Origin of the sequence: Thermoanaerobacter uzonensis DSM 18761 (genome assembly GCF_900129115.1) — a bacterium.
Lineage (GTDB): Bacteria > Bacillota > Thermoanaerobacteria > Thermoanaerobacterales > Thermoanaerobacteraceae > Thermoanaerobacter > Thermoanaerobacter uzonensis.
The window spans coordinates 115,344-173,014 of the sequence record NZ_FQUR01000011.1 but is presented as its reverse complement, the minus strand read 5'-3'; the positions used below and the strand labels follow the sequence as shown (position 1 = coordinate 173,014).

The 57,671-nt window shown below is 33.6% G+C and carries 66 protein-coding genes, 3 tRNA genes and 1 riboswitch (2 of these 70 cut by a window edge); of the genes, 12 read left to right on the top strand and 57 right to left on the bottom strand.

Annotation, left to right across the window (positions count from 1 at the left end; translation table 11 throughout):
* The 25 genes from BUB32_RS07705 to BUB32_RS07590 all read right to left on the bottom strand — a co-directional run.
* A protein-coding gene (locus BUB32_RS07705) for a TraC-like domain-containing protein (protein ID WP_072968879.1) crosses the window boundary here: on the bottom strand, window positions 1-178 show its 5' end (the start). Its footprint begins 455 nt before the window's first position; 178 of the gene's 633 nt are visible here — the first part of the coding sequence; it begins with the start codon at window positions 176-178; its stop codon lies off the left edge, out of view.
* The gene (locus BUB32_RS07700) at window positions 175-474 is read right to left on the bottom strand and encodes a PrgI family mobile element protein (RefSeq protein ID WP_072968866.1); all 300 of its coding nucleotides are present in this window, start codon (window positions 472-474) and stop codon (window positions 175-177) included. Before BUB32_RS07700 ends, BUB32_RS07705 begins: the two co-directional genes overlap by 4 nt.
* A gap of 5 nt (window positions 475-479) precedes the next feature.
* The gene (locus BUB32_RS07695) at window positions 480-1,346 is read right to left on the bottom strand and encodes a conjugal transfer protein TrbL family protein (protein WP_072968864.1); all 867 of its coding nucleotides are present in this window, start codon (window positions 1,344-1,346) and stop codon (window positions 480-482) included.
* Window positions 1,347-1,391: 45 nt separating this feature from the next.
* Window positions 1,392-1,634, bottom strand: a complete 243-nt coding sequence (locus tag BUB32_RS07690; RefSeq protein ID WP_072968862.1) for a hypothetical protein — start codon at window positions 1,632-1,634, stop codon at window positions 1,392-1,394.
* A 12-nt stretch (window positions 1,635-1,646) separates the two neighbouring features.
* A complete protein-coding gene (locus BUB32_RS07685; RefSeq protein ID WP_072968860.1) occupies window positions 1,647-3,479 on the bottom strand; it encodes a VirD4-like conjugal transfer protein, CD1115 family in 1,833 nt (610 codons plus the stop codon).
* Window positions 3,469-4,728: a MobP3 family relaxase gene (gene mobP3, locus BUB32_RS07680; RefSeq protein ID WP_072968858.1), complete on the bottom strand. Its 1,260-nt coding sequence runs from the start codon at window positions 4,726-4,728 to the stop codon at window positions 3,469-3,471. The genes BUB32_RS07685 and mobP3 overlap by 11 nt, the downstream gene beginning before the upstream one ends.
* A complete protein-coding gene (locus BUB32_RS07675; RefSeq protein ID WP_234949248.1) occupies window positions 4,725-5,099 on the bottom strand; it encodes a hypothetical protein in 375 nt (124 codons plus the stop codon). The genes mobP3 and BUB32_RS07675 overlap by 4 nt, the downstream gene beginning before the upstream one ends.
* 270 nt (window positions 5,100-5,369) lie before the next feature.
* Window positions 5,370-5,906 (bottom strand): hypothetical protein, encoded by a 537-nt coding sequence (locus BUB32_RS13410; protein ID WP_234949247.1) that lies wholly within the window; start codon window positions 5,904-5,906, stop codon window positions 5,370-5,372.
* A gap of 23 nt (window positions 5,907-5,929) precedes the next feature.
* Window positions 5,930-6,217 (bottom strand): hypothetical protein, encoded by a 288-nt coding sequence (locus BUB32_RS07665; protein WP_072968853.1) that lies wholly within the window; start codon window positions 6,215-6,217, stop codon window positions 5,930-5,932.
* Between the two features lie 301 nt (window positions 6,218-6,518).
* Window positions 6,519-6,788 (bottom strand): hypothetical protein, encoded by a 270-nt coding sequence (locus BUB32_RS07660; protein WP_072968850.1) that lies wholly within the window; start codon window positions 6,786-6,788, stop codon window positions 6,519-6,521.
* Window positions 6,785-6,973 (bottom strand): hypothetical protein, encoded by a 189-nt coding sequence (locus BUB32_RS07655; protein WP_072968848.1) that lies wholly within the window; start codon window positions 6,971-6,973, stop codon window positions 6,785-6,787. The genes BUB32_RS07660 and BUB32_RS07655 overlap by 4 nt, the downstream gene beginning before the upstream one ends.
* Window positions 6,970-8,007 carry a ParM/StbA family protein gene (locus tag BUB32_RS07650; protein ID WP_072968894.1) on the bottom strand — a complete coding sequence of 346 codons (1,038 nt, stop codon included), beginning with the start codon at window positions 8,005-8,007 and terminating at the stop codon, window positions 6,970-6,972. The genes BUB32_RS07655 and BUB32_RS07650 overlap by 4 nt, the downstream gene beginning before the upstream one ends.
* A gap of 53 nt (window positions 8,008-8,060) precedes the next feature.
* The gene (locus BUB32_RS07645; RefSeq protein WP_072968846.1) at window positions 8,061-8,528 is read right to left on the bottom strand and encodes a PIN domain-containing protein; all 468 of its coding nucleotides are present in this window, start codon (window positions 8,526-8,528) and stop codon (window positions 8,061-8,063) included.
* A complete protein-coding gene (locus BUB32_RS07640) occupies window positions 8,521-8,778 on the bottom strand; it encodes a UPF0175 family protein (protein ID WP_072968843.1) in 258 nt (85 codons plus the stop codon). Before BUB32_RS07640 ends, BUB32_RS07645 begins: the two co-directional genes overlap by 8 nt.
* A complete protein-coding gene (locus BUB32_RS07635) occupies window positions 8,775-9,461 on the bottom strand; it encodes an HD-GYP domain-containing protein (protein ID WP_072968840.1) in 687 nt (228 codons plus the stop codon). Before BUB32_RS07635 ends, BUB32_RS07640 begins: the two co-directional genes overlap by 4 nt.
* Before the next feature lie 48 nt (window positions 9,462-9,509).
* A complete protein-coding gene (locus tag BUB32_RS07630; protein WP_072968837.1) occupies window positions 9,510-10,499 on the bottom strand; it encodes a helix-turn-helix domain-containing protein in 990 nt (329 codons plus the stop codon).
* Between the two features lie 153 nt (window positions 10,500-10,652).
* Window positions 10,653-10,988, bottom strand: coding sequence for a hypothetical protein (locus BUB32_RS07625; RefSeq protein ID WP_072968835.1), 336 nt, complete (start codon window positions 10,986-10,988; stop codon window positions 10,653-10,655).
* Between the two features lie 218 nt (window positions 10,989-11,206).
* A complete protein-coding gene (locus BUB32_RS07620; RefSeq protein WP_072968833.1) occupies window positions 11,207-11,782 on the bottom strand; it encodes a hypothetical protein in 576 nt (191 codons plus the stop codon).
* Window positions 11,783-11,785: 3 nt separating this feature from the next.
* Entirely contained in the window at window positions 11,786-12,643 is an 858-nt protein-coding gene (locus BUB32_RS07615) for a hypothetical protein (RefSeq protein WP_072968831.1), read from the bottom strand.
* 454 nt (window positions 12,644-13,097) lie between these two features.
* Window positions 13,098-13,649: a stalk domain-containing protein gene (locus BUB32_RS07610; protein WP_072968893.1), complete on the bottom strand. Its 552-nt coding sequence runs from the start codon at window positions 13,647-13,649 to the stop codon at window positions 13,098-13,100.
* A gap of 97 nt (window positions 13,650-13,746) precedes the next feature.
* Window positions 13,747-14,124, bottom strand: a complete 378-nt coding sequence (locus BUB32_RS07605; protein WP_200773863.1) for a hypothetical protein — start codon at window positions 14,122-14,124, stop codon at window positions 13,747-13,749.
* Window positions 14,125-14,174: 50 nt separating this feature from the next.
* On the bottom strand, window positions 14,175-14,627 hold the full coding sequence (locus BUB32_RS07600; RefSeq protein WP_072968829.1) for a helix-turn-helix domain-containing protein: 453 nt from the start codon (window positions 14,625-14,627) through the stop codon (window positions 14,175-14,177).
* Between the two features lie 59 nt (window positions 14,628-14,686).
* On the bottom strand, window positions 14,687-14,815 hold the full coding sequence (locus tag BUB32_RS13225) for a hypothetical protein (RefSeq protein ID WP_268807552.1): 129 nt from the start codon (window positions 14,813-14,815) through the stop codon (window positions 14,687-14,689).
* Window positions 14,799-14,993 carry a hypothetical protein gene (locus BUB32_RS07595; protein WP_072968826.1) on the bottom strand — a complete coding sequence of 65 codons (195 nt, stop codon included), beginning with the start codon at window positions 14,991-14,993 and terminating at the stop codon, window positions 14,799-14,801. The genes BUB32_RS13225 and BUB32_RS07595 overlap by 17 nt, the downstream gene beginning before the upstream one ends.
* 87 nt (window positions 14,994-15,080) lie before the next feature.
* On the bottom strand, window positions 15,081-15,290 hold the full coding sequence (locus tag BUB32_RS07590) for a helix-turn-helix transcriptional regulator (protein ID WP_072968824.1): 210 nt from the start codon (window positions 15,288-15,290) through the stop codon (window positions 15,081-15,083).
* Between the two features lie 152 nt (window positions 15,291-15,442).
* Between BUB32_RS07590 and BUB32_RS07585 the strand changes: the two genes are divergently transcribed.
* The 5 genes from BUB32_RS07585 to BUB32_RS07565 all read left to right on the top strand — a co-directional run bounded on the left by BUB32_RS07585 (window position 15,443) and on the right by BUB32_RS07565 (window position 19,233).
* Window positions 15,443-15,832, top strand: a complete 390-nt coding sequence (locus BUB32_RS07585) for a helix-turn-helix domain-containing protein (protein WP_072968822.1) — start codon at window positions 15,443-15,445, stop codon at window positions 15,830-15,832.
* A gap of 13 nt (window positions 15,833-15,845) precedes the next feature.
* Window positions 15,846-16,289, top strand: a complete 444-nt coding sequence (locus BUB32_RS07580) for a topoisomerase DNA-binding C4 zinc finger domain-containing protein (protein WP_072968820.1) — start codon at window positions 15,846-15,848, stop codon at window positions 16,287-16,289.
* Between the two features lie 154 nt (window positions 16,290-16,443).
* Window positions 16,444-16,800, top strand: a complete 357-nt coding sequence (locus tag BUB32_RS07575; protein ID WP_072968818.1) for a hypothetical protein — start codon at window positions 16,444-16,446, stop codon at window positions 16,798-16,800.
* A 22-nt stretch (window positions 16,801-16,822) separates the two neighbouring features.
* Window positions 16,823-17,545: a DUF3800 domain-containing protein gene (locus BUB32_RS07570; RefSeq protein ID WP_072968816.1), complete on the top strand. Its 723-nt coding sequence runs from the start codon at window positions 16,823-16,825 to the stop codon at window positions 17,543-17,545.
* A gap of 167 nt (window positions 17,546-17,712) precedes the next feature.
* Entirely contained in the window at window positions 17,713-19,233 is a 1,521-nt protein-coding gene (locus BUB32_RS07565; protein ID WP_072968891.1) for a recombinase family protein, read from the top strand.
* Here BUB32_RS07565 and BUB32_RS07560 read toward each other — a convergent pair.
* From BUB32_RS07560 to yabQ, 7 genes are all read right to left on the bottom strand, one after another.
* Window positions 19,190-19,266 (bottom strand) — tRNA-Met (locus BUB32_RS07560). The genes BUB32_RS07565 and BUB32_RS07560 overlap by 44 nt on opposite strands.
* A gap of 7 nt (window positions 19,267-19,273) precedes the next feature.
* Window positions 19,274-19,350 (bottom strand) — tRNA-Met (locus BUB32_RS07555).
* Between the two features lie 4 nt (window positions 19,351-19,354).
* Window positions 19,355-19,444: transfer RNA gene (locus tag BUB32_RS07550), tRNA-Leu, on the bottom strand.
* A 96-nt stretch (window positions 19,445-19,540) separates the two neighbouring features.
* Window positions 19,541-20,446: a Ppx/GppA phosphatase family protein gene (locus tag BUB32_RS07545; protein ID WP_072968814.1), complete on the bottom strand. Its 906-nt coding sequence runs from the start codon at window positions 20,444-20,446 to the stop codon at window positions 19,541-19,543.
* Between the two features lie 62 nt (window positions 20,447-20,508).
* Complete coding sequence (locus tag BUB32_RS07540; protein ID WP_042834650.1) at window positions 20,509-20,931, bottom strand: S1 domain-containing RNA-binding protein; 423 nt, start codon at window positions 20,929-20,931, stop codon at window positions 20,509-20,511.
* A gap of 87 nt (window positions 20,932-21,018) precedes the next feature.
* Window positions 21,019-21,306 (bottom strand): FtsB family cell division protein, encoded by a 288-nt coding sequence (locus tag BUB32_RS07535; protein ID WP_072968811.1) that lies wholly within the window; start codon window positions 21,304-21,306, stop codon window positions 21,019-21,021.
* Between the two features lie 67 nt (window positions 21,307-21,373).
* A complete protein-coding gene (gene yabQ / locus BUB32_RS07530) occupies window positions 21,374-21,850 on the bottom strand; it encodes a spore cortex biosynthesis protein YabQ (protein ID WP_072968809.1) in 477 nt (158 codons plus the stop codon).
* 77 nt (window positions 21,851-21,927) lie between these two features.
* On the opposite strand from yabQ, the gene BUB32_RS07525 reads away from it, so the two are divergent.
* Window positions 21,928-23,547, top strand: a complete 1,620-nt coding sequence (locus BUB32_RS07525) for a putative manganese-dependent inorganic diphosphatase (RefSeq protein ID WP_072968807.1) — start codon at window positions 21,928-21,930, stop codon at window positions 23,545-23,547.
* A 3-nt stretch (window positions 23,548-23,550) separates the two neighbouring features.
* Here BUB32_RS07525 and BUB32_RS07520 read toward each other — a convergent pair whose 3' ends face one another.
* The 7 genes from BUB32_RS07520 to yabN form a co-directional block, all read right to left on the bottom strand.
* On the bottom strand, window positions 23,551-24,180 hold the full coding sequence (locus BUB32_RS07520) for an MtnX-like HAD-IB family phosphatase (protein ID WP_072968805.1): 630 nt from the start codon (window positions 24,178-24,180) through the stop codon (window positions 23,551-23,553).
* Between the two features lie 15 nt (window positions 24,181-24,195).
* A complete protein-coding gene (locus BUB32_RS07515) occupies window positions 24,196-24,855 on the bottom strand; it encodes an extracellular solute-binding protein (RefSeq protein WP_072968802.1) in 660 nt (219 codons plus the stop codon).
* Window positions 24,856-24,962: 107 nt separating this feature from the next.
* Window positions 24,963-25,259 (bottom strand): sporulation protein YabP, encoded by a 297-nt coding sequence (gene yabP, locus BUB32_RS07510; protein WP_072968800.1) that lies wholly within the window; start codon window positions 25,257-25,259, stop codon window positions 24,963-24,965.
* A 98-nt stretch (window positions 25,260-25,357) separates the two neighbouring features.
* The gene (locus BUB32_RS07505; RefSeq protein WP_072968798.1) at window positions 25,358-26,338 is read right to left on the bottom strand and encodes a SpoIID/LytB domain-containing protein; all 981 of its coding nucleotides are present in this window, start codon (window positions 26,336-26,338) and stop codon (window positions 25,358-25,360) included.
* Window positions 26,339-26,393: 55 nt separating this feature from the next.
* Window positions 26,394-26,639 (bottom strand): RNA-binding S4 domain-containing protein, encoded by a 246-nt coding sequence (locus tag BUB32_RS07500; protein WP_042834639.1) that lies wholly within the window; start codon window positions 26,637-26,639, stop codon window positions 26,394-26,396.
* Window positions 26,640-26,694: 55 nt separating this feature from the next.
* Entirely contained in the window at window positions 26,695-26,970 is a 276-nt protein-coding gene (locus BUB32_RS07495; protein WP_003869740.1) for an HU family DNA-binding protein, read from the bottom strand.
* A 77-nt stretch (window positions 26,971-27,047) separates the two neighbouring features.
* Complete coding sequence (gene yabN, locus BUB32_RS07490; RefSeq protein WP_072968795.1) at window positions 27,048-28,535, bottom strand: bifunctional methyltransferase/pyrophosphohydrolase YabN; 1,488 nt, start codon at window positions 28,533-28,535, stop codon at window positions 27,048-27,050.
* Between the two features lie 152 nt (window positions 28,536-28,687).
* On the opposite strand from yabN, the gene BUB32_RS07485 reads away from it, so the two are divergent.
* Window positions 28,688-30,004, top strand: coding sequence for a tetratricopeptide repeat protein (locus BUB32_RS07485; protein ID WP_072968793.1), 1,317 nt, complete (start codon window positions 28,688-28,690; stop codon window positions 30,002-30,004).
* Window positions 30,005-30,016: 12 nt separating this feature from the next.
* The gene (locus tag BUB32_RS07480; protein ID WP_072968791.1) at window positions 30,017-31,255 is read left to right on the top strand and encodes an MFS transporter; all 1,239 of its coding nucleotides are present in this window, start codon (window positions 30,017-30,019) and stop codon (window positions 31,253-31,255) included.
* Between the two features lie 10 nt (window positions 31,256-31,265).
* Here BUB32_RS07480 and hydF read toward each other — a convergent pair whose 3' ends face one another.
* The 4 genes from hydF to BUB32_RS07460 all read right to left on the bottom strand — a co-directional run bounded on the left by hydF (window position 31,266) and on the right by BUB32_RS07460 (window position 36,127).
* Window positions 31,266-32,492: a [FeFe] hydrogenase H-cluster maturation GTPase HydF gene (gene hydF / locus BUB32_RS07475; protein WP_072968789.1), complete on the bottom strand. Its 1,227-nt coding sequence runs from the start codon at window positions 32,490-32,492 to the stop codon at window positions 31,266-31,268.
* A 2-nt stretch (window positions 32,493-32,494) separates the two neighbouring features.
* A complete protein-coding gene (locus tag BUB32_RS07470) occupies window positions 32,495-33,913 on the bottom strand; it encodes an aspartate ammonia-lyase (protein ID WP_072968787.1) in 1,419 nt (472 codons plus the stop codon).
* Window positions 33,914-34,048: 135 nt separating this feature from the next.
* Complete coding sequence (locus tag BUB32_RS07465) at window positions 34,049-35,437, bottom strand: sensor histidine kinase (RefSeq protein WP_072968786.1); 1,389 nt, start codon at window positions 35,435-35,437, stop codon at window positions 34,049-34,051.
* Entirely contained in the window at window positions 35,438-36,127 is a 690-nt protein-coding gene (locus BUB32_RS07460) for a response regulator transcription factor (protein WP_072968785.1), read from the bottom strand.
* A gap of 232 nt (window positions 36,128-36,359) precedes the next feature.
* Between BUB32_RS07460 and BUB32_RS07455 the strand changes: the two genes are divergently transcribed.
* Window positions 36,360-36,737, top strand: coding sequence for a desulfoferrodoxin (locus BUB32_RS07455; protein WP_072968784.1), 378 nt, complete (start codon window positions 36,360-36,362; stop codon window positions 36,735-36,737).
* A 304-nt stretch (window positions 36,738-37,041) separates the two neighbouring features.
* Here the strand turns inward: BUB32_RS07455 and BUB32_RS07445 are convergent, their stop codons facing one another.
* The 6 genes from BUB32_RS07445 to gpmA all read right to left on the bottom strand — a co-directional run bounded on the left by BUB32_RS07445 (window position 37,042) and on the right by gpmA (window position 43,547).
* A complete protein-coding gene (locus BUB32_RS07445; protein ID WP_072968783.1) occupies window positions 37,042-38,361 on the bottom strand; it encodes an MFS transporter in 1,320 nt (439 codons plus the stop codon).
* Window positions 38,358-39,431 carry a nitrilase-related carbon-nitrogen hydrolase gene (locus tag BUB32_RS07440; protein WP_072968782.1) on the bottom strand — a complete coding sequence of 358 codons (1,074 nt, stop codon included), beginning with the start codon at window positions 39,429-39,431 and terminating at the stop codon, window positions 38,358-38,360. The genes BUB32_RS07445 and BUB32_RS07440 overlap by 4 nt, the downstream gene beginning before the upstream one ends.
* 6 nt (window positions 39,432-39,437) lie before the next feature.
* Window positions 39,438-40,229, bottom strand: a complete 792-nt coding sequence (locus BUB32_RS07435) for a nitrilase-related carbon-nitrogen hydrolase (protein WP_042834628.1) — start codon at window positions 40,227-40,229, stop codon at window positions 39,438-39,440.
* A gap of 5 nt (window positions 40,230-40,234) precedes the next feature.
* Window positions 40,235-42,013 (bottom strand): glycoside hydrolase family 125 protein, encoded by a 1,779-nt coding sequence (locus BUB32_RS07430; RefSeq protein WP_072968781.1) that lies wholly within the window; start codon window positions 42,011-42,013, stop codon window positions 40,235-40,237.
* A 154-nt stretch (window positions 42,014-42,167) separates the two neighbouring features.
* Entirely contained in the window at window positions 42,168-42,698 is a 531-nt protein-coding gene (locus tag BUB32_RS07425; RefSeq protein WP_072968780.1) for a ferritin, read from the bottom strand.
* Between the two features lie 93 nt (window positions 42,699-42,791).
* Window positions 42,792-43,547 (bottom strand): 2,3-diphosphoglycerate-dependent phosphoglycerate mutase, encoded by a 756-nt coding sequence (gene gpmA / locus BUB32_RS07420; RefSeq protein ID WP_072968779.1) that lies wholly within the window; start codon window positions 43,545-43,547, stop codon window positions 42,792-42,794.
* A 396-nt stretch (window positions 43,548-43,943) separates the two neighbouring features.
* Between gpmA and BUB32_RS07415 the strand changes: the two genes are divergently transcribed.
* Window positions 43,944-44,144 (top strand): type II toxin-antitoxin system VapB family antitoxin, encoded by a 201-nt coding sequence (locus BUB32_RS07415; RefSeq protein ID WP_006569717.1) that lies wholly within the window; start codon window positions 43,944-43,946, stop codon window positions 44,142-44,144.
* Window positions 44,141-44,539: a type II toxin-antitoxin system VapC family toxin gene (vapC, locus tag BUB32_RS07410; RefSeq protein WP_072968778.1), complete on the top strand. Its 399-nt coding sequence runs from the start codon at window positions 44,141-44,143 to the stop codon at window positions 44,537-44,539. The genes BUB32_RS07415 and vapC overlap by 4 nt, the downstream gene beginning before the upstream one ends.
* Before the next feature lie 64 nt (window positions 44,540-44,603).
* On the opposite strand, the gene BUB32_RS07405 is transcribed toward vapC, so the two are convergent.
* Window positions 44,604-46,106, bottom strand: coding sequence for a MutS-related protein (locus tag BUB32_RS07405; RefSeq protein WP_072968776.1), 1,503 nt, complete (start codon window positions 46,104-46,106; stop codon window positions 44,604-44,606).
* A complete protein-coding gene (locus BUB32_RS07400; protein WP_072968774.1) occupies window positions 46,103-47,638 on the bottom strand; it encodes a MutS-related protein in 1,536 nt (511 codons plus the stop codon). Before BUB32_RS07400 ends, BUB32_RS07405 begins: the two co-directional genes overlap by 4 nt.
* Window positions 47,639-47,707: 69 nt before the next feature.
* Window positions 47,708-47,781: riboswitch (Fluoride riboswitch) on the bottom strand.
* A gap of 245 nt (window positions 47,782-48,026) precedes the next feature.
* On the opposite strand from BUB32_RS07400, the gene BUB32_RS07395 reads away from it, so the two are divergent.
* Window positions 48,027-49,592: a ClC family H(+)/Cl(-) exchange transporter gene (locus BUB32_RS07395; RefSeq protein WP_072968771.1), complete on the top strand. Its 1,566-nt coding sequence runs from the start codon at window positions 48,027-48,029 to the stop codon at window positions 49,590-49,592.
* 76 nt (window positions 49,593-49,668) lie between these two features.
* Here BUB32_RS07395 and BUB32_RS07390 read toward each other — a convergent pair whose 3' ends face one another.
* From BUB32_RS07390 to carB, 6 genes are all read right to left on the bottom strand, one after another.
* On the bottom strand, window positions 49,669-50,334 hold the full coding sequence (locus BUB32_RS07390; RefSeq protein ID WP_072968768.1) for a hypothetical protein: 666 nt from the start codon (window positions 50,332-50,334) through the stop codon (window positions 49,669-49,671).
* Between the two features lie 30 nt (window positions 50,335-50,364).
* Entirely contained in the window at window positions 50,365-51,414 is a 1,050-nt protein-coding gene (locus BUB32_RS07385; protein ID WP_072968766.1) for a hypothetical protein, read from the bottom strand.
* 469 nt (window positions 51,415-51,883) lie between these two features.
* Window positions 51,884-53,392, bottom strand: coding sequence for a M28 family metallopeptidase (locus BUB32_RS07375; RefSeq protein WP_072968761.1), 1,509 nt, complete (start codon window positions 53,390-53,392; stop codon window positions 51,884-51,886).
* Window positions 53,393-53,799: 407 nt separating this feature from the next.
* A complete protein-coding gene (gene argH / locus BUB32_RS07370; protein WP_072968759.1) occupies window positions 53,800-55,119 on the bottom strand; it encodes an argininosuccinate lyase in 1,320 nt (439 codons plus the stop codon).
* Complete coding sequence (locus tag BUB32_RS07365) at window positions 55,100-56,332, bottom strand: argininosuccinate synthase (RefSeq protein ID WP_072968756.1); 1,233 nt, start codon at window positions 56,330-56,332, stop codon at window positions 55,100-55,102. Before BUB32_RS07365 ends, argH begins: the two co-directional genes overlap by 20 nt.
* A gap of 13 nt (window positions 56,333-56,345) precedes the next feature.
* Window positions 56,346-57,671, bottom strand: partial view of a carbamoyl-phosphate synthase (glutamine-hydrolyzing) large subunit gene (carB, locus tag BUB32_RS07360; protein ID WP_072968754.1) — the end only. The gene runs 1,893 nt beyond the window's last position; the window shows 1,326 of its 3,219 coding nt (coding positions 1,894-3,219); its start codon lies off the right edge, out of view; the stop codon is at window positions 56,346-56,348.

Genomic DNA, 57,671 nt, shown 5'->3' with positions numbered 1-57,671 from the left:
AGCTGATGTTCAAAGGCATAACTTTTAAGACACACACATAACGACCGTCTTTTAACAAAATCATATCCTCTGCAACATCTTTTACAGGAAGCCACTCCTGAACAGCCTTTCTTTTCTGCTCTTCTATTTTGGCTTTATCTTTTCCTGAAGTTTTCTCTTTCTTAAAAATTCCTATCAATTCGTATACCCTCCCTGCACATAAAGGTATCTTTTTTGCTTTTTAGTCCAATTTAGATAGTATTTGATTAAACTAAATACGCTGTTTCCATCTGGTCCGGGAATAACCAGAAAATAAGCAAGACCTGTAAAAATAAACACTGCTAAGTATCTAGCAGGAGAGTGAGTAAAGATAGATAAAATCAAATAGACAAAAATGCCTAGTGAAAGGCCTGCAAGTACAAAAAAGAGCTCTTTAAAGCCAAAGCCCGGGAAAAACTCAAACTTTGCAGAAATATTCTTAGGCACCTGATACAATCACATCACCCTCTTAAAATCATTCTTCTCATTATATACATACTGCCTGCTGTCTGCCCTGCATGTCCTATTGCAGAGCCAAGACCTGAATGATATGCAAACTGCCTTAGAACAGCAGGAGTTTTAAATGCAACCCACAGCCAGCCTATGAGCATTAGTAAATTCAGAATAGGTGAACTGAACTGCATATTAACTCCTGTTGAAAGAAAACCCCTAATCATAAAAGTCTGCACAGCCTGAGATAAAGACAAAACAACAAGCTCTCTCCACCACACAGACCACACACCTTCATCAGGTCTTGTCAGCCCTACTGCCATAATTGGAGCAGACACTGCCAGAAAAGCAACTTCCACAGCTCTTATGCCTGTTTGAATGAGAATTAGAATCCATATAACTACTGCTGTAAGGGCAATAAAAATAACAGCAGAAGAAAAAGACGAAAGCTGCTGGAGAATTGTGCTAATTCCTTCGGTAGGATTGGCCACTTGTGTTGAAGGTAAAGACGCTACAGCTTTTGCAAGCTCTGTACCCCACTCATACACTGTCGTCACTGCCCAAGGGCCTGCTGAAATCATTAGAGCAGCAAAAGCAGTTCTTTTAAGAAGCTCCAAAGGCTGTGCTGATGAATCTCCTGAGCTGTATAAAATGTATGCCTTTAACGCCTCAGCAGCTACTTTTACTCCTAAAAGAGTACCTGCTACTATTTTTGTAAGGTAAATTGCATTAGTTACATAAGGTGTATTTAAGATTTTTAAAGCCAGTGCCATCTCATCTCCTAAGAATGAGACAAAAAGGGATAGGAGAGAATCCAGTATATTCGTGAAAAAATTATTTACAGCATTCATAATCATGTTCTCTATTGCAGCAAACAAGAAAAACACCTCCAGAAAGGGCCGGATTATACCGACCCTTTAGAATTACTTGAAGTAGGATAAAAATACCTTAACAATTGAAGCTGCGCTCATTCCTATTGCGCCGCCGATTAGGATATTCCTTATGGACCTGTTGTGCGCTGCAGTAACAGCAGGGTCGCCATCTCCCATCTGCTTCATTAAAGCATGGTATCCTATGGCTGCAGCTGAAGCAGCAGGAATGAGATATAAAATCCACGTAAGAGCATCATTTAAAAGATTAACAGCACCAGAGACAAAACTCGGCATAAAATCTCCTCCTTATCTTAATTTTGATAATAAATTCTCATTAGTTCTCTCAATTTCTTTACTTTTACCTTCTGCTAAAAGACTAATATCAGGTATCCATGTAGGTACTGACACCACCTCCTTTTTAATTTCTTCTAAAGCAGAAGGAATTAAATCTTTTGCTGCAGGCCATTTAGAAAGGTCGGGTAGGGGAAGCCATGCGGGATTCTGCCTTGCCTGAAGTATAAGTGCTCTGTCTTGAGGCCACCTTAAGACTTCATCGGGAGTAAGTAGAGACCTCCCTGTTAAGCCTTCTGATGTTCCATGGCTATAATCAGTATGTTTAACTTGCGAAGAGTAGCTTTCTGTCCTTATTGTGTACTGTCCAGTTTTACCGCTTATTATCTTTGCTGTTTCTAAATCTGTCGTCAGTATATACACCCATGTGGCACAGTTTCCTGTGATTGTCTGAGCGAGCTCTTTATACTTTGCTTTAATCATTGAGATATCCTGAACCGCTAATAAAAACCTCATATTTCTACCTGCTGCTACAGTAATTTTCTTATCAAAGTCAGGTATTGGAGGAAGGTTTCCAAACTCGTCCAAAACAAAGTTTACTCTTTGCGCAAGTCTTCCTCCATTCTTATTTGCAAGGTCAACTAAAGACTGATAGGCTTGGGAAATATAAAGTGTTGCTAATACGTTTCGTGTGCTTCTTTCATCGGGGATAACTATGAATACTGCTGTTTTTTCTTTCCCTACAGCATCTAAATCGTGGTCTTGATTTGATGTAAGATAAACAACTGCAGGGTCGCTCCAGAGCCTTAGCTGTGCTGCTGTTCCTGTGAATATTGAACTTCTTAATCTATCTTCCGAAAGAGCAGCGACTCCATAGGCTAAGGCTGCAGGATGTTCCCTTGGAAGTGATTTAAAGTATTTGTCTAAAAGCTCTCCTCCACCTGTGCCTAGACGGTGGAGCATCTCATAAGCACTTCCCAAATGTTTTGCCTCATGTGGCGCAGAAGAAGCCACAGCTAAAATTAAAGCAGCAGTAAGGCTTTCCTGTGACTGAGGCCATATAGGGTCCACTCCTATGTGAGGCTGCTGATTTGTTATTATGTTTGCTATGTCCCATGCGCTCTGACTCGCAGCAGAATAATCACCGGCTTCAAGCTTATCAGCCACTTCTAAAACAGGATTCCACTGATTGCCTCGATATGGATTTCTTAAGTCAAGTAGAATAACTTTATATCCAAGCTTTTTTAGATATTCTGATGAGTAGCTATGCAGTTCTCCTTTAGGGTCAGATACAATCATACTTTCTCCTGTTTTTGCAAGAGCCCATATCGTTGGTAGTATTATTCTTCTTGATTTACCGCTTCTTGTTGAGCCAATAACTAAGCAGTGAGTATCTCCTGTATCGAGCCATGCTTTTGAAGTAGAAGGATTAAAACCTACAATAAAGCCCCCTTTCGGGGGGTTGTTGTTGCGTAGATTCCACACAGTAAAAGTTTTTGATATTTCTTTTTCTGTTCTCCATCTTGCAGTTCCATATTCTCCTCTTCCTGCAGCTTCAGGAAGCCCTAGCTCATCAGTTTTTCTTTTCCTCCTTCCATAGATAGGGAAGAGCACAGAAACTAAAGCCGCAAAAACAGCAGGCTGAAGCCACAGCCATGGGGTTTTCACATCTTCTCTAAGCAGTAAAGATATTCCCGATAAAGGCTTCTCTTTTATATATGCCTCCCACTTAGGGAGACCTTCTTTAAAGCCGTAATCTTTAGCATAGAGTGGAAAGATTAATAAAAAAGGTGCAAATAAAAAATCAAGCATGAGAATTAGAACTGCCAGTGTAGCCCTAAACCTCACGGCTTTCACCTCTTTCTGTCATTCTTCTTTTTCTCTCCATTTCTTTTTGAGCTGCAATACTGGCCTCTGCTTCTGCCCTTAATCTTTCTCTTTCTAAAGCTCTCCATGCTGAGCGCCATACAGTATTTATAACTTTTGACGGGTCTTTCTGAAGTGCTGCTGCGCCTTTTAACACAATCTGAGCTGTTCTCTTCTGTATGTCTTCATAAGCCTTGTCTGCTGCTTTTTCTAAAACTTCTGGATTGGATGTATAGTGACTGGCAAGCTCTTTGGCAAGGTCTTTATATCTTTCAACAGATTGAGAAAAGCCGGGCTGCTTTAAAAGCCAGTCAGCAATTTCTTTTGCTTTTTCTTTTACTTCAGAAGGCATGTAAGCAAAAGCAATACGCCCATGAGACGGCATAATCGTTGAAAGCTCTTTTAGTTTTTCTAAAAGCTCTTCTCTTGTAGTTTGGTCAAGGGTAGGGGGGAGACCGGGTTTTTCTCCGTTTAGTGCTCTTATTTCTATTCTTGCTTTTTTGACTTCCTTCAACACTTCTGAAATATCTCTTTTAGCTGTATCTCTTATTAAATCCCTTAAAGCGGATTTTTCTGCTGTAAGTGCAAGTCTTTCTTTTGCGTATATTTCATCTAAAAATATTTTTTTTATGTCCTTTACCTCACCTTTTGAAAGTCTTCCTAGACGTCTCTGAGGTGTTTTTTCCCACATAACTACGTGTACATGTGGATGTCCTTTTGCCTGATGAAAGGCAGCAACCCACCTCAGATTTGACTCCGAAATGCCCATTTTTGCCGCTGCATCTGATATTGTAGCTCTAAGAGCCTTTTCCCATGACTCTCTTGTTGTATATCCAAGCTTTACGGCATCTTCTTCTTTTAATGAAAGGATAAAGCGCCAAACAACACCTGAATGCTTACTTAATTCTTTCATTGTTTCTTTTAAACTAACATTTTCATCAGAGCTAAAAAGCCCATGGCTTCCCGGTCTTTCATCCATATACTTTACATGTCCTGCAGGAGTGCCAGCAGTATCTATCTCAAAATTATCAATGAAATCATCTAGCTTGTCATATTCTGCAAGTATTTTCTCTGCATATCTATTTCCTGCATCTAACTCTTCCAATTCATTAAATTCACCTTTATCTACACCAGATCTAGTTCCTATATACAAAAGATGTGCAACATTTTTAGCCTGATTTTCATGTGTAGGCAGATAAAAACTTGCTTTCATCACAAAAGGGGCCGTCATTCATTATCATCTCTTTCTTTTAGGTAGGCTACAGCCTTGACTCTCGCTTCGTTGTAAATTTCGACAGCATTGTGCTTTCCCAGATCTGCTATGGTCTGCACATTCATGTACATTGCCGTTGCTGCTGCTACTGCTGCTTTGGCCATGAGCTTGGCTAATCTATCTTCTGTAGGTCTTAGCACATCCCTCATGGCTTTGCGCACTGCTTCGGTTACGGCGTCTATGCCGTCTTGTGCAGATTCTTCTTTTAATCCTTTTTCAAGTATTTTTCTCGCAATCAATGACATGGATTCTTTTCTTCTGGAAGATAAATTATTTAAGACCTCATAAGTATCTTCTGAAAGATAAACTGTTACTTTTTTCAAAAGCACACCTCCTTTTTTACCTTACTGTTTAAAAGCATTACTGATAAAATAAGTAATATCAAGATTTTTAAGTACTTTACACTGCGTTTTTACTGCTTTGTGCTCTTAAAAGCGGTGTGAAGTGCGTTTCTCTTATTTACAGTATCCAACAGGCTCTGCCTGTTGTGTGTCGGTCTCGTGCGCTGTGCGCCTTATCCTGCATTATAAAAACAAAGCATAAAAGCTTAGCAGGTTTTGAAAAATAGAAAAACACCCCTGCATACTGCAAAGGTGGTTTTAGATAGCATCTTTCTCAATATGATGCTTTATTTTTGAGATTTCACGTATAACTTCTATGCGAAAATCTATTAAACTATCTTCTAATTCCTGGCACCTTAAATCCTCTCTAATCATATCAAGGATAAAGTTTATCATCCGAATTTTGTCTTCTTTTTTTGTCTCATCTTTTAGAACTTGATTGGTAAACTCGAGGGCATATTGAAAGTCGTAAGAATTGTATATAACCTCTTTTTCTAAAAGTTTAAGGACGTTGTAATAAATTCTCCTCTGAAGAAAAGGTTCATAGTGCATTAGTGAGATTAGTTCGTTACATGCCCTCATGTATTTTCTCTCGTCGAGAGCTTTTTTTATTTTAAGAAGGTACGGAATATATGAAAAGTGAACTATATTTTTCTCATACTTTTTAGAAGGTCTTAACTTTTTCAGTTCTTTATAAAACTCCTGTAAAGCCTTTTTTGCCTCTAAATTTTTCTCTTCTCCTTCATCATTCCACCAGCTGTCATAAGGTTTCAAAATAGAGTAAAGTTTCTTCATCTTTACACCTCCCGTAAGTTTATCTAAAGGGACAAAATATCTTCTAGGCTTTCAAGGAGAACTCTTTCATCATCGGAAGTTTCACTTCCAGCATCTTGTTCATGTTCTAAGGTTTGTGGTGGTATTTGTGCTTGTACCCCTGAGTGCTCTAATTTTTCTAATATGGCTTCAATTTTTGCTATTTTGGCTCCAAAATCTCTATAAAAGCGTAAGGCATTTTTTATGTACTGGCTTTTGTCTTCCTTTAGTGATTCAAGAAGCTCCTCAATGTCCTTATCTTCTTTATTTGTGCGGAAGCTGTAGACTTTCAATTTACTTCACTCCCATTTATGTTTACACCTTCAAAAGCAATTAGAAGAGTAGGGGAGAAGGGGTAAACTGTAAATTTGTATTACAACCCCGATTTTAAACTGCTTAAAGATGTAATACAAAATTAAAAATAAAGCTTTGTAAAAGCAGTTATTTCAAGGATTTAGTTGTGTAAACACATACTTAATTAAAGGTGTAGTACAAAGTATAAAAATAAAGCCTTGCAGGTTAAATAATATAAGGCTTAGAAGGTGTAAACACTATTTTAAAGTGGTTGTAATACAAATTCAGAAAAAGCAGTCTCTAAGCGTCCATTTCCTCTGGGTTTGTGTCTGTAAACATATCTTCCTCCGCAATGCTGCCTCTAGCAAAATTTACTTCTTCCACTATGCCTTCCTTAGGGAGTTTTTGCTTAATTAAGCTTAGAGAAATTTCTCTTTCAGGTTCAAGCGTAACCACATAGCTTTTATCCTTCTGTTCTATAAGCATGTGGCCGGTAAGCTTTAGCTCATCCCATATTTCATACATTTTCTCCTTCATGCCTTTCTTTTTGGGAAGTGTTATTTTTATCATGCTTTTGCTCCTCCTTTGTCATCGTCTAAAATTTTAATAACTTTCTCATCTTTATTTTCGCACACTCGTATGATGTACTTTATTTCTCTCCTTGTGAGATATTTCTTTTCTCCCGTGTAGTAGTCAACCATCTGTTTCATTAGCTCCCATGCGCCTTTGTAATCCAGCTCTTTTTCTTTTGTCATTCTCTATCCCTCTCTTTTTTCTCCTCCAGTTCGGCTACTTTAAGAAATCCTTTTGCATTGGCAAATTGAGAATTCTTCACTAACACTGTGTTTTCATACAGGTTCTTTAAGCTGTCAAATAGGCTTACTGCTCCACCTCCTGCTAAAAAAATTGTGTTGAAGAAGTCCAGCTTACTTCCCCACACAGCCTTTATTCTGTCTTGTATTACACGAGATATCTCAAGCTTTACCTCATTTAACTCTTTTTCAAAGTTCAAAACCTTCCCTCTGTAAAATATGCTTCCTTCATTCACAAGCTGAATGAGCTCAGGTATATCAAGCTTAGAGCCAGTCTTTTGAGTAAACAGTTTATCAGCAGCGTTGCTTAACTGAGACATGCCTATGTCTAAAGTACCCGAAAGGTCTTCTCTAAGTGACAGCTTTCCATCAATAACAAAAACTATATAGTCTGTCGTTCTGTAGCCTATGTCAATGAGCCCTATGTAGCTTCCCTTTATTAGGTACTTCTGCAGGTCATCCATTATGGCATAGTACACTGCTCCTGCAGCTTGAGGAAAAACTGTTACCCTGTCGAATTTGACTATTTTTAAGATGTTGTAGCCTTTAAACTCCACCATTGCTTTAAAATTTTTAAGCATTTCTTTAAGCTCATCTTTTTGATGGATGTACTGCTCCAAAGGAAGGCCTGACACAATGTGTACAGGTTCATCATTTGGAGGAAATAAAAGAGCTGAAGCGCTGGCAAGGACAGCTTTTGTGTTAGGATGATTTATTTTATTCTCATCAAAGGCATAGCTTACATTTCGTCCTTCTCTTCTTGCTAAGTCCCCAATAAAATATTCTTCCTGCCCTTCTTTCCCATTTCTCAGAACTACGTGCATGTTTTCAATGAGATTATTTAGATTCTGCCCAAACAGCCCTATTAAATTTCTCTGATACGCATTCCCAACCAGCGAGGGAAAAAGGACAGTTTTGCCTGCTTCATTTACCCCTTTCACATACCCATATCCCAAGTCAAGCCCTATTTTAAACATTCGAACTCCGCCTCCTTTTTTTGCAAAAATAAAAAACGCCTTAATCGGCGCATTTACTTTTCTCCACAAATTTCTAAGACCTCATTGTATAGTTTTCTGTCAATATAAAACTTTTTATTTAGCATTTCATCCAGTAGTGGCTTTACCTCTCTTAAAATTCCATTTTCTTTTGCTTTTATTAGAACTCCCAGCGTACCTGTCACAGTTAATCCTAAATTTTTGGCATGTTTTCTTGCAAGGTAGTCATCTATTATGCATAAATCAGCATTAATTTCTTTTGCTAAAATCATTACCTCTATCTCACCTTTGTGTAGACTTACAGGGAAAAACTGCTTGGCTTCTTTGTTTCTGATATTTACTACCTTAATAAAATCATAATTCTCAGAATCTCCACCAAAGTTTACCTCTTCAAAAACACCAGAAGGCACATATATTATTCCATACAATTGCTCTAAAATGTTAATTTTGTTGATATTTGAAAGAATTATTAAAGGTGTCGAATTAGCGACAACTTTACGCATTTTTTATATCCTCCAGAAGTTCTTCTTTGTTATCGAAAGAGAAGATACCTGCATCAAAATTTGAGAGGTATTTTATAAATTCTTCCTCACTCATTTCAGCAAGGACAGCACACTGACCCAGAGAAAGCTTCTTCTCTTTGTAGTACCTAACTGCTGCTGTTCTTTTTAGTTCAGTTATAAACTCATCTTCGCTTTTTTTAAGGCTTAAAAGTATTTCTGCTGGAATTTCTATTTTCCCTGTTATCTTCATACAACCACCTTCTTTTCTTCTTTTACTTCATTATACCACATTTCAACAAAAGTAATTACTATTGCTTCGTCGAACTGCTTGCCTGCTTCTCTTTTAACCTCATTTAAAGCTTCACTTATACTCTTAGGTGGTTTATAGTGCCTGCCGCTTATCATTACCTCAAAAGCATCACATACAGCTAAAACTCTTGCTAAGAAAGGTATATCATCTCCTTTTAGTCCGTAAGGGTAGCCTGAACCGTCCACTCTTTCGTGATGAGCTTCAATGATAGCTACAATTTCCTCAGGAAAGTCTCTTTCTCTGAGCCACTCCGCACCCCTTGAAGGGTGAAACTCCATTATTCGCCTTTCAAAAGGTGAAAGAGATGTATCTTTTGAGAGAATTTTAAAAGGTATCAGGAGTTTTCCTATGTCGTGCAGCAGTGCAGATTGAATGAGAATTCTTTTTTCGCCTTCGTCAAGAGAAAAAGCTTCTGATACTTTTTTACATAACTCAGCAGTTCTTGTTTGGTGGTCTAAAACATACTTCTGATAAAACTCTGCGTTTTCTTCTCTGATGAGCGTGACAATGTTTCTGTTGTGTGTGCATTTTCTGCATACACTGCAGTTTCCGTCACAGTAGCCTCCAGCAATTTCAAGCTTATAGTAGCCGTCATAATCTAATACCAAAAGTGCAAATTCCACAAAAACACCTCCAGAGAGAAAGAGTAAAGAAGAGGAAAGTACCTAATTTCACGAATCATCGAATAGTATTTTTTCACCTCCTTCCGAGGGATTTTTATTACTAGATAAAAATTCTCTTCTACTATGCTCAAGGAGCCTCCTTTCCAGCTCTTCTACATCGTAAGTCCTTTGTGTGTAGCTGTTGAAATAATTTCTAGGAGTAGGAAATTCTTTTTGAGTCTTATGTTCAAGAGGCTGTATATCCCAGTTTTCTCTGAGAGCAGAGATGAGAAAGCCCTCTGGATTATCAATTTTCCCTCGCAGCATTGCTTTCTCTAAATAAGCTACAGCGTTCATTATCTTCTCTGCAGGATATACCTCTAAAAGAGCAGCAAAAAAGGAGAGTTTATCTCTCCCTGTGATTTTTTTATACTGTTCATTTATTTCAACAACAACCCCAGCCGAAGGCTGGGAATTTGTTCCGCCGTTAGGCGGGTTGTTGTTTATATATTCTTCTGTTTCATATTCTTCTGTTTCTTTATTATTCTGTTTGTAGGGGTTTAAATTTTTTACCCCCGAGGGTATAAAATTTAAACCCCCGAGGGTATTATTTTTATACCCTCCCTGTAAAAAATTTTTACCCTCTTCTTCTTCATACTCTGGAAGACTTTCCTCAAATGGATTGGATTCTTGTTCAGCCTTTAAGGAAAGCAGTTCCACAATTTTTTCAAAAAGGCCGGTAAAATCGTAATAATTTGTTGTTTGCCTTCCTTGTTCGTCTGTCCTATTAATTACTTGAAGGTAACCTTTTTGAATAAGTGATTTTTTATAATTATGAAGAGTAGCAATAGAAACACCTGTATAATCAGCCATTCTTTTAAGAGAAGGTTTAGGCAGTTCTGTCGTCCATTTAAAGCGCAGAATTTGTGCTATAAACCAGCACTCTCCAACAGAAAGCCCTAATTCTTTCTGAAAAGAAAAGACAGCATCAGGGATGCTGGCAATTCCACTTCTGACGATAACCTCACCAAATCTGGCAGTAAAATTTGATGAAAACATGAAGACAACCTCCTTATAACTGAAAAATTCCTGATAGGTTCCCGAAGGGGTTCTATCAGGAATTTTTCAGGGTAGTGTTTTATTAAATGAAATACATGTTATCAATTTTTTAGTATTATTTCTCGATAATATAGTTGCAAAACTAAAGTGGGCTTATATTGAGATTTTAGTATTAATTAAAATTACTCCCTTTATATACAAAGCACCAATAAAACACCACACAAGCCACAAAAAAACGATTAAATATGCTAAAATACCTGCAGCTATCATTATAACATACAACAAAAATTTTATATTATTTCTTTTCTGAATTGCTTTTATATTCTTTACCATAATCTTTAAATCATGAAATATCGAAAGTACTGTAACAAAATTAAGTAAACTAACAAAAATAAAATTCACATACACATTCTTTAGTGTAGCTAACGGAAAAACAATAATCAGCATAGGTAAAATAATAAAAAATATTTTCTGTATTCCCTTTATCACAATAAATACCTCCTATATTTCATTTTGCTCACATTCATTACCTGATTACCTGCTTTCATACTCTTTTGAGCTGATTAAAATACCAAAGCTTATTATTAGTCCCAAAACTATGCCAAAGAAAATGCCGGCAGCTAGGCCGGCAGTGTAAAGTGTATTCAAGTTTTCATCCCCTTCCGACTGTGAAACTTTATTGGATAAGATTGGATGAATAAGAACTTTTATTTATTTTTATTGCTGATATCAAAATTAAATAGACGTTGCGAAAGTTCTTGTGAAGCCTCTGACAATTTGAAAAGAGTTAAAATTATGTCCCATAGTGCATAAAGTGTTAATATTATAGAATTCATTTCTATTATATAACAAAGTTCTTTCTTGTTAATATTAAAAATCATAATATCTATTTCCTTTACTTCTCTTACAATAATTGCGACCCAGCTTACAACTAATGATAAGAAAATAAACAAAGTATCTCCTTTTAATTCTCTAAAAATACTTGCTATTTTCTCCTCCAACTTACCAATGTCAATATCTTCTCTGTTTTTAAATACTCTATATAATGATTCTCTTATTTTTTCCACATTTGAATATAATAAAGCGATAACTGCAATAGCTAAGCTAAGTAGTACAATAAAAAAATTCAATACGAAATCATCTTTAATAAATGCAACAGTTCCTTTAGCAACGCTTTCAATATTCTTCACTATTAAATAACTTATCCCAAACGAAATAATAACTGGAAATGATTTCATAATAATTTTTTTTATTTTTGTACTATCTTTCTTATTTATCATCATCTTTTATCCACCTTTTAACGGATCATTTTCCTTGATTTTTTGCATTAGTTGAAATAAAGCTTTCTCGTTCTCTAAAGCTTCTTCTGGTATTTCAATTTTCTTGACATTATCTATACTTTTTATCACTATTCTCTTAGACTTTTTTTCTTGCTGGATTTTTATTTTCCAATGACCACCACCAGCAGAAGCATATTTTATAGGATCTTCGAGCTCTTTTTTACTTATTTTCAGTTTCCCATCTTCATTTTTATACTTTATTTCAGTTTCTGTAGAATTAAAAATTCTTTTTATGTCTCTCAGAAGATCATTTGTACTATATACTCCTCCAAACAAATTAGGTGCTTTCAAGCTTAATGCAACTTCATAAATTTTTTGTGCTTTCTCAATATAATCCCAAAAAAATTTTTCAAAACTAACTGGTTCGATTGTAAAATTATAACCATGGATCTTTGTTCTTGGTGTAAATATTCCTTTAATCTTATTTATTGCCGTATCTCTGTCTTGAAAAACAGAAGATTTATGTTGAACTAAAATTAATTGTCTTTTTAAATCAAAAACTACATATACAAAAGGATAATCTGGTTCTAGTAAAATTTTAATATCATTCTCTGTAGGTTCATGCTTTTTTCTAATTTTTTCAGATGCAAATTTACAAAGATATAGATGGTTATTAGTTTTTTTCGTTAAGAACAAAATATTTTTGCCTTTCTTAGTAGTTTTTTCATATTTTTTTGTATCCTCTAATTCAGAAAAAAAGTTGTAAATTATTTTGACCTTGTCATCTTCTTCTTCTGGAAACATAGTTATTTGTTCAGTTTTTATTAAAAAATATCGGTACATGTAGAATTCAATATTCTTCATTTTTTGTCCCCCTTTATTTTGATAATATTCTACATTTCTTTGCAAATTCCTTCTTTATTTGTAAGACTTTATACTAAAAAAGGGGGACTTTTTATCTAAAAATAAAATTTTAATAACAAAAAGCTAAAAAATAAATTACGCTTTTCTCTCATTATTTTTTCTTTGTTTTTTCTTTAATAAATAAATATGTCCTTTTAATAAACAGTGTAAAAAATATTCAAGTTTTCATCTCCTTTCATAAAAAATCCTCAATAAAATAGAAAAACCGGGCTTATTAAACACCCAGTTTTTTGCTCAGCTCTTTTATGCGGTTGTCATGATATACCGTCTTAACTGTTAGATTATTTACATCCATCTGAAGCATGTCAATTTTTCCACTTATCTCATCAATCTTTTGGTGCAGAAGCTGTCTATCATCGAATTATACAACTATCAGATTAGTTATGCTAATCGATTAATCGAAAGGTATCGGAAATAGTTTATATTTCATAATTACTACATTCCCATCTTTTTCTATTTTCACTTTAAAAATTTTTTCTACGTAATCTGCAGACAAAAACACCTCACTATTTTTTACTAATAGGGAGCTTCCTAGGTTCATTTTTTCTCTGCCAATAGTTACTGTTTTTTCTTTTAAATCAAAATAAATGTTGTTACTTTTTTCGGTTTTTATTATTATTCTATTTTTTTCTTTCACAACATTTTCTTCTTTTATTCCGCTTGCTAATACTATAGCGTCAAGTGGCAAATAAATTTTTGAGTCATAAATAAAAGGTGCTTCTTTGAGGTACATCCTTTTTGTAGATTGGCCCAAAATAAAATTCTCATTGCTGATAGGCCTTATTCCTATATCTGCAACATTAGAGTTTAGATAAAAGTAACTTGGTGTAGGAGTAGTAAAAAAATACAATGCCCATATGACAAACAATAAAAAAATAAGTGGAGCAATTATCGTAGCAATAGGGTCTGTAATATTATCATAAAGAAATCCTTTTGTTTTACTCATACGCTCACCTCTTTTTACTTCACTAAAATGTGTAAATACTCTTAACTTTTTTAAATAGTTATCAAATAGAATATGCGAAGAAATATCTACGTTAAATTTATTGTTTATTCTCATAACTACTTATTCCAAATTTAATAACTTTTATATTTACATTATAAAGCAATGAAAACACTCCATAATCAATTTCTATAAATACTTCTTCCCCTTTTGTTTTTCTTTCAAATGTTCCTGTAATAAAACGGTAGTATGTAATGCCTTTGTAACTTACTGCTTGATCTATTTCACGTTCTATTTTTTTATATGTTGTGTAACTTAAATAGCCGTCTCTTTCAACATCTTTGATATATTTTTCTGCAACGCTTTCAATTTTACTTCTTATGATATGTTCCTTATGTAAGCTGTTTATGTTATAACTTATAGGCAAAATTATAACAAAAATAAAAATTATTAAACTTATAATGCCTATCAATCTCATTTTTAGCTTCTTCCTTTCAGACAAAAATAAATTGGTTCAAACTAAAATTTTCATTGTCGAGTAGGTATTCTAAACTGCTTCAAAACATTCTTATGCACATAGACCGACCTAGGCAGGTCCGCAGGCCTTTTTCCTGCACTTTCGTTGAAGACAAGCCTTTCTTTTTCTTTATTATAATCGTAGTTAAGAATGCATAATTTTATAAGAATGTCATCACTGAGTTTTCCTCTTCTTGAAAGCGCTGCAGCATCTTCTCGATGACTTTTTAGCACTAATTCATAATCTTCGTCGTACTGCTCCCTTTTTTGTTTCTTATACTCATTTCTCCATTGTCTAGCTTTTTCTTGGTTTTCTTTTTTGCGGCGTTCTTTTTCTTGATGATATTCCGGAAATTGTTTCAGCATTTTAGTAACGGCTGGCTGTGAAACGCCTAGTTCTTTAGCTATTTCTACTACCTTAAATCCTTCAAGATATAACTCAAGGGCTTTAGCTTTTTTATCCACACTACCACTCCCTAGGTTATATTTTTTGTTCCATATTTTGGGCATACTACGGCTATATATTAGGTTTTTATCATCAATTTCCAGCCTTCATCGGCTTTTTCTATTCTAATTTGTACTATTTTCATTAATCCTTCTGCTACTTTGAGGAGTAAGTCTTTATTTTTGATTGGTTTAAACTCTGTCCACATTACCTTTTTCCCCCTCAATAAGCTTTTTTATTTTTGGATAAAGATATTGTACCAAAGGTTTAAAATACTCTTCTTCGTCTACTTCTTCATACTTGATTATTTCTTCCTTGTCTGGTGTAAACTCACCTGCCATAAGTTTTTCTCTTGTTATCACAGTTCTTACGATTGCCACTTTCATGAGATCACTTCCTTTGTTAGCTTTAGTATGTGTATATGTAAAACTGGAAGAAATAAGGGTATAATAAGGGTAAATAATACTTATACGTTATAATTGCGAACTTTTAGTTCGATTATTTGCTAAAAAAATTTCGTCTACCGTAGTATCAAAGAAATTTGCAATCTTGATTGCAGTTTCCATACCGGGAATTCTACCACGTTCAATTTGAGAAATATAATCTGGTGTTACTCCAAGCTTTTTTGCTAATTCTTTTTGTGTGAGTTTATATTTTATCCTTAACTCTTTTAGTTTGTTCATTAATAACCCTCCTGCATGAACTAAATGTTCATAATCTACTTATATTATACTGAACATTTGGTTCTGTGTCAAGAACTTTTTGTTCACTTGAATACAAAAATCGAACTTTATGTTATAATAAAATCCAGATAAAAGAAAGTGGGGAAAGGAAAATGTTAGGTGAAAGAATAAAAGAATTACGAAAGAAAAAAGGAGTAACTCAGAAAGAATTAGCTTTATATCTAGGTGTTTCAGACAGAGCAGTAGGGTATTATGAGAGCGGACAGCGAACTCCTCCTCCTGATATATTACAAAAAATTGCTGATTTTTTCCATGTTTCTGTTGATTATCTTCTTGGAAGGACAGATGTTTACAGCCCTACTGACGAAATCACTGAGGCTGTTTCAGATGATCCAGAGCTGTTTGAGTTTTGGAATACATTGAAAGAAAGGGAGGATTTAAAGCTTTTATTTAAGCAGACCAAGAAGCTTTCTCCTAAAGAGATAAAGCAGATAATTCGAATAATAAAGGCAATAGAAGATGAAGAAAATAAAGAGGAATAAAGGTGGAAAGAACATGAAAAAAGTTAAGTGTAAGCAATGTGATGGATATTATGTTTTAAAGTCAGGAAAATTTGGTAAATTTGTGGGTTGTTCGAATTTCCCCGATTGCAAATCAACATTAAAGATTTATGAATGGGCATTTGAATATATAAAAGAATTTGGTATTAATCTTTATGGTTGGGATAGAATTTGTTGGAATTGTGGAAAAACTACAAAAGTTTACTCTTATTTTTTAAATTACGATTTAGGAGAATTAGATGAATACTTTTCATGGTTAGATCCTATTGGATTAGGTGATATAGAAATTCTCGATAAGTTTCTATCTACTAAATACAGCACTATACGGAAAATATTTAGTAAAACAGTAAGTATGAGTTATTTTGCAAATACATGCGAACATTGTGGAGCTTTACAAGGCAGGTTTTTTATTGTTGAAGATCCTCATGAAATTATGTAAGATTTATTTAATCATAATATGGATAAACATTTTATTGAGAATATACCATACGAAAAAGTAAAAATCCCATTAGAAGAAATAAAAAATTTTTTACACATTGGTAAACTACTAAAAAACATTCTTGTTGTAAAGAAGATAAGGAGGAATGATTTAATTGAGCAGTATTAACTTGCTTGATATATCTCTTATAAGAGCTTTATTGGATGAAACAATCCCATTTCATGATGTTATGAATACATTTGGTATACGGACTCATATAGTGTTTAATCTACCATCAACAGTGCTGGGGTTTACATACGTAAGCAGAAGGGGAAACTATCATTTACTGCTCAACGGAAATGTAAGTTACAGGACGCAAGTTAAAACTTTCCTCCATGAAATACAGCATATACTGAATGACATGCCACGCTGTGGATACATTATAGGGCTTAACATGGAGCATTTAGAGTTGGAAGATGAGGCAGATAAAGTGTCAGAAAAAATATTAAAATACCTTTCAAAAGCTAAATAATATTTGGGAGGGGATTTTACTTATGTACATATATTACTTAGATGAATCAGGTGATGAGAAAAGTAATGTCTACATTTTTTCTGCATTAGGGATACCGGCAGAAAACTGGAACAATGTGTTTAAAGTTATAAAAAGATTTAGGATATACCTAAAAAATAGGTATGGCATAAGAATAGCTAAAGAACTACATGCTACCGAATTCATTGCTGGACGTGGTAAACTAGGAAGTAAAATTGTTACGAAAAGGCAACGGGCCTTTATATTTAGACGTTATATTAAACTATTGGCGGCATTAAGCAAATACAATGTTGAATGCATTAACGTAAGTGTTAGAAGCTATGAAGAAGCTTTAGACAGAATAATAAATAGAATAAATCGATCTCTTGAAACAAAGAACGACTATGGAATACTTGTTTTTGATAGGGGAGATGAAACAAGAATAAAAAAAGTACTACGGAAAATGAGAGTTTTTAATCCGATACCAAGTAAGTATGGTGAATGGGAACCAAACGTAAGAACTAAGAACATAACTATCGACAGAATCATTGCTGATCCCTTCTTCAGAGACTCACAGGATGACTATCTTATTCAGTCAGTTGATTTTATAGCATATGCATTACTAAGATATGATTATCCAACAGGAAAAATAAAAAAATATGGGTTAGAAAATTTGTTTACAGAATTAAAACCAATACTAAACTTACATGCCCATCCTGCAGACCCGTACGGAGTTGTTAGAAAATAAGACAAAAATAAAAGCAAGACCGATTTCCCGGCGACTAATACCGGATCGACCCTGCAATTATAGTATATCATGATGAAAAAAGATTGTCAATGTCAAAATATACAAATAAAGATGTTATTAATTAATTGTTGAAATAAAAATAAATATTTAAGGAAAGGGGATTTCTCATGGCTGAAACAGAAATAAGAGCTGCTGCATATGCAAGATACTCTAGCGACAATCAAAGGGAGGAAAGTATTGAAGCTCAATTAAGAGCTATAAAAGAGTACTGCGAAAAAAATAACATACAGCTGGTAAAGATATACACCGATGAAGCAAAAAGTGCTACAACTGATGATAGGCCGGCATTCCTGCAGATGATAAAGGACAGCTCACTGGGGCTGTTTAACGCTGTTATTGTTCATAAACTGGACAGGTTTGCCCGCAACAGATATGACAGCGCTTTCTACAGGAGACAGTTAAAAAAGAACGGCGTAAAACTTATTTCAGTACTTGAACAGTTAGATGATTCGCCAGAGAGCATTATTTTAGAAAGTGTTTTAGAAGGGATGGCTGAGTACTACTCCAAAAACCTCGCAAGGGAGGTTATGAAAGGATTGAAAGAAAATGCTTTTCAGGCCAAATTTAATGGAGGTATACCACCTTTGGGATATGACATTGTGGATGGGAAATATGTGATAAACGAAAAAGAAGCTGAAGCAGTGAGACTGATTTTTGAGTTATATGCACAGGGGTATGGATATAGGCAGATAATTGATGAATTAAACTTAAGAGGTTACAAAACTAAGAAGGGAAATCCGTTCAGGAAAAACAGCATTCATGAAATTTTGAAAAATGAAAAATATACTGGCAAATACATATTCAATAAAGGTACAAAGAAAAACCATAGAATAGTAAAAGAAGACGTAATCGTTATAGAGAATGCTATACCTGCAATCATTGATGAAGACTTATTTAAAAAAGTGCAGGAGAAAATGGAAGAAAGAAAAATAACAAGAGGGGCTAATTCTGCAAAAAGGGTTTATCTTTTGTCAGGTCTTGTTTACTGCGGAATATGCGGTTCTAAAATGGTAGGGTGTTTAAGCAGAGGGAAATATGTAACTTATAGATGCAGCAGGAAAGACAGAACTAAGCAGTGCACAAATAGAGATATAAATAAAGAAAAACTAGAAGCTTTTGTTATAGATGAGCTGAACAAGAGAGTGCTTGACCCAAAAGTAGCGCCGGTATTGGCTAGACTTTTAAACGAGGAAAATCAGAAGCTAAATAAAGAGAGAGCAGAAGAAATTGCTTTTTTAAAAAAGCGCTATAAGGAGGTTGAAGAGCAGATGAAAAACATAGTAGAAGCTATTGCTCAGGGGATGTTTCAGCCAATAATGAAAGAAAAAATGAACGAATTAGAAGCAATGAGAAATGAGCTTGCTTACAGAATTAAAGAGCTGGAAAATAAAAAAGAGACAGACTTTATTACACCAGAAATGATATTAAAAATCTTCGAAAAGGATAGGGAAATAATTAATTCCTCGAAGGATCCTCATGAAATTAAAGAAGTGCTTAAAAACTACATAAAAAAAATAATCGTCACCCCAGATGAAATAAAATGTGAATTCTACTTCTGGATAGGTGACGATTTCCGTTCTTTGCTGGTAGCGGCGAGTGGATTTGAACCACCGACACTGCGGGTATGAACCGCATGCTCTGGCCAACTGAGCTACGCCGCCATATTTTTGGTTGCGGGGGTAGGATTTGAACCTACGACCTCCGGGTTATGAGCCCGACGAGCTACCGGACTGCTCCACCCCGCGCCATTGGTGCCGGAGACCGGACTCGAACCGGTACGGGCTTTTAGGGCCCGCAGGATTTTAAGTCCTGTGCGTCTGCCAGTTCCGCCACTCCGGCTTCATCTCCTTGAGACAGTATTTATTATATTATATCTATATCTTTAAGTCAATAGTTTTTTATCCACTTTTGCAACTTCAAATGAAAATTCCATTTTTATAGCTTAAATTCCCCAAATTTATAGACGACTGCTCCTTCTAAATTATCCCACTCACTAACCGTTATTTCTTTGAAACTCAGCATTTCTAATATAGTCAGTAATATAGCAGTTCCCGCAATTATTATATCAGCCCTTTGTGGCTGCAATCCAAAAATTTTTTTCCGCTCTTCCAATGTAACAGACATAAATTTATCTAAAATCCTCTTAATTTCTTCTTTTTTTAGCTGATATCCATGAATTTTTTCTTGAGAATAAATTTCCAATTGCTGGGAAACGGCAGCGAGAGTTGTTATTGTCCCTCCTATGCCGATGACATTTTCAACTTCTTTGTACTTATTAATAGAATTTACCATTGTATCTATTATATGCAACCTGATTTCATCATATTCCTCAGCTGTAGGAGGATCATTTTTAATAAATTTTTCAGTAAGCCTCACAGCTCCTATATCAAAACTTTCTTTTACAAATTCTCTACCTTTATATGCTAATTCAGTACTTCCTCCTCCTATATCTAACACCAGAGCATCTTCCTTATTAACCCCCAACACCGCTCCGATGTATCCAAATAAGCTCTCTGTTTCTCCATCTATGATTTCTACCTCTAGCCCAAGTTTTCTAATTTGCTCAAAAAAAGCATCTTTATTTTTAGCATCCCTCATCGCAGATGTTGCAAAAGCATATATAACTTCTGCACCTTTTTCTTGGGCCAATTTCACAAAGCGTTCAATCACCTCAATGCTTCTCTGTATCGCGTTATTATTTAACTTACCCGTTTTAGAAATTCCTTCCCCCAATCGAGTTATTTCAACGTCTTTTTGTATCTTGTTTATATTTCCATTATTTACGTCACATATAAGTTGGCGTATTGAATTTGTCCCTATATCAATTGCACAAATTCTCATAATAACCCCCAACTATCACAGGTAAAAACCCTTTATGAAAAATCTTCGGGCATAACCCGAAGTTAATATCCATTGCTTCTTCTGTAGCCTGTATTTCTTCTCTTGGAATCAAAATTCTTTCGCAGCTGTTGCTGCCTTTCGTCTGAATCTTTTAAAAACTTAAGCAATTTCTCTTCAAAGGAACTATTAGTATTATAATTCCTATTGCTCTGCCATACAAAATCCTTTGGTTCTCTTTCTTTATTATTCTTGGGCAAAGCCTTTTTGATTGACAAACTTATTCTGCCATTAGCATCCATGGACAATATTTTTACTTTTACTTTATCATGCTCCTTCAAATGCTCCCTAATATCTTTTACATAGGTATTAGCAACTTCCGAAATATGCACCAACCCAGTTTTCCCCTCTGGTAACTGAATAAATGCTCCAAAGTCTGTGATGTTTAACACGGTGCCCTCAACAACATCTCCAACCTCAAATGGCATATAAATAAAGATCCTCCCTCTAAAAATTTTATTAATGAGTTTATTATATATTAAGATACAAAATATTTCAAGATGAATTTTCTGAAATTACTTTTTTGTCTCTTGGGACTTAGTTTTTGAAACATCTACATAAATTATTTCTCCTTTTTTAACCAACCCCAACTTTTGTCTTGCCTCATTTTCAATAAAACTTTCACTATTTATCTGGTGAAGTAATTCATTTAAATACTTATTTTCTTTCATTACTGCAGCTTCTTTATTTTTTAAATCCCTATACCTATTATCAAGTTTCTCTAATGCAACTTGCTGCTGAAAAAAAGTAAATCCAATATATGCAATAAAGGCAAAAAACAATATCTTCTTTAGCTTTTTCACTCATAACACCTGCTTTCACAAGGCATATAATCTATTATTTTTATTCGACATTTCTTTAAAAAATCCTTTATTTTTTCCTTTTAAAAATCTTAAAATGAGTTAAATTATTTTTCAGAAAAGCAACAGGCAAAGTTAAAATTTTTTTTGTGAACTTATAAGGAACAATAATAAAATTGACTACTATTCTAGCAGGATATATAATAATTTCTGCCATCTTTTTTAAAAATTTTATTGCAAATTCACAAACTCCAATTAAAGCTCGGATGATGAAATGACTTAGCAACACATAATAAAGAATGATTCCAATTGCAAATCCCAAAAAACTATAAAACCTGATTTCAACATAATTGCTTATATACATAAAATAAAGCATAGTAATTGTCCCAAAAAGCCAAAATATAATATCGGCAATATTAGAAAAAGTTTTTTTAAGCCTAAAAACTCGTCTTGTTACTTTAAAAATATCGTATATAAAACCCAGCACAAAACCACCATATACTGTTACTAAAAATGCATAAATTTGACTTTGTATGGTTATTACCATTTACATACCCTCCTTTTCTTGTTATATTATATTTATCCACTGCAACAAGAATGAAACTAAAATAGGGGCGATGCATCATGACAACAGTATATATTTCCGGACATAAAAATCCAGATACCGATTCTATTTGCTCAGCTATTTCTTATGCCTATCTAAAGCGCATCTCTGAAGGTATAAATGCTATACCTGTTAGATTAGGTCCTATAAACCGAGAGACAAAATTTGTACTAGACTATTTTGGAGTAGAAGAGCCTATTTTTATTGAAAATGTATATACCCAAGTACAAGACATTAAATTTGATAAACCTCTCGTTTTTAAAGAAAACACCTCCATGTTTGAAGCATGGAACACTATGATGGAAAAAAACATTAGAACAATAGCAGTAGTAGATAAGGAGAATAAATTAATAGGAATTGCCACAGTAGGAGATTTGGCAAAGGCATATCTTTCTTCTTCTCATGAATTATCTAAGTATAAAATCCCTATTGACAACATATTAGCTACTTTGAAAGGAGAAGAAGTTTTAAGATATGTAGATTATCTTGAAGGCGACATTTTAGTAGCTGCCATGTCTAAAGAAAATGTGTTAAAAAGAATAAAAAAAGGGGATATCTTAATCATTGGAGACAGAGGCGATATACAACAAGTTGCGATTCTACAAGGAATAAAAGCTCTCATAATTACTGGCAACAACGGAGTCTCAGAAAAAATTCTTGAACTAGCTAAACAATATAAAGTAACAATTATAAAAGTTGTACCAGATACGTTTGACACTGTTAAATTATTAAACCAAAGTATACCATTATCATATGTAATAAAAAAGGAAGATCTAGTAACATTTAGAGTTAGCGATTATATTGATGATGTAAAAGAAGTAATGTTAAAATATAGATACCGAAACTTTCCAGTTGTCGATGAAGAAGGAAAAGTCACGGGGCTCCTTGCAAGACGACATATTTTAGACTATGAAAGAAAAAATGTCATAATGGTTGACCACAATGAATTTTCGCAAGCAGTTGAAGGAATAGGACAAGCAAGAATATTAGAAATAATTGATCATCACCGAATTGGGACAATAGAAACAGAGCAGCCAATACTATTTAGAAACCATCCTGTAGGCTCTACTGCTACAATTATAAATCGACTTTTTGAAGAAAAAGGGCTAATTCCGGAACCAAAAATAGCGGGAATAATGTGCGCTGCTATTTTATCAGATACTCTTGTATTTAAATCTCCTACTTGTACACCAGAAGACGTAAGAGCAGCTAAGAAGCTTGCAGAAATTGCCAACATAGACATAAATGAGTTTGGAACTGAAATGTTCAAAGCAGGTACCTCTTTAGAAGGAAAAACTGTTGAAGAAATATTTTATACAGATTTCAAAGAATTTACAATAAATAATTATAAAATCGGCATAGGGCAGGTTAACACTCTTACAGATGCAGGAGAATTAAAACAACAGCTTATAAGCTTTATGGAAAAAGTGAAAAAAGACAAAGACTACGACATCTTATTGCTTATGTTGACAGATATAATAAATGAGGGATCTGAAATACTTTTTGTAGGAAACAACAAAGAGCTGTTACAAAGGGCTTTTAACGTTGAAATAAAAAACAACAGCTTTTACTTGCCTTATGTCATCTCTAGAAAAAAACAAGTATTACCTCCCCTTGTTAAAGCGATAAACACCCACTGAAGTTTATCGCTTTAACTTTTCTATAATATCGCCAAAATTTCTAAAAGAAGTACATGGAATCCCATTTTCCTTACAGTATTTTTCCAAAACTCCCTTTGCAAAGACTTTACCCGCATGTTGAGAGACACAAAGGTCTGAATATCCATCGCCTATATAAACTACATAATATCCCATAATTTTGTATCTATTCAATACTTCCAGTTTACACATACCACATTTATCACAATCCTTGCTTTTATGTGGAAAATCCACTTTTATTTTCCCATCTTCAAACCAAAGTTTGTTGCTATAAAATTTTGTATTAAACCCGAATCTTTCCATAATAGCTTTTATATTAAAGTCATATCCATCACTCACTATTATAACTTCATAATTTTTTTCTCTGCAAAAATTTAAAAATTCTATAAAATAATCATCTATTTCAACTGTGTAAAGCAAATCTAAAAGTTTTTTTTCATCTACTTCCATAAGTTTTAATGTTTCAATTGCGCATTCCTCAGTAGACATTTCCCCTTTTTCCCATAGTTCTTCATAATACTGCCATCCATCTTTTGCAAACTTTTTCACCATTAAATCAACAGTATCTACTTTAGTAACAGTACCGTCAAAATCTACTAAAAAGACTTTTTTCAATTAATTTCTCCTCCTTTATTTTAAATCCAAAAGCCATTTTACAAATTTTATAGCCAAATCTTTGTGTTGGCTATTTGCCATAATTGCAATAATTTTATCATTATAGTCATATCCCAGATTTTTTAAATATTTATTATTCCATCCAACATATATTCCATAAACACCTGGTTTTAACTCACCAGAGGGTTTCTCTACTTTTGCTACATTTAACCCTGATAAATTTAACTCTTTTACCTTATCTAATCGCAAAAAAGCTCCTTCTCTTGCCAATATATCAAAATTATTTTTATCCAGAACAATGACGTCTATATCTTGAGCCCCCATTCTGGCCATTAATTTTTGAGTTGAGGCAGGGTCAAGAGTAAGATTACCATTTCTACCTTTTACAAGCCTGTAAAAATCAATAGAAGCTTGTTTTTTCCCAGAAGAATCGCCAATTAATTCTTTAGTGACTTTTTTAGAAAATTCACTTTGTCTATCAAAATCCATATATTTGCCAATTAAAGCAACATTTAATACGTAATCCTTTCTATTAATAATACTATTTGTAAAAGAAGCCAACAAATATATTACTAATATACTTACAATAATATGAACTTTATAATAGTCCCATATATATTCCACTTTTTCTTTTGTAGTCATATTTCTAAACCAGCTTTTTCTCTCCTCACTCATTTATTTCACACCTCCCTACTTCCTTTGTGCAAAATATCCAAATCTATTATAACAATTAAACTTTTTAAAATCGAGTATATAAAACAAAATAAGCCGCAACACGCGACTTATCTAAACATTCTACTTATGAATCCCCCTGATTTTCCTATAAGGCCACCTTTGTCACTGTAATTTAAATTTACTATTTCTCCATCAATCGACACTTGTCCGTCATCAAGGTTCAATTTATTAATGTGAAGCCCTTGACCTCTTATTGTCAAAACTCCCAAATCCGTCTCCAATATTACTGTTTCTTCGTCAAAGCTTACAACATTTGTTACCCCAGAAATGCTGATTTTTTCTCTATTTTCAATTGTAATATTATGAGGTTTCCCCGCCCTTGAAAAGTTCCTTTTATCTTCCATTTGAAATCTCTTTAAACCTCCTTTCTTTTTAATAGACTATTATTATCTATGAATCTTGTACTTTTTTTAGAACAAAAAAATCCTCCTTCTGGAGGATTTTAATCCCAAATTTTTACTATATTTATACCTTTAAAATAATAGTTTAGTATATCTTTTGCCTTTTTACCCTCTTTAGCCATCTGATATGCTCCCCATTGAGACATTCCTACGCCATGCCCAAACCCTCTTCCTTTTATCACCAATTTACTTCCATCGTAAGAAACTTCATCTATCATAGTGGACTTTAGCCTTTCACTTCCAATCGCCATTCTAAAATCGGGAGCATTTACAGGCGTTTTGTCAAAAAGAAAGTTTACAGTTCTTCCTGAAGCCCCCTTTGTACCTATTTTCACAGTTTTAAAATCGTTTATACCCAGTCCCATTTTCTTTAATGCATCAATCACTTCACTTTTAGTAAAAATAACCGTCCAATGCTTTACATTAGCTGGTGCACTAGGACTATCATTTGACTTTACGCTCACAATATAAGGAGGTTCCGGCTCTTTGTAATTAAGGCCTTCCTTAGCCAAAGCAGTTTGTCCTGCTGCATGAGAATGAAACCATGCATTTATAAATTTTCCGTCATAGACAGCAACTATACCTCGCGTATCTTTTACGGCTTCTTTTATTTTAGAATTTATATTTGAAGGGTTCCAGGCCTGAGCCTCCTCAAAATCTGTTGATATGTCGGCTCCAGGATATTTTGACTTTTTAGTACTTACAAAATTTAAAACATATGTCCTAGCTAAAATCGCCTGGGCTTTTAAAGCTTCAATTGGCCAATAATTTTTTATTTCTCCCGCAACTGTACCTTCAACATATTTCTCTAAAGGCATATTTTCAATTTTACCTGTTTGAACAACATAAACTTTAAGAACAGGCTCTTTGTTTTCACCTACATTTATTTTTGCAGGTATTTTAGGTAGTTCCATCCGTGGCTTCCTAATAGGTTCTGGTTTTTTTGTAGGCGGCTTGCAAGCAGTCATAGCAAATAACAAAGCTACTAACACCGCAATTAATTTTAGTTTGTTCCTATACAATTAAAATCCCTCCTATACTTTTGTTTATAGTATTTGAGGGATTTTCACAAATCATTCATTCTTCCATCAATTTATACATTTTGTAAGCCTCGTCTTTTAAAGCATGTTCTTTTACATCTAAAACCTCTACTTTGACAATTTTATTTCCAAAGTTTATCTCTATTATATCATGTTCTTTTACTTCATCACTAGCTTTTGCTTGCTTGCCATTTATAAAAATTAATCCCTTGTCACAGGCCTCTTTTGCAATCGTACGCCTTTTGATAAGCCTTGAAACTTTCAAAAACTTGTCTACCCTCATACTTCTTACCCCCAGACAAAAGTAAGAAAATCAGGTCATAAAGACCTGATTTTCTTTAAGAATTTACTAAATCCTTTAATGCTTTCCCTGCTTTGAAAATAGGAGCTTTTGAAGCAGGAATTGTTATTTCTTCTCTTGTCTGAGGATTTCTACCTTTTCTTTCAGCTCTTTCTCTTACTTCAAATGTACCAAACCCTACTAATTGAACTTTGTCACCATTCTTCAAAGCTTCTTCTACTGCTTCAATGAAAGCATTTAATGCCTTTTCAGCATCCTTTTTTGTTAACTCACTTTTTTCTGCAATTTTCGCAACAAGATCTGCCTTATTCACAACAATACCTCCTTAGTTTAAATATGTTTTACTCTTATTTATTCTTCACAAAATCGAAAAATCCTGCTAATTTACGCTTATTTTTCATTTTTTTTATTAAAATTATTCATCTTTGCTTCATTCCACAGCTTATCCATATCATTTAATGTCATTTCATCCAATTTTTGTCCATTCTTTGCCGCAGCTTTTTCAATGTATTCAAATCGCTTTATAAATTTTTCCACTGTGTTGTGAGTTGCACTTTCTGGTTCTACATCTAAGAATCTAGCTACATTTACCACTGCAAAAATTAAATCTCCAATTTCCTCACTAATCTTTTCTTTATCTTTCCCTTTATACACCTCCTTTAATTCTTCCAATTCTTCATAAACTTTAGAAAGTGCATCCTCAACCCTATCCCAATCAAAACCCACTTTTGCAGCTTTCTCTTGCACTTTATAGCTTCTGATAAGAGCAGGCATATACATTGGTACATCTTTTAAAACTTCCGTATAAGAATTTAAATCTTTCTCCTGTTTTTTTAACTCATCCCATTTTTCTAATACGGCTTTAGAAGTTTTTAATTCTTCTGCCCCAAAAACGTGAGGATGCCTCCAAATCATCTTTTTGCATATGCCATCTACTACATCGCCAAAATTGAATGTTCCCCTCTCCTTTGCAATTTGTGAATGGAATACAACTTGAAAAAGTACATCTCCTAACTCTTCTGCTATCTTATCCTCAGATTCTTTTTCAATCGCATCAATTAACTCATAACTTTCTTCCACCAAATATTTTTCAAGGCTTCGATGAGTCTGCTCTTTATCCCATGGACATCCCTTTTCACTTCTTAAAATTCTCATTATCTCTAAAAGGTCATATATGTCATACTTTTCTTGAAAGAGTGTTTGTACAGGAGGTATGTATAAAGAAGTAAGATAATCAATCCAATCGAGCCTGTCAATCATATAAAGGGGTATTGTCTCTATTACTTGTTTCCCTGGAATTCCTGCATTTTTTATAACAGTCACAGGATAACTATCTCCATATACTTCTGCCAGTTTTAATTTCACTTCTGAAGCTATAAATCTATCATACACCTGCACAACAATATTAGCACATCTTTTATCGGGCTTTTGAACATCCAAAGACAAACCATCAATTATTTTAAGGCCATATATAGGGTCAATTTTCAATTCCTCTATAATGGCATCAATAAAAGAAATAGCTGGTATAACCTCTATTGATATATCGGCACAATCGTTACAAAAGTTTAATATGTATTCCACGGATTTCTCCGCTACATAAGGATGTCCTGGAACAGCATACACAACCTTTCGATATTTTTTGGCTATATCTATTATTTCCCGAGCAATATTTTCATAAACCTCTTCAAAACTAGTACTTTTTTCATACATCTTGTCAAAAGTGTCAAAAATAATTCCCTGCGTTTTAAGATATGGAACTACCGGATGTTTTTCCGTCCGCAAAAAAACCTTATCAGCATTTTTCATTTTCTCTATCGTACCCAGTGTAATGGAATCTGCCGAACCCGGCCCTAAGCCTACTATAAATAGTTTATTCACAGTAACCACCCCAAAAGCTAAAATGTACAAATAATATTATATCACTTATTTGGATTTTTATATAATTAAATTTATCTTATACTTAGCCGTTGAAAAAGCTACTAAATTAAATTATAATATATTTTAGTACACACATTAAGGAGTGGTAGTACATGGATATGGTGGAATTGGGCAAAAGAATTAGAGAAGAAAGAAAGAGGCAATTCCTAAAACAAGGAGATTTATCAGGAGACGAATTTTCCAAAGGCTATATAAGCCTTATAGAAAAAGGTAAAATAAGTCCTTCCTTAAAAGCTTTAAATTTTATCGCTCAAAAATTAAATAAGCCAGTTGTGTACTTTTTAGATGAAGACTATGTCGAAAAAGAAGAATTAAAAAAAGAACTTTTCAAATACAAAAATATACTCGAAAAATTTTTAAAGGCACAAAGGGCATTCGACAGCAAAAATTATGAAGAAGCTATTAAATTATACCTTGATATTTTAAATAATGCAATAGATGAATATTCCTCAAATTTGATAAATTTTTATCTAGCTAAATCTTATTTTGTTATTAAAGATTACCCAAAGGTCCTTGAAATTCTAGACAAAATATCTTCTTATTTTGAAAAAAACTTCTTCAATGAGATTATGGTAGAAATTTACTATATGAAAGGCTTATCTTTGGGAAATTTGCAAAAATTTCAATCTTCTTTGGAAAGTTATTTGAAAGCTTTAGATGGATTTGAAAAATATTCCTTAAAAAACGCTGAATTGAAATCCCGCATACTTTTCAGTATAGCAAATTTGTACAGCAAAATGGGAGAATTTATTAAAGCAAGAGATTATTATATAAAATGTCTTGAGTATTCTACACAAATCAAAGCAGTAGACTTTATTGCCCTTTCCAACAATGGACTTGGACTTGTAAATCATGAACTTAAACAATACAAAGATGCTTTAAAATATATAAGGCGTGCCATTTTGATAAGCAAAACATTAAACTTAAAAGAAGACATTGCTAATGAATATAATTACTTAGGCTTTGTATATACCGATTTAAAGAAATATGACATTGCAGAGAAATATTTCTTTAAAAGCTATTCACTATACAAAGATTTAGAGGACAAAAGAGGAATGGCATATAATCTAACAGAAATAGGAAGAATTTATTATTTAAAAGAAAATTACCAAAAAGCTCTTGAGTATTTAAATGAATCTCTAGAAATTGTAAAAGAGATAAACGAAGAAGAAGAAATGGGAAGAATTTATACAATCCTTGGCAATTTGCACCTAAAGCAAGGTCAATTTGAATTAAGTGAAAAAGAACTTTTAAAATCTGTGGAAATACTCAAAAACCTTGGCCTTAAGAAAGACTTGTCTGAAGCCTATAAAGGATTGGGAAATTTGTATATTGCCCTAAATAATCCTGAAAAAGCCAAAATATATTTCAATCAATCTATAGAACTATTGTATGAAAATTTGGCATGAGGAGAAATAGCAATGAATATAACAGAAAAATTAGAATATTCGTTTCCTTCTCTCAAGCACAGAAATTTCAGGTTATTCTGGTTTGGGCAAATGATTTCCCTTATAGGCACGTGGATGCAAAACATAGGTCAAGGTTGGTTAGTTCTTAAACTGACGAACTCTTCCTTTTTATTGGGTCTTGTAAGTGCTGTTCAATTTTTGCCTGTGATGCTCTTTTCTTTATTTGCAGGGGTTGTAATAGACAGATTTCCAAAGAGAAAACTGATTTTATTTACACAAACAAGTTTTGCAATTTCCGCCTTTATCCTCGCAACTTTGACTGCCCTAAAAATAATAAATTATTGGGAAATATTAGCTTTGGCTTTGTTTAATGGTTTTTTAAACACGATAGACATGCCAGCAAGGCAATCTTTTATCATTGACTTAGTAGGAAAAAAAGATTTGATGAATGCAATTGCTCTAAACTCAGCAGTGTTTAACGCAGCAAGGATAATAGGCCCAGGAATTGCAGGAATATTAATTGGCAAATTGGGATATGCCGTATGTTTTTATTTGAATTCTGCAAGCTTTATTGCTGTAATAATAGGACTTATATTAATTACAGTAGAAGGTATAACGCCAAAAATTAATGACGTCAAAGCAAAGATCTTTGATGACTTAAGAGACGGGTTAATATACATCAAAAACACCCCTGTTATATTAACTACAATACTCATGATTGCCATTTTGAGTACTTTTTCTATGAACTTTAATGTATTAGTACCTGTTTTTACAAAAGATGTTCTCCACAGAGAAGCGACAGATTATGGCTTACTAATGTCAGCAATGGGAACAGGAGCCCTAATAGGAGCATTGACATTAGCTTCGGTAAGTAGAAGAGGAGTAAAGCCTGTTTATTTATTTGGTGGAGGCATTGGACTTGGAATCTTTCAAATATTCATAGGCATGCAAAGTAGTTACTTATTAACAGCTTCTCTTCTAGCTCTATCAGGCTGGTCTATGATAACCTTTAGTTCTTCCGCCAACACCACAATACAAATTAATTCAGCAGATGAATTCAGAGGAAGAGTGATGAGCGTTTATTCTTTGGTTTTTGGTGGGGTAACTCCTATAGGCTCACTGTATGCTGGTACATTATCTCAAAAAATTGGCTCTCACATAACTTTTATAGTAAGCGGAATAATAGCTCTTTTGTATACACTTTATGTTTTAGTGTTTCAATATAAAAAAGTTTATGGGACAAAGGTATAATTGTCCCATTCTATTCTTCTTCATAAATCATCTTTGCCAGTGGAAACATTTCTATAGCTCTCGGCATTAAACCTTGAACATAAGCTATTAATACTCCATAGTTTACTATTGGAATGTTTTTGCTTTTTGCATATGAAATTCTATACATCATTTCTCTTCTATTCAGCATGCATGCGCCACAATGTACAATCAAGCTGTATTCTTCGAGATTGTCTGGAAAAGTTATGCCGCTCGACCAGTCAAATTGTATGTCTCCTCCAACAATCTGGCGTATCCATCTAGGTATTTTTACCTTTCCTATATCATCAGACTGCCTGTGATGCGTACATCCTTCAGCAATGAGAACTTTATCACCAGGTTTTAATTTTTTTATTGCTTTTACACCTCTTATAAGTTCCTCCAAATCACCTTTATATCGTGCAAAAAGAATAGAAAAAGATGTAAGCGGTATATCTTTTGGCGTATCAGCGCTAACTTTCAAAAAAGCCTGAGAATCTGTAATAACTAATGACGGCTTTTTCCCTATATTTTGAAGTGTTTCTTTTAGCTCATGCTCTTTCGTAACAATAGCCATCGCATCATTGTCAAGAATATCTCTTATTGTCTGTTGCTGTGGAAGTATAAGTCTGCCTTTTGGAGCAGCCTTATCTATAGGAACAACAAGAACTACAAAGTCTCCAGGTTTTATGAGATCGCCTACAATTGAAAGTTCCCTGTCGTCATATGGTGCTTTTTTTATTAATATCATTTTTAGGGCTTCAATTCCATGTTTTTTTAAGGCAGAAACTTCAATAAGTTCTAGTTTTAATTTTTCTTCCCATTTTCTTTTATCTTCTTCAGAATATTGTGATAAATCCTTTTTATTTATTACCCCTACAACTGGAATATTTTTATCTCTAATGACCTTTAGAATATTTTCTTCAAACTCTGAAAGTCCTATAGTACCATCTATAACAAGAATTGCAAGGTCTGTTCTATTTAAAACTTCATAGGTTTTTTTTACCCTAAGTTCCCCTAACTCTCCTGTATCATCAAGTCCAGCAGTATCGATGATTACAACTGGTCCGATCGGAAGTATTTCCATTGCCTTCGACACGGGATCAGTAGTAGTACCTGCAACATCAGATACAAGAGCCACTTCCTGGTTTGTGAGAGCATTTATAAGGCTTGATTTACCTGCATTTCTCCTGCCAAAAATAGCTATGTGTATCCTGGAAGAAGTTGGCGTCGTGTTCATAATTATTTTTCTCCTTTCAATTTCCTTTTTCCTGGTATTCCTGGTTTCGTCATTTCATAAGGGTTAAATATTATATCAAGTTCCTCCTCTGTAAAGAGTCCTGTTTCTATCACAACCTCCCTAATGGTTTTTCTTTTCTCTTTGGCCATTTTTGCAATTTCCGTTGCCTTTTCATACCCAAGGTAAGGAACTAGCGCAGTTGCATATGAGTAACTTTTCTCAACAGTTTCTCTTAAGTAATCTTTATTTGCAGTTATTCCCTTAATACATTTATCTATAAATATTCTTATAGCGTTTCTTAATAGGTCTATCTGCATAAAAAGATTATATGCAATCTGAGGCAATGTAAAATTAAGCTCAAACTCACCTGCTTGGGCACATAAAGTTATTGCATGGTCACATGCTATAACTTGAAAAGCTGCCTGCTTTACAGCCTCAGGTATGACAGGATTCACTTTACCAGGCATAATCGATGAACCTGCCTGTACTTCTGGTATATTAATCTCCATGAGTCCACACTTAGGCCCCGATGACATAAGCCTTATATCATTTGATATTTTTATAAGGTTTGTAGCTGCCGCTTTTAAAAGCCCAGATACCTCAACAAAAACATCGTTATTCTGGGTAGGGTCCATCATATATTCCGCCCTTGCAAGTCCAAGTCCCGTTATTTCTCTCAATATTTCTATAACTGAGAATATATATTTTAGCTCGGCATTTACACCTGTCCCAACAGCAGTACCGCCAATGTTGACCTGCCTCAATCTTTCTTCAACCTTATATATCCTCCATCTATCCCTCGCAACTGCTTGTGCATATGCACCAAATTCCTGTCCAAGCATAACAGGAAGAGCATCCTGTAACTCGGTTCGTCCCATTTTACATACATCAGAAAACTCTTCTTCTTTTTCTTGGAGCACACTTTGAAGCTCAGCTAAATCCTCACTCAAAGGCTTTAAAAGACGTATTGCCGCAATTCTCACCGCTGTCGGGAAAACATCATTTGTAGATTGGCTCAAGTTTACATGTTCCAGTGGATGTACAATAGAATAGTCTCCCTTACTACCCCCCAGTAGTTCGATTGCCCTATTTGCAATAACTTCGTTAGCATTCATATTGGAAGAAGTACCTGCACCTCCCTGGAGAGCATCAACAATAAATTGATCATGGTATTTACCTGATATTATCTCATCACAAGCTAAAATTATTGCCTTCGCTTTTTTTTCATCAAGCAAGCCAATTTTCACATTTGCAATCGCTGCAGCCTTTTTGACCATCGCAAGTGATATAATAAGTTCCCTGTGGATTTTTTGCCCTGATATATGAAAATTTTCAAAAGCTCTCAATGTATGTATACCATAATAAGCATCAATGGGCACTTCTTTTTTCCCCAGCAAGTCATGCTCAATTCTATATTTCATAAAATTTGCCTCCACATTATAATCATCATCAATATAATCAATAATACAAAACAATCAGATTGTCAATAATTTATCGATATTTAGTGTGTGTCAAAAATTAGTAGAAATAATATACTGACATTACCTACTAAAATTTTACACGGATCGATATTTAATAGGCAAAGTTACTGTAAACACAGTACCTTTGTTTTCTTCGCTTTCAACTGTTATAGTTCCACCATGTTCTTCAATTATTTTCTTTGCTATGGCAAGTCCCAATCCTGTACCACTGTATCTGCTGTTTTTGCCTCTATAAAATTTATCAAAAATGTGTTTCATTTCACTCTCTGAAATGCCATGACCTTCATCTTCCACTTTTATTATTGCTCTCTCTTTCGCTTCAAGAACAACTTTTACAGTTTTACCACTCTCACAAACTTTTATAGCATTATCAATAAGATTCACTAACACCTGTTTCAGCCTATTTTTATCTCCATAGACTACAAGATTATCGTTATTTTTTTCACATATTAAGTTGACACCATTATTTTCTGCAATAGGTTTTAGCACAGCAATTGTTTCACGAATTAAGCAACTAATATCTACCTCATCAAAAGTCAATTTTATCTTACCAAGCTCCATCTTGGAAAAATCCAAAAGCTCATCTACTAAGTGAGAAAGCCTATCTGCTTCCCCATCAATAATATTTAAATACTCATATAACTCACGATTTTCTTCAAATACGTCCATAGCAGTTACTGCAAATCCTTTTATAGAGGTAAGCGGAGTCTTTAATTCGTGAGAGATATTGCTTATAAACTCGTTTTTCATCTCTTCCAACTGTCCTAATTCTTCTGCCATTTTATTAAAAGAATCTGCCAATATTCCTATTTCGTCATTTGAAATCTTTTGAGCCCTGACTTTAAAATTGCCTCTTGCCATCTCCTGCGTCGTCTTTTTAACCATCTCCAGAGGCTTTGTAAGTCTGTTTGCTATAAAAAACCCTATCACCAACGCAACTAAAGAAGAGGCTGTTAATACTACCCCAAAAAATAACACTAACTTTTTTATTACATTGTAAACTTCCTCTAAGGAAGAAGAAAGCCTCAATACTGCTATATAATTTATTTTATTTTTTATTGGCACTGACACGTGGAGAACTTTTTCATTGTGGAGGTCTTCTATATAAACTCCATTTTCTCCTGAAATAGCTTGTATGACATCTGGAGTAAGTATCTTAACAGGAATAGGAGTAGAAGAGACAGAAGAGTCCCCTAAAAGCATGCCTTTCATATTTAAAAGCTGAACTTGTGCATTGGTATCTGCTGCAAGCTTTTTAACCAAATCTTGGCCTATCGCGTATATATCTGCATCAATGTAACTATCAATTACACGAGAAAAGGAATTGCCCTGTGAAGTAAGTATTTCAATTATGTTGTTAATATAGTATTTTTCAAGTGTTAAAGTAGATATAACTCCAAAAAAAATTATTATCATTGTAACCAACAAAATATAAGAAACTGTAAGTTTAAATCTTATACTCATTTAACTTCCTCCAAAATAATACCCAATTCCCCATTGAGTATGTATGTATTTTGGTTGGTCGGGATTAGTTTCAATTTTTTCTCTTAGCCTTCTAATGTGAACGTCCAGTGTTTTTGTATCCCCTATAAAAGATTCTCCCCATATAAAACCAATAAGTTCTTCTCTTTTTACCACTCTCTCTCTATTTGTCATTAATATCTTTAAAAGTTGAAATTCTCTTGGAGTCAGAGACACTTCTTTTCCCTTCACAAAGACTTTATTTTGGCTTAAATCCAATTTTACCTCTCCAAATTCTATGCTACCAGTACTTTGCATAATCGCATTAAACTCATAAACTCTCCTTATAATCGCTTTTACTCTTGCCACAAGTTCTCTTGGATTAAAAGGCTTAGTGATATAATCATCTGCTCCTAACTCTAAACCTAATATTTTATCCACATCCTGGCTTTTAGCCGTGAGGACAATAACAGGAGTATTTATCTTCATCACTTTTATCTCCCTTAAAACTTCAAAGCCGCTTATATCAGGAAGCATTATATCCAGTATTATAACAGAAAATTTTTCACTTCTAATTAAATCAAGAGCTTTCCTACCTTCATTCATTATTTCTGTATCATAATATTTATCCAAATTTATTTTTATAAACTTAGCTATATTGACATCGTCTTCAACCACCAATATTTTGTGCATCCTACACACCTCCCCACCATTATATTACCATACTTTCATAAAAATTAACAAATGTATTTTCGCTTTTCCGATATTGCCATTTGCATACTAAAAAATTTCTTTTCCTACTTGAAATCCAAAAAATTTTAATGTATTATAAATATAAAGGATAATATATTTCTGTTAAGATATATTATCCAAAGCAAATTAATTATAGTTGTAAAGTTTTACAAATTCAAAGGAGGAATTGACAATGGCTGATTTATATGGCGTTTATAAATGCGAAAAATGCGGAAATATTGTAGAAGTTCTTCATGCTGGTCAAGGGACATTGGTATGCTGTGGTGAGCCAATGGTTAAAATGCAAGAAAAAACAGGAGATGCAGGTACCGAAAAACACACACCGGTTATTGAAAGAAATGGCAATATTGTAACCGTAAAAGTGGGAAGTGTTCCTCATCCAATGGAGGAAAAGCATTGGATTGAATGGATCTCTCTTTTAGCTGATGGTGTATATATGAGAAAAGTATTAAAACCAGGTGAAAAACCTGAAGCAGTTTTTGTAACAGATGCTAAAGAGTTAAAAGCGTGGTCCTACTGCAATTTGCATGGACTGTGGAAGTCTGAGTAAAAAATAAGGGCGGTAAGCCCTTATCAGACTGTAGACAAACTTTCGTAAAGGAGATATTTTGCATAAGGAGCGACTTGTTACAAAGCGCTAACAAAACTTAGCAAGACCGAGGGTGAAGGCAGGGCCGAAGCCACGGATGGCGGAGGCGGGCACTAAGACAAGGAGGTCGAATGTGCCCGGTACCCTGCCGGAGCCCGAAAGTCGAGCTTTAGTTTTGTCGCTTTGGAACATCGGAACGACGATGCAAAATATCTCCTTTGAGTATTTTTTAACTTTGTCAACAAACTGTAAGGGCGTTAAGCCCTTATTTTTTACTATCTAGCTTATACTTTTCTAACTCTTTTTCGGTAAGAGAGTATTTGCTAAAAACAATCAAACTTAACAAAACTATACTTCCAGCTAAAGGCCCACAAAGCTGTAAACCAAGCGGATTTTCTGCACTATACCCAAAAATCTTAAACAAAAGTGGCGTTACAAGAGAAGAAATCCCAATAACTATCTTTATAACAAAGCCTTGTACTCCAAAAAACATGCCTTCTCTTCTCTGCCCTGTTTTAATGCCATCCAATTCCGCTATATCAGCAATCATTGCATTAGGCACTACAAAAAATACAGAAAACGGTATACCAGCTAATAAAACGATAATTATAGAAACTGTCTTATTAAAAACGGTCCCAAAAAGTCCAGTAAGGGCTAAAATACCAGCAAACATAATAGAAAACACCATGAGAAGTTTTTTCTTTCCGTATAATAGTGTAAGCTTCGGCACAAAGAAGCTAAACAAAACTGCTACAACAAATGCACCTGCAATCATAAAGCCCGACTCTTCAGCAGGAGTCTTTAAAAGCACCTCAGTTATATAAGGCATAGCAATAGTCAAGGTATTTATCCCAAACCATAAAGCTGTCGCCGCAGTAAGGTAATACATAAAATCTGCATTTGTTAAAGTCATCTTAATAGAAGTAAACATTCCCACTGTGGGTATATTTTCTTCCTCTATTTTTTCTTCTTTTACAAAAATAGGCGTAAGCATTAAAGTGATAAAAGCAAAGATTCCTAATATAATTCCCATAATTTTGAAATTAAAAATCCCAATCAAAATTCCTGACCCTGCTTCTGCTACCATCACACCTATAATCTGAGTTATCCCTTGCATCATAGTAAGTGTAATTCTTTCTTTTGCATTTTTAGTTATTTCAGGTATGAGAGCAAGATACGGCGCCACAACTGCAGTAAAAGATACAAAAAATAAACTTAATACAAAAGTGAGATAAATAAAGTTTATTATTGACACCTCAGGAACAGGAGGAAACCATATCATTATAAAAGAAATCATCAAAACAGGTGAGCCAAATAGCACAAAAGGTATTCTCCTACCCATTTTGGTATTTAATTTGTCAGAATAATAAGCGACTATTGGATCAGATATGCCGTCAAACATTCTCGCAACTATCATAGAAAAACCTATAAGGCTTATTGGTACAAGTATTTTAAGCCCTTGCATGTTAAATTGTGGAGGAGTGTAATAATATTGATACCACTTTACCGCCGTTTGAGTAAAAACCGATATCCCTAAATATCCTAAAGAATACATTAAAATCATAAAAAACCTGTTGTGTTTCATATTTTATCTCCTCTCTTAAAATTACTGTACACCTTGCCATAATAATCCCTTTCAAACTCCTCATTCACATCCCCATAATATTCCGCCATTTCTCTCGCTTCATAAAGTTTTGCAATATTTATATCAGAAGTTACGAGATAATCCCCTTCGTAATGAGGTGAAATCGCAATAATCCCGTCTTTATTATCTGTCATATCAATCGGCGCAAAAATTCCTGCTTTCCCCGTAAAATGAATCCCTCCTATCCGGCCATTTAAAGAAGCTTTTACTCCGTACACATAAGACTCTTGGACCCTTGGCCATATCCCCCTTAGTGCCCTCCAAAAATTATACTCCTCCATATTCGCTATAGGAAGAATTACAATTTCCGCACCTTTTTGGGAAGCTATCTTAAAAGTTTCAAAATAAGTGGCATCCATGCAGACAGGACAAGCAATTTTTCCTATATCTAATGAAAAAATTTCAAGCTCATTTTCTCGCTTAAGTCCAATTTTTTCTTCAAAATCTGTTAAATGTATCTTCTTTTGCCTTCCTAATATTTTTCCTTCTCTTGACACCAAAGCACCGCCATTATACAAATTGCCATTTTCGTTTATAATATAACTTCCCGTGTAAATGTAAATTCCATACTTTTTAGCAAAGCCTGTCATTATCTCTTCAATTGCCCTTTGAGAAGATTTTGATATAGATTGAAAGATAAATCGCAGTAATCCCTCCCCACTTACTCCATCTTCTAATTTTTCTCCTTTTTGTGCCTTTTTATTTAAATAATCGTTTATTCTGCTAAAGGCCGGTATTAAACCAAGTAAATCAAAAAAATTGTACTCAGGAAATACAACTATATCACTCTCTCTTTGTGCAGCTTCTTCTACAAAGCCTTTTAACAAGTTTGCATATTCTTCAATAGATTTAACCACTTTAATTTGCCTCTCCACACAAGAGATTCTCACATTATCTTTATCTTTTGAAGAAATCTTTTTATCTTTTATTCCTTTAACCTGGCGTAAATAATTATTTATCTTTTTTGCATTCATGTTTCTATCAAAAATAAATTCTAAAACATTTTTCATAATCCATCACCCAAAAATCCTTTTATAAAATTCAGTATTTAGCTGTTTCAAAACGTCAAACTTAGAAATTGCTTCTTTTCTCGCTCTTTCATCAAGTTCAACAACTATAACAGGGAAATCATCTTCTTTTGCAAGAAAGCCATCATCATCCCTCGTCATCTCCAAAGGCCCATGAATAGCTGATTCCGAATAAAAACTGTACCCTTTGCATTCTCCTTTAAAACCGCTTTCTACTGCAAAAAATAGATTCTGTTGAACGTTTTGCCATAAGCCTGCTATTTGCCTTGCGTAATTTCTTTCATCTCCCCTTATAGCTACTGGTGAAATAACCAAATTTACTCCCTTTAATGCAGCATATCTTGCCACCTGTGGGTAAAAAACATCTGTAGACAAAATTATACTCACCTTAAAACCATTTATTTCAGCTATATTAAGTATACTTCCTCTTGACAAACCAATATCTCTTTCCCACTTTGCAAGGTACAACTGCCTTTGGAATAGTATTACCTCTCCGTTTAACAAAAGAAAAGAAGAGTGGTAAGTTTTGTCTCCATCTTTTTCAAAAAAGCTTCCCGGACATATGGCAATATCCTTATATTTTAAAGAAATTTTTTTCATTTCTTCTAAAAATTTATCTTCAAAGTCCCAAAGCATACCTGTAAGAGCCGGAAAAACTACAACACATGCTCCTTTCTCTTGACAAACCTTGAGAATTTCATCTATTTTATTCAAAACCTCTTTTTTACCAGTTATCTTTTCTACCTCTCCTTTTTTTAAAACAACAGACGCCACTCTCATCTATTTCACTCCTCAAAAAGCACTTTATAAAGAGCCATTGCAAGATATCCCGCTCCAGTTGCAAAACCCACACCTGTTTTTGCCTCACCTGTATTTTTGTCAAAGCTTTCTGCCAAAATTCCATAATCCATGTTGGCATTTTTAAGCCACAAAAGTGCTTCCTCTCTTTTTAGAGGATTTAATAAGCTTCCACAAAGACCCAAGCCTGAGGGTGTATTAGGATGATGGTCGCAGGCAAGCTCTCTTATCTTTGCACCCTCAAAATAGTACTTGTATTTGGGTGAATAATAATATTCAATTGTATTTTTAAATATCTCATCATGATAATCCACAAAACCGTAATAATACATAATACCAAGATTCCCTGGCGGGTCATTGTAAAATCTATAATTTCCTTTTCCATCCGTAGACCAAGCAAAAATAGGCTTTCCATCCATCTCTGTGACAAGGTATTTGTATATCCCCTTGTAAATTCCGTCAATCTTTTTCTGTAAAGCTTCCGCCTTGTTGTACCAGTTGAGCTTTACGTACAAATCCTTTAAGTTTATAAACCCCCTCCACAATATCACATTGTCTATCGTCACAAAAGGATAATCCGAAGGGTCATCAGAAGGCAGCAAAAACGTCTTGTATAGCGCCGTTTCCCTGTCAAACTCCTTTTCAATTCGGCTGTATACCCTCTCAAGAGCTTTTATAAGTTCCATATCCTCCAAATCTATATCCATGGTTCCTATGAGAATAAGATAGCTTGCCGCCTCATCCAGTTCAAATCCTGGATACAGCACAGTTCCATCGATGTAGTGGGCATGGTCTCCTGCATTCTTGCTGTGCCTTAAAATCATCTCCCTTGCAATAAGATTGTGAAATTCTCTGTCAACAAGCTTTATTGCTGGAAAAGACCAGAGAAAGCTGTCTCTTTCCCAAAAAGCACCTGAGACATAGTACCTCGGGCTTCTAGAGGTCAATGCAATATAATTATCTGTTTCCATATCCTTTCCAATAGCAAAAAAATAATTAAAAAACAAGTTTTTATTGAGTATTTTCTCTAAATCACTATCTTGCGGATACTTTATGTACTTGCTTTCAAGAAAGTTTTTAAGCTCTTTGTATATATTTTTAAAACCTTTTCTTTTAAAATGTATTAAAGTCGTAGATGCTCCGTCCATGTCAGAATTTACAGTTATATAAAAGCAGTTTTTACCTTTGGCTTTTAATTTAAGTAAAAGCTTCTCCCCTTTTTCTTCATAATCAAAATCCTTCTCACCGCCAAAAGCAAGAGCAAAAGATATATTGTAAGAATAAATATTTAAAGCAGGGTTTTTCAGCCATTTATCAACCTTAAACTCTTTTTTAAAATCCACATCATGAGAATTAAATCGCAAAAAACTCAATTTACCTGCATTTACTTCCAAATGAATATCCATTTCTTTAGAACATTCAAATTCATACACAAATCCTTTTTCGCTTATATCAGCATAAATTTTCACTAATGCCCATTCGCCGCTGGCAAAATGCAATTTAATAGACGGTATGTAATAAAGTTCTTCTATTATTTCACTATTTGCTATCTCAAGCCTTTTCCCATCTTTATAAAATACAGGTTTAAATAGCACTTCATCCCCTGATAACTCCACAAGCCCTTTGTTTGAAAGAGAAACAATGTTTAAGCTTTTTATAGAAGCATCCTTTATTTTTATCTCAGGCAAACTTATATAGTGATTGCCCGCATATACAACCCTAATATTTTCCTCAATCTCGGGCGGCCTTGTTATAATTTTATTCATCACAAAAACCTCCACATATCCTGTAATAAGCCCTTTGGTTCTCAACCTCCAAAAGACTCTCATCACCTTAATTATACTATTTTTTCTAATAAAAACTAAACAAAAATATAAAAAAGGTACACCTATAAAAAAGGTCTACCTTTTTCTTAATCTTTTATTGTCCTTGAGGTCCTTGAGCAAGTGGAGCAGGTAATACAAACGTCCTTTGAGCCAATTCAGCATCAAGCATAAATATTGGCTGTATATTGTCTCCTATAAGCTCTAACTTGTCAACAAGCCTTTGGAAGCTCTCTTCTTCTTCTACTTGCTCATTAACAAACCACTGCAAAAATGCATTTGTGGCATGGTCTTTATCCTCAATTGCTATATCAACAAGCTTGTAAATCCTTTCAGTTACAGTTTTTTCATGACTCAAAGCCTTTTTAAAAAGGTCTAAAATACTTTCAAAGTTTCCCTCTGGTTTTTCTATCGGGTACAGAGTCACTTTCCCACCCATGCGATATATGTACTCGTAAAAAATTCTCGCATGTGCAAGTTCTTCTTGTGTCTGAACCTTGAAGAAATTAGCAAAACCTTCTAAGTTTTTCTCTTGAAAATAATTTTCCATTGCTACATATAGATATGCAGAATAAATTTCGTAATTCAACTGTTTATTTAATCCTTCCAACATTTTGTTGCTTAACATACAAAACCCACCTTTCAATTTAGAACTTCCTTATATTTCTATTGTACACTTTTAAAAGGCAAAAAACAAGTAAAAATAAGACAAACCAGTATTTTAAGAATTTCCTTGAATTTTCCCTTGGTTTTCTACTAATTTCTTTTTCTCTTTTATTTTCTCTTCATCTGCAAGATAATAATGCCTTATAGGCTTTAAATCATCATCAAGCTCATAAACTAAGGGAATACCTGTAGGTATATTAAGTTCCATTATCTCTTCATTTGAAAGATTGTCAAGATATTTTATAAGCCCTCTTAAACTATTTCCATGGGCAACTATGAGGACTTTTTTACCGGATTTTATCGTCGGCGCAATTGTTGATTTCCAATACGGAATAACTCTGTTAATTGTATCAATCAAGTTTTCAGTGAGGGGAATTTCATCTTCAGAAAGGTCAGCATATCTGGGGTCAAAACCGGGGTATCTTGGGTCATCTTTTGTCAATGCGGGAGGCCTTACATCAGCAGACCTTCTCCATATTTTCACCTGTTCTTCACCATATTTTTGAGCAGTTTCGGCTTTGTTAAGTCCTTGTAATGCTCCATAATGTCTTTCATTAAGCCTCCATGATTTATAAACCGGTATCCACATCAAATCCAATTCGTCAAGGACAATCCACAAAGTCCTTATAGCCCTTTTAAGTACAGAAGTAAAAGCACAGTCAAAAGTGTATCCTTCTGCCTTTAAAGTCTTGCCACTTTCTCTCGCCTCTTCAAGCCCTCTTGGCGACAGATCCACATCCGTCCAGCCAGTAAATCTATTTTCCATATTCCACAGGCTTTCTCCATGTCGCAGTAAAACAACCTTATGCATACTTTTTCCCACCTTTCACATATTATATATCAAAAATTTATACAAAGATTTTCTGTCTTTTCATATTCTATCCTGTTTTCTTAATTATATCTCACTTAAAACTTAAATACAATAGTATTGATAATTATTCTTATTTAAAATTTATGCGCATCCGAAAATCTATCTTTATAAAATACTATCTATTTACGCAAATTTTTGGCAAAATAATATGTATTGCCAGATTATTTTACTTTGACAATGCCGTCCATATAAAGGAATTTCGGGTTTTATTTTTCGTGCTTTCTGAACTGCATTTACATAAAGAGCAACCATAATAATTTTACACGGACAAAAATCCAATTCTCCCTTGACTTAAAAGATTAAGTGTATTACAATACACATTAGGAGGTGTATGTGATGAGAACAAATATAGTCATAGATGAAAATCTCATCAAAGAAGCGTTAAAAATCTCAGGATTAAAAACTAAAAAAGAAGTTGTCAATTTGGCTTTAAAAGAATTTGTAGAAAATCGCAGAAGAAAAAATTTAATGGAGATAAAAGGAAAAATACAGTTTGATGAAAATTATGATTACAAAAAAATGAGGGAAAGCAAATGATTTTGGTAGATACATCTGTTTTAATATCTTTTCTGAAAGGCATAGAAAATAAAAAAGTAAAAAAATTTGAAGAAATAATACAGAATAATATCCCCTTTGGAATAAACAATTTTATCTATCATGAACTATTACAAGGAACAAAAACTGAAAATGAATTTAATTTAATTAAAGAATATTTAAGTACGCAAAAATTCTATGACCTAAAATATGGTATCAAATCTTATGAAAATGCTTCAAAATTGTATTTCAAGTGTAAGAAAAAAGGAATCACCATTCGCAGCACTATAGATTTGCTCATAGCAGAAACAGCCATTGAAAACAATTTATACCTGTTACATGATGATAAAGATTTTTCTTTAATTGCACAAGTTGATGAAAGATTAAAAGAGTATTAAAACTATTCAAAAGGCTTTAAATTACTCAGAAAAAGGTTTCTTAACAATTTGTTCCTAAATAAATTTAATAGCCTTCTCCAAAAATCTTTTTATACAAATCTTCACCATAACTTGTTTGTAATGGTTCGCCTTCGACTATTTTAAAAGTACGCTTACCGTCCTCTCCTCTTTCAGCTCGCAAAAAAATGACATTCTCCAGTTTTTTATTATAAAAACTATAGGCAAATTCAAACAAATGTGTCACAAAAAAGATTTTAATGCGTTTTTCAATCAATGCAGTAATTATTTGCCTTGCAATTTCCGAACCTTCTCTTTCATTTGTCGCGGCAAATGATTCATTAAATAGTACCATGGAATTTGGCTTTATATTGTCTACTATATCACTCATCCTGCTAAGCTCTTCATCAAGCTTTCCACTTTTCATGGTAGCATCTTCTTTTCGTTTATAGTGGGTGAAAATCCCATCACATATGTTGGCAGAAAAATATTCGGCTGGCACAAACATACCACATTGCATCATCAACTGGGCCAAACCTATGCTTCGCAAAAAGGTAGATTTACCCCCTTGGTTAGCACCTGTAATTATTGCTAGGTCTTTATTATCAGCATTTAAATCGTTGCCGACGACTTTTTGTTTCATTGTCAAAGCCAAACAAGCATCATATAATCCTTTAAAAGAATGCCTGCGTTCACTGGATACTACCGGAATAGGGAAAGACACCGGCTCTCCAATTTGGGCAAGTTGCTCATATAAATTCAAACAGCCAATGTAAAAAGCCAATTCAGTCCGCAATATGTTAAAAAAACTGAGAATATGATCAGCAGACTGAGCAATGGCATTTGCCACAAGGTTGATTCCTCTGTCTTTTAAGTCAGATAAAGCTCTTGCACCGCTTTCATCGCGCTCACTTATATAAAAAGTATAAGCATCCGGTCTTTTTAAAAAAATCCTGTCTATTAGACTTTGTTTTTTATCCTCCCGTTTGCGAAGAATATAATTGACACCTTTATTGCCTTTACCCAACTCAGCACTGATCAAAATTCCATCGCGAAATTCCAGTTCTTTTAAATGATTTTGGACATTTTCAAAATATTCATCATTAAGTTCTTTTTTGAGCATTGCAAAAAACCTTTTAAAACCCTCTGATTCGAATTTATCGGCATGTTGGTCAGCAATACTCTTTAGTTTTTTCAGCATTCCAATAAACATATGCAATACATCCATTGAACTATGAAGTATAGCTGCAGGGTACCTGGTGAAAATGCTAAAATAATACTTTTTCTCGTTTTCAATTGCTTCTACCGCTATATCATAGATATTCCTAACAATAGAAGAATTTTTTAGAGAATCCTTCAAAACATCTTGGCGATATAATATTGTATCCAGATCACTATACACACTGTATAAAACATATTTTTTTGCCACTTCAAATAAAAAATTATCACCACGGGACATAGCATTGAACAAAGTGTTTAATTCCAAATCTTGTATCAATGCTTCTTCGTCCGCGGACAATTTTTGTTCCAGGTCAAAATCATGATCTCTATACATAAGTAAAACTTTCATAATTTCATCCTCTCCTTTAAGCAGTTATACGTTAGCCTGTATTTTTCAGCAATTGATATAGCGTATGAAAGCCCATCAGGCGGTCTTCTAACAATTTTATATGTGCGCAGTGCCGGATTCTCAGGAACTATCGTACTGACCATACTTACAATCTTTTCGCTTAAGAATGCTAATTCATCTATAAATGTTACCCAAACGCACAGCACATCTAATTGTATTATTTTTCCCATTATCTTCTTACTTAAAAATAATGCGTCTTTTGCTGTGGTAGATGTGAAAATTTCATTCATTATTATAATACTGTTTGATGTGGCCTGGGCAAGAATATTGTAAATTCTAAACAATTCATCTTCCAGTTTTCCACGAAGATCTTTAATATTTTCTTCCTTTTCAAAATGTGTAAATAGTTTATCAAAAAGAAAGAGTTGAGCTTCCCTTCCGGGAACAGGGCAGCCTATACTGGCCAAATAATGCAATTGTCCAAAAGTGCGTGCAAATGTTGTTTTTCCTCCCTGGTTCGGACCGGTAATTACAAATATACGCTCTTTACCTTTTAAATAAAAATCATTACAAACAACGACCGAATTTTCGTTGATGAGTTTATAAGCCAGAGCTAAATCAAATCCTTCGTAATTATAAACTTCCTTGCATTTACTAGATATTTGTGGATAACAAAATTTTAGTCCAGTGCGCTTGAATAGTGCCATATATTCCAAATAAGCAATATAAAATTGTACTTCCCTATCAAAAGTAGCTATTGTCTCATCTAAATAATCACTATTTTTCATACAATAATTATCAAGATTAGAAAATATATCAGGATATAACTGAGCTACTAAATCCAATATTTTTGCTTCGACATGGTTCATATCTGGCCAATCAGAAAATTTGATTTTATAATCCTTTGCTGCTTCCTGTTTGAATTTTTCAAACGTTTTTTCTACTTCTGTACTGTAATCAATTTCAGATTCATATTTACGAACCGTCACACGGTTACCTTTTATTAACAAGCAATATTTCACTGTAGACAAATCAGCTTTAAGTTTTTTCGTTTCACTCAGTAGCAGCTGAAAACGGTCAGAATTGATATAATCCATCAAATATTGACGAAATGCTAAAAAACCACGAGATTTTAACTCTACAGAAGACAAGTCTTCTACTAAATCAGTAATTGCATCGCAGTAGATTTCTACAGCATCCAAAAACCATCTGTCTTTCTGGTATTTGTAGTAAAGTTTGTCTGCTTGAGCAAGGTGTTTGCGCATTTCTTGCATTTTTTCCGCAAATGATTTTATATCCTCAAGCAAAACTTCATTTTCAAGGTCTTGCATTATTTCATGGCGATACTTGATAGTATCAATATCGTTTAAATGAGTGTAAAAAAACGGTTTTAAATTATATTCTTCTTTGCCTCTTGTTATGACATCTACAATTTGATCAAGATTTAAGTCAACAAAAAAATCAGGCGCTTCAAATGTTTCTTTTTTTACCCCATCTTCGTTTTTTTCAAATAATATGCTATGAAAAGGCATAAGAAAGCACCTCTCTTTCAAAGTTGTAGGCAAATGCACTAATATAAAAAAGCTGACAACCCCTACGTTTTTACCGTAGAAGCCATCAGCTGTTTATCAGCAGTTCGGATTTTCCAAAAGGGGGCTTCATCCCTCTTTAAATATTATATCACTTTTTTATGAAGCCTGCAAGAATTATATGGAAATTTGCTACAAAGCATAATGTTTATGTTTATTTGTTTAAAATAAAAAGATTTTTGTATTGTTTTATATCCAGATTTTGTAATACTTCTTATTATTCTATAAGTAAACTCAACAATATAAAATACTTGATATCATTATTTTGTAGTATAATGATAATATGAGAAAAATAAATATTCATTCATTTTATGTTTTGGGAGGGATTTTATTGAATAAAGGTAAAAGTATAACATTCAATACTTTAATACATTGGGAAGAATTTCGCAAGCGTATTATAGTTGAAGGCATTATAACAGGTTTTTTTGTTGGATTGATTATTGCTATTTTAAGATATATTCTTGAAAAAACAAATATTCTTGTAATAAGTGTATACAAAATTCTTCATACAAATCCTTACCCGTTAATTGGCTGGATAATTTTCCTTTCTCTAATAGGCTTAATATTGGGTATAATAGTGAAAAAAGAACCTATGATAAGCGGTAGTGGTATACCTCAAGTTGAAGGCATGATTATTGGTTATATAAAAGTTAATTGGTTACGAGTTTTATTGCTAAAGCTCATAGGTACTATTTTAGCGATAGGTGCAGGACTTTCTTTAGGACGCGAAGGTCCATGTGTGCAAATTGGTTCTTCAATCGGGCAAGGAATAAGTAGGTTGTTTGGTAGATTTAGAGTTGAAGAAAAATACCTTCTTACATGCGGAGCTAGTGCAGGGCTTGCAGCAGCTTTTAATGCACCACTTGCAGGAGTGATTTTTGCTCTTGAAGAACTGCATAAAAATTTCTCACCATTGGTACTTGTATCTAGTATGGTTTCATCACTTACATCAACTTTTGTAGCTGGTGAACTATTAGGAATCAAACCTATTTTTAATCTGAAAAATCTAGCAGTAATGCCGCTTAATAATTATCTTTATCTTATTTTACTTGGAATTATCGTTGGATTATGTGGAATCGTATTTAATAAAACCCTTTTAAAGACTCAAGATATATACAACATGTTAAAAATAAAATCACATATGAAGCCAATAATACCTCTTATTATATCCGTTGCAGTTGGACTATGGGTACCTATGGCACTTGGGGGCGGTGAGGGTCTTGTCGATACATTAAGCAATAATAGTTTTAGTTTAAAATTTCTAATTTTGCTATTAATTGTTAAATTTTTATTTACGATGGTAAGCTATGGTTCAGGTGTACCAGGAGGTATTTTTATGCCCCTCCTTATAATAGGTTCACTGATTGGCAACATATATGGAACTGTCATAATTAACATAATGCACATAAACCCTATTTATATCAAAAATTTTATTGTATTTGCTATGGCAGGATATTTTGCTGCTATAGTTAGGGCACCGATAACAGGTAGTTTGCTTGTAACTGAAATGACCGGTTCATTTAGTCATTTGTTAGCCCTAAGCACTGTTTCTATAGCAGCATATCTTTCATCAGATTTGTTCTCAAATATGCCGATTTATGAATCTTTGTTAGAACGTCTGCCGATAAAGAAAGAACAAAAATCTATAACTGCCAATAAAAAAAGAAAGACGATTTTCGAAATGCCTGTCTGTGTAGGCTCAAGTTTAGATGGCAAAAAATTAAAGGATATTAGCTTGCCCCAAAATTGCTTACTTGTTGGCATAAAGAGGGGAACGCATGAATTAATACCAAAGGGAAATACAAAAATTCTAGCCGGCGATTATCTAGTAGTCCTTGCAGATGAAGATAAAGCTACAGAAATTAGAGAAATTTTATTGAATATGACACAGAGGTAAACAACTCTTAAATAGACACGGGGAGAGTTATTCTAGTTTGATTTTTCAAACAAGAAGAACTCCCCTTTGTACTCTGTTAATTATTATACGTAAGCTCTGTAATCACCCATTTACCTTTTATTTTCTCTACAAGCATTATCAATTTTTTAATATCTCCATAGGGGTCCGCCGGGTTGACCTCGTAAGAATCTGTAAAAACATACACATAGTAAAAGTATCCTTTCCTATCTCTGAGAACAGTTTCATCGGGATTAGCAGGTTCCACTTTGTAATAATAGGTATACTCTTCTTCTTTATAATCGCTATAAAGGGCCTTTTTTACTATATCGCTCAAATAAGAATATACCGTGTTGTCCCTGATTTTCCCAGTCAGATGGTAATAATCGGCTTCCCTCAAAACTTTTTTAATTATCTCATACTGTTTCTGTCTTTCTGATTTTACAATATTTAAATCAGGCTGGACTGTAGAATTGTTTATATCCTTCTCTTCTACCACAGGAAGCACATCTGTTACATCTATTAAAAACACCTTTTTATTCTCAAGAATGCGTTTTTTATTATCATATAAGAATTTCAGAAGCTTTTCCTGGTCCTCATAAATATTGCTCTGTTCTGTAGAATTTGACAAATTCACTTGCTCAGTACTTTTCTTATCAGGGACTTCAAGATTAATTATGACCCATATCAAAGGCAAAATTAAAAAGATGAACAAAAAGACAAGTATTAAATTTCTCCTTCTCATAATTTCCCCCTCCCTATATTAAAAAATAGCTTAATTATAAAGCAATAAAAATTTTGGTATTGCTTTACCATCTTCATTTTGTACCCAGGTTAGAATGTCATAGTAAATTGTTGGTCCGCTTATAATTGGAATATTTATAAGTTGAGTTTTATTTTTGAAGATATTATAAACTTTCATGCTGCTGTTATTACTATACCATGTAACATAGTCTTTATTTAAGGAGACAGCCCACACCTCACTGCTGTATGTTGGAATTTCTATCTTTTTTTTACTTTTAATATTGTAAAGTATGGCTTTCTTATTTTTTTCTACCCACACAACATTGTCTCCCCATATATTTGAAAAAGCACCTTGCTCAGATAATTTTAAAGTTTTATTTTCTGCAATACTATACAAATACACTCCGCCAATATCTTCTTGTCCAGATATTTTTGACTCATCCCAAACTATATAATTTCCATATATGTGAGGGCTACTAAAATGATAATTATCATTCCCTTTTAAAGTTTGTATTATTTTCTGTTTGTTCTCTTTTAAATCATATAAAAATATTGAACTTGACTTATTATCTCCATCTGATTCATAAGTTGACCATACAAGCTTTCCGTTGTTAATGGATAAATGTGGTTCAACACTAAACTGATTATTTAAAACATCATCTTCACCAAATTTACTTTTTGCAATCATTTTTAGATCTTGGGTATTTAAATCTTTGATGTATATTCTCCAGTCATCTCCCCACATTCCCATATTATCTGATGCTTCAACCCAGCCTATATATTTACCATCTGTAACAGCACTTTTTATATTTTTACTGTAATCTACAGGTTTTACTACAATCTCAGTTTTTGTACTTTTAATATCATAAAATCCTAAACTTATTTTATTGTTTTCATCGTATATCGCAAGCAATACCTTCTTTTTATAAGGGTCAAAGCCAACAGGAAATTGTTTTTCTTTAAGTGAAACAACTTTGTTTATATCTATCTCATCATTTACTTTGGTATTTGCCTTTATGCCACAAGAAGAAAATGCAATGGAAATGATTAATAACCATAAAACTATAAGAACTTTTTTCAATGCTTTTCATCTCCTTTCAATACTATCTTCCTCTTTTATTTCATTATAACTTTTTAAATGTTAAAATTTATTAAAAAATTATTAAGTTTTGGTTACAAAATGGTTACAGAGTAAATTGTTCCTTCCCTAGTATCCTTAGTATAAAGTACATAGGTATACTTCTATTCTTCTAAAAACAATCACTTATCCAACAAGATATAATCTTATCCGAAAACCAAACTCTTTCCACAATCATCTATAAAGTAAGAAGGTCATCCGGATGACTCATCTCATCGAAAAATAGGAGGTGTAAGATTGGAAATCATACAAGAAGTAAAGAAAGCCAAGCAAAGTCTTATAACATAAGATATGCCATAAGAAAATCCAAAAATCAAAATAATGTACATAATTCCAGAAAAACCATGTCCAAATTTAAATATTAAAGGAAGGTATATGCCATTTAGAAAACTCACCGCCAGTATGCCGTAAATTACAGCATCTGTGTAAGCTCAAGTTTAGATGGCAAAAAATTAAGGATATTAGCTTGTCCCAAAATTGCAAGTTCATATTCACCAATATTGATAGGCAAATCAGTTTTTCCATAAATTTCTTGAAAGCTTTTAATATCTGAAAATTCCTTATCGAATTTTTTTACCAAATACTTCTTACCATCTATTTCAGTTAACTTATATTGCCCAAAATCTAAGTTTTGTCTCTCTTTTTCAATTATGTAATCTATTTTCTTTTCTTCTTCACTTAAAGACACATCTTTTGTGTCATCTTTTATTCCAAATATTTTTGTACCCTCTTTGATTATAAATTGATATACTACATCACTCAAATTCTCCAAATATTTAAAATCAATTTTATCAATTGTATCTTTTGTCGTATGTAACACTTCCACATTCTCCTGACCTATATTTACAGATTTTATATTCTCTTCTGAAAATGATAAGTGGTCACTCTCATATTCCACTGACATTTTACTTTTAAAATTATTTTCACTTAAATATTCATTCAATATCTGCATTAATGGTCCACTTACATTTTTATCACCTGCAACAGCTATAACTCCACCGTTTTTAATTCCTATACTGTCAATATTTATATTATAAATATTTTTATAATCTTTTTTTAATAGCTGAACAAAAGACTTGCTTCCAAAACGTCCATATTCTTCACCGTTAAATGCGCAAAAAACTATATCAAAATCCAATTTATTTTTATCAGTATATTCCTTTAATTTTTTGGATAAGTCCAATAAAACCGCAAGTCCTGTTGAATTATCGGCAGCGCCCGGATAAATATTATTTCCAGTTGTACCTACATGGTCAAAATGGGCAGATAAAACTAATGCGTTATTTTTGTTACTGCCTCCTATTTTCCCAACAACGTTATAAACCGTTTTTATCTCTTGTTGTAATTTGATTTCATACAATAATTCTGCATCAGGATTTAACTTTAATAAATCATATGCCTTTTTACTAATTTGAATTAAAGGTATAGTTTCTTTTGTTCTTACATTCTTTGTAAAATTATTTTTCTTTATTAAAACCAACTTAGCTACACCATAAACTTTCGCAATATTTTTTCTATCCTCCAGAACAACCGCTTTTTCTTTTAAAAAAGGGTCATTTATATCAAACGTTATAGAGCAGTTTAACATAATATCGTTTACGGGATTGTTTTCAAGATAATCTATTCCGTATAATAGTTCCTTTTTGTTGCCATCTTTAAATTTTACATTCATAACATGTACCTGCTTTTTCTCATCAAATACAGGTTGTTTATATTCATATAAATAATTAATGCCGTCATATGGCTCTATGCCTAACTCTTTAAATATTGATTCAATTAATTTTGCCACATTATTATTTTCTTCCGTACCTGCAAGCCTTCCTTTATATTTATCTGAAGAAAATTCTTCAACACTTTGTTTTATCGTAAAATCTTTTTGGTTAAATATGTTTTGAGGCCAGCATCTAGTAATTAATAACAATAATGTAATTAAAATTATAAAATGTTTTTTGTTTACAACTATACCTCCTGCCTTTGTTTTAAGTACATTTTACCATGTAAATTTTTATTTTTCAATACAAATGAATTAAATAATTACAATTTTAACTTGTTTTAAAATAAATTGTATGATAAAATATCTCATGTAAAATATTTAAGTTAAAATTTTCACTATAAGATTAGAGGGAACACAATTTAAAAATAAGGGAGGATTTTTAAATTGTGTTCCCTCTAATCTTTATTTTCACACTTTATAATGTTACCAAACATGTATACTATATATATTGAGATTCTTAGTTCCAAAATCAGTGTAAAAAAATATGAATAGAAAATCAAACTTTATTGAATATACAGTAAAAAGCCTATGCACAAGTCTTCCGCATAGGCTTTTTACAATATATTCGGTGAACCTATTGTCTTTTTCTTTTTTAATGTGTTTTTAAGATCTATCGCCCCATATACATCTTTTTCTATTACATCGCTGAATTTTTTAAGTTCTTCAAGTGATAAATCTTCAATTGCTAAGTTTCGTTCTATCGCATATAAGACAACTTTGCCTGCAATTTCATGGGCGATCCTAAAAGGAATACCTTTTTGTACAAGATAGTCTGCAAAATCTGTAGCATTCATGTAACCATATTTTGCAGCTTTTTCCATCTTCTCAGTCTTTACTTTAATTGTCTTTATCATTTCTGTAAAAACTCTTAAAGACATTTTTAAAGTATCTATTCCATCAAACAAAGCCTCTTTATCCTCCTGCATGTCTTTGTTATATGCAAGAGGAAGTCCTTTCATCACAGTAAGTATTGTAATCAAATCGCCGTAAACCCTGCCGGTTTTGCCCCTTATAAGTTCTGCTGCATCGGGATTTTTCTTTTGTGGCATCATACTGCTTCCTGTTGAAAATCTATCATCCATCTCAATAAAATCAAATTCTTTGGTCGACCACAAAATTAATTCTTCTGAGAACCTACTTAAATGCATCATTGTTATAGAGGCAAAGCTTAAAAATTCTATTACAAAGTCTCTATCGCTTACACCATCCATGCTGTTTAAAGTTATATCATCGAACCCTAAAAGAGATGCCACGTATTTTCTATCGATATCGAAGGTGGTACCCGCAAGTGCACCAGAGCCCAAAGGCATTACGTTGACTCTTTTCACCATATCCTCAAGCCTTGATAAATCTCTTTTAAACATTTCAACATAGGCAAGAAGATGATGTCCAAAAGTCACAGGCTGTGCCCTTTGCAGATGCGTATATCCCGGCATAATCGCTTCTTTATAAGTTCCAGCCATTTCATTTAAGGTATCTATAAGTTTTGTTAAATCCTCTTTTATTTTGTCTATCTCATCTCTTAAATAAAGCCTTTCATCTGTCGCAACTTGGTCATTTCTACTTCTTCCTGTGTGAAGTTTGCGCCCTGTATCACCTATTTTCTCAGTTAAAAGCCTTTCAACATAAGAATGAACATCTTCATCATTTGGTATCTCTCCAACATTGGTTTCATCAAGAATTTCCTTTAACCCTTTTTCTATTAAATTGAGTTCATCTTCTGTCAGCACTCCAGCTTTATAAAGTCCTTTTGCATGGGCAATTGAGCCTAATATGTCATGCTTTAAAAGCCTAATATCAAAAGAAATGGAGGAATTAAACTCCTCCATTAGTTTGTCCGTCTCGCTTTTAAACCTACCTCCCCACAGCTTCATCCATATCCTTCCTTCCCATTTCCATCAAAGCCTTAATTTTTAAAGAAAGCCCAAAGAGGTTTATAAATCCCTCTGCGTCTTTTTGGTTGTAAACATCATCTTTACCAAAAGTCACAAATTCTTCATTGTAAAGAGAATAAGAAGATTTTACTCCGGCGTTTATGACATTTCCTTTATAAAGCTTTAGTCTTACAACACCTGTTACATTTTTTTGCGTTTCCTCTACAAAAGCGTCTAGCGCGGCTTTAAGTGGTGAAAACCACAAACCGTTGTAAACAAGGTCTGCATATTTCTGTGAAACCAAATCCTTAAACCTCATTGTTTCCTTATCAAGCACAAGATATTCAAGTTCTTTATGAGCAGTGTAAAGCAATGTCCCTGCAGGAGTTTCATAAACACCGCGAGACTTCATTCCTACAAGTCTATTTTCCACAAGATCGGCTATCCCTACGCCGTTTTTTCCTGCAATTACGTTTAATTCTTCTATTAATTTGACAGGTTCTAAGGCTTTGCCGTTTACTTTCACAGGTATGCCCTTTTCAAATTCTATAAGCACATATTCTGGCTTATCTGGGGCTTTGTCAGGTGGAGTGATTATATCGTAAAGGTCACTTTTAGGCTCATTCCATGGGTCTTCAAGGTCTCCTCCTTCATGGCTTACATGCCACAAGTTATTGTCTACACTATATATTTTTTCTTTAGTAACAGGGATCGGTATCCCCTTCTTTTTTGCATAGTCTATTTCATCTTCCCTTGATTTTAAATCCCATATCCTCCACGGGGCTATGATTTTTATTGAAGGGTCAAGAGCATGTATTGATACCTCAAATCTCACCTGGTCATTGCCTTTTCCTGTTGCACCATGAGCTATTGCCTTTGCACCCTCTTTGTGGGCAATTTCCACAAGTTTTTTGGCAATTAAAGGCCTCGCCATAGAAGTGCCTAAAAGGTATTTCCCTTCATAAACAGCACCAGCCTTTAAAGTAGGAAATATATAATCTTTTACAAATTCTTCTTTTACGTCTTCAATATATACTTTGCTGGCACCACTCGCTAAAGCCTTGTCTTTTATATATTTAATTTCTCCTCCCTGTCCTACATCAATACAAGCCGCTATTATCTCACATTCATAGTTTTCTTTAAGCCATGGTATAATTACTGATGTATCAAGTCCTCCTGAATAAGCAAGTACCACTTTTTCGCCTTTTAACATTTTTAAACACTCCTTATAAAACTAAATTTTTGACATTATCCTTTTGTATTTCTTGATATTCATTTACAGATAAAATGGACAAGCCATTCATATTTACCTTTGACACAGCATTTAATGCCGCTTTTATAGTATCTATAGATGTAAAAAGAGGAATTCTGTATTCTACTGCTGTTCTTCTTAACTTAAATCCCGTATTATCAGGTTTTTTGCCTTTTGTCGGTGTATTTACTACAGCGTCAAAATATCCATCCTTCAGCAATTTTATTGCATGATCTAAAGACATAATATTTACATGAATACCAATCAAACTCAAATACTTCCCCGTCCTGTATGTGGCATATATTTCATACCCTAAGCCCTGCAATTTTTCTACTAAAGATACCGCTTCTTGAAAATCTCTTTCCGCTATTGAAAGAAGTATTTTCCCTTTTTTAGGTATTTTAAGGCCTGCTCCTTCTAAAGCTTTGTAAAGTGCTCCTTCATAAGTTAAATCTATACCCATTATTTCTCCTGTTGATTTCATTTCAGGACTTAATGAAACTTCAACATCTGTCAATTTTTCCATGGAAAATACAGGAGCTTTTACAACCGTATATGGGGTCTGCGGCCATAAACCGCCTTTATAACCTAACTCTTTTAGCTTTTTGCCTAAAGCCACTTCTACCGCCAGTTTCACCATAGGTACACCTGTTGCTTTGCTCATAATAGGTACCGTACGCGAAGCTCTAGGATTTACTTCTAACACATATACAGTACCTTCTTTTACTGCAAATTGAATATTTATAAGTCCCTTTACATTTAAAGCTTTTGAAATCTTTTCTGTGTATTCGATAATAGTGTTTATCTCCCGTTCAGACAAACTTCTTGCAGGATATATTGAAAAACTATCTCCTGAATGCACTCCAGCTCTTTCTATGTGTTCCATTATTCCGGGTATTAATACACACTCGCCATCTGAAACTGCATCAACTTCTACTTCTCTTCCATCTATATATTTATCTATTAAAACAGGTTTGCCGGGAGATACTTGGGTTGCATTTGAAACATAGTCGATTATCTCTTGAAGTGTGTTAACTTTTTCCATGGACTGACCGCCTATAACATAGGATGGCCTTACAAGAAGTGGAAAACCAAGTTTTAAGGCTATATCTTTTGCATCTCCTACTGTTAATGCATATTCACCTTTAGGTTGATTAATGTTTAGCACTTTTAAAAGTTTTGAGAATTTTTCTCTATCTTCACTTATATCAATGCTTTCATGGGATGTACCTATTATTTTCACTGCATTTTTAACTAACTCTTCTGTAAGATTAATTGCTGTCTGGCCGCCAAACATTAC

Bases quoted from the DNA above. Each gene is read 5' to 3' on its own strand.
- BUB32_RS07440 (WP_072968782.1), bottom strand. From the start codon at position 39,431: ATGAAAAATGTTTTAGAATTTATTTTTGATAGAAACATGAATGCAAAA.
- BUB32_RS07615 (WP_072968831.1), bottom strand. From the start codon at position 12,643: ATGAAGAATATTGAATTCTACATGTACCGATATTTTTTAATAAAAACT.
- BUB32_RS07425 (WP_072968780.1), bottom strand. From the start codon at position 42,698: ATGTTAAGCAACAAAATGTTGGAAGGATTAAATAAACAGTTGAATTAC.
- BUB32_RS07500 (WP_042834639.1), bottom strand. From the start codon at position 26,639: ATGAGGGTAGACAAGTTTTTGAAAGTTTCAAGGCTTATCAAAAGGCGT.
- hydF (WP_072968789.1), bottom strand. From the start codon at position 32,492: ATGAACACGACGCCAACTTCTTCCAGGATACACATAGCTATTTTTGGC.
- BUB32_RS07480 (WP_072968791.1), top strand. From the start codon at position 30,017: ATGAATATAACAGAAAAATTAGAATATTCGTTTCCTTCTCTCAAGCAC.
- BUB32_RS07405 (WP_072968776.1), bottom strand. From the start codon at position 46,106: ATGAAAGTTTTACTTATGTATAGAGATCATGATTTTGACCTGGAACAA.
- BUB32_RS07655 (WP_072968848.1), bottom strand. From the start codon at position 6,973: ATGACAAAAGAAAAAGAGCTGGATTACAAAGGCGCATGGGAGCTAATG.
- yabP (WP_072968800.1), bottom strand. From the start codon at position 25,259: ATGGAAGATAAAAGGAACTTTTCAAGGGCGGGGAAACCTCATAATATT.
- BUB32_RS07390 (WP_072968768.1), bottom strand. From the start codon at position 50,334: ATGAGAAGGAGAAATTTAATACTTGTCTTTTTGTTCATCTTTTTAATT.
- BUB32_RS07660 (WP_072968850.1), bottom strand. From the start codon at position 6,788: ATGATAAAAATAACACTTCCCAAAAAGAAAGGCATGAAGGAGAAAATG.
- BUB32_RS07460 (WP_072968785.1), bottom strand. From the start codon at position 36,127: ATGCACAAAATATTGGTGGTTGAAGACGATGTCAATATAGCTAAGTTT.
- BUB32_RS07485 (WP_072968793.1), top strand. From the start codon at position 28,688: ATGGATATGGTGGAATTGGGCAAAAGAATTAGAGAAGAAAGAAAGAGG.
- BUB32_RS07620 (WP_072968833.1), bottom strand. From the start codon at position 11,782: ATGATGATAAATAAGAAAGATAGTACAAAAATAAAAAAAATTATTATG.
- BUB32_RS07595 (WP_072968826.1), bottom strand. From the start codon at position 14,993: ATGAAAGTGGCAATCGTAAGAACTGTGATAACAAGAGAAAAACTTATG.
- mobP3 (WP_072968858.1), bottom strand. From the start codon at position 4,728: ATGACGGCCCCTTTTGTGATGAAAGCAAGTTTTTATCTGCCTACACAT.
- BUB32_RS07400 (WP_072968774.1), bottom strand. From the start codon at position 47,638: ATGCCTTTTCATAGCATATTATTTGAAAAAAACGAAGATGGGGTAAAA.
- BUB32_RS07650 (WP_072968894.1), bottom strand. From the start codon at position 8,007: ATGTTTAAAATAGGGCTTGACTTGGGATATGGGTATGTGAAAGGGGTA.
- gpmA (WP_072968779.1), bottom strand. From the start codon at position 43,547: ATGCATAAGGTTGTTTTACTGCGACATGGAGAAAGCCTGTGGAATATG.
- BUB32_RS07590 (WP_072968824.1), bottom strand. From the start codon at position 15,290: ATGAACAAACTAAAAGAGTTAAGGATAAAATATAAACTCACACAAAAA.
- BUB32_RS07445 (WP_072968783.1), bottom strand. From the start codon at position 38,361: ATGAAACACAACAGGTTTTTTATGATTTTAATGTATTCTTTAGGATAT.
- BUB32_RS07515 (WP_072968802.1), bottom strand. From the start codon at position 24,855: ATGAGTGAGGAGAGAAAAAGCTGGTTTAGAAATATGACTACAAAAGAA.
- BUB32_RS07465 (WP_072968786.1), bottom strand. From the start codon at position 35,437: ATGAGTATAAGATTTAAACTTACAGTTTCTTATATTTTGTTGGTTACA.
- BUB32_RS07455 (WP_072968784.1), top strand. From the start codon at position 36,360: ATGGCTGATTTATATGGCGTTTATAAATGCGAAAAATGCGGAAATATT.
- yabQ (WP_072968809.1), bottom strand. From the start codon at position 21,850: ATGGTAATAACCATACAAAGTCAAATTTATGCATTTTTAGTAACAGTA.
- BUB32_RS13410 (WP_234949247.1), bottom strand. From the start codon at position 5,906: ATGAAGAAACTTTACTCTATTTTGAAACCTTATGACAGCTGGTGGAAT.
- BUB32_RS07565 (WP_072968891.1), top strand. From the start codon at position 17,713: ATGGCTGAAACAGAAATAAGAGCTGCTGCATATGCAAGATACTCTAGC.
- BUB32_RS07525 (WP_072968807.1), top strand. From the start codon at position 21,928: ATGACAACAGTATATATTTCCGGACATAAAAATCCAGATACCGATTCT.
- BUB32_RS07365 (WP_072968756.1), bottom strand. From the start codon at position 56,332: ATGTTAAAAGGCGAAAAAGTGGTACTTGCTTATTCAGGAGGACTTGAT.
- BUB32_RS07570 (WP_072968816.1), top strand. From the start codon at position 16,823: ATGTACATATATTACTTAGATGAATCAGGTGATGAGAAAAGTAATGTC.
- BUB32_RS13225 (WP_268807552.1), bottom strand. From the start codon at position 14,815: ATGTGGACAGAGTTTAAACCAATCAAAAATAAAGACTTACTCCTCAAA.
- BUB32_RS07645 (WP_072968846.1), bottom strand. From the start codon at position 8,528: ATGCGTAAAGTTGTCGCTAATTCGACACCTTTAATAATTCTTTCAAAT.
- BUB32_RS07585 (WP_072968822.1), top strand. From the start codon at position 15,443: ATGTTAGGTGAAAGAATAAAAGAATTACGAAAGAAAAAAGGAGTAACT.
- BUB32_RS07610 (WP_072968893.1), bottom strand. From the start codon at position 13,649: ATGAGTAAAACAAAAGGATTTCTTTATGATAATATTACAGACCCTATT.
- BUB32_RS07630 (WP_072968837.1), bottom strand. From the start codon at position 10,499: ATGTTTTCATCAAATTTTACTGCCAGATTTGGTGAGGTTATCGTCAGA.
- BUB32_RS07430 (WP_072968781.1), bottom strand. From the start codon at position 42,013: ATGAATAAAATTATAACAAGGCCGCCCGAGATTGAGGAAAATATTAGG.
- BUB32_RS07605 (WP_200773863.1), bottom strand. From the start codon at position 14,124: ATGAGATTGATAGGCATTATAAGTTTAATAATTTTTATTTTTGTTATA.
- BUB32_RS07580 (WP_072968820.1), top strand. From the start codon at position 15,846: ATGAAAAAAGTTAAGTGTAAGCAATGTGATGGATATTATGTTTTAAAG.
- BUB32_RS07415 (WP_006569717.1), top strand. From the start codon at position 43,944: ATGAGAACAAATATAGTCATAGATGAAAATCTCATCAAAGAAGCGTTA.
- BUB32_RS07545 (WP_072968814.1), bottom strand. From the start codon at position 20,446: ATGAGAATTTGTGCAATTGATATAGGGACAAATTCAATACGCCAACTT.
- BUB32_RS07690 (WP_072968862.1), bottom strand. From the start codon at position 1,634: ATGCCGAGTTTTGTCTCTGGTGCTGTTAATCTTTTAAATGATGCTCTT.
- BUB32_RS07435 (WP_042834628.1), bottom strand. From the start codon at position 40,229: ATGAGAGTGGCGTCTGTTGTTTTAAAAAAAGGAGAGGTAGAAAAGATA.
- argH (WP_072968759.1), bottom strand. From the start codon at position 55,119: ATGAAGCTGTGGGGAGGTAGGTTTAAAAGCGAGACGGACAAACTAATG.
- BUB32_RS07470 (WP_072968787.1), bottom strand. From the start codon at position 33,913: ATGAAATATAGAATTGAGCATGACTTGCTGGGGAAAAAAGAAGTGCCC.
- BUB32_RS07640 (WP_072968843.1), bottom strand. From the start codon at position 8,778: ATGAAGATAACAGGGAAAATAGAAATTCCAGCAGAAATACTTTTAAGC.
- vapC (WP_072968778.1), top strand. From the start codon at position 44,141: ATGATTTTGGTAGATACATCTGTTTTAATATCTTTTCTGAAAGGCATA.
- BUB32_RS07540 (WP_042834650.1), bottom strand. From the start codon at position 20,931: ATGCCATTTGAGGTTGGAGATGTTGTTGAGGGCACCGTGTTAAACATC.